Source organism: Streptomyces sp. NPDC001985 (assembly GCF_040296845.1).
Classification (GTDB): Bacteria; Actinomycetota; Actinomycetes; order Streptomycetales; family Streptomycetaceae; genus Streptomyces.
This window is the reverse complement of record NZ_JBEOYB010000015.1, coordinates 1-57,671: the sequence shown is the minus strand read 5'-3', so window position 1 is coordinate 57,671 and position 57,671 is coordinate 1. Positions and strand designations below refer to the sequence as shown.

45 protein-coding genes (1 of these 45 running past the window's edge) are annotated in these 57,671 nt (G+C 73.1%); 29 read left to right on the top strand and 16 right to left on the bottom strand.

Annotated features, from left to right (window positions below; all coding sequences use genetic code 11):
- Positions 1 to 910 carry the 3' portion of a tRNA (adenosine(37)-N6)-threonylcarbamoyltransferase complex transferase subunit TsaD gene (tsaD, locus tag ABT122_RS09265; RefSeq protein ID WP_351547768.1) on the top strand. 206 nt of this gene lie to the left of the window's left edge, so 910 of the gene's 1,116 nt are visible here — the last part of the coding sequence; its start codon lies off the left edge, out of view; the stop codon is at positions 908 to 910.
- Between the two features lie 86 nt (positions 911 to 996).
- The gene (locus ABT122_RS09260) at positions 997 to 1,242 is read left to right on the top strand and encodes a hypothetical protein (protein ID WP_351547902.1); all 246 of its coding nucleotides are present in this window, start codon (positions 997 to 999) and stop codon (positions 1,240 to 1,242) included.
- A gap of 33 nt (positions 1,243 to 1,275) precedes the next feature.
- Here the strand turns inward: ABT122_RS09260 and ABT122_RS09255 are convergent, their stop codons facing one another.
- Positions 1,276 to 1,944 carry a TetR/AcrR family transcriptional regulator gene (locus ABT122_RS09255; RefSeq protein WP_351547765.1) on the bottom strand — a complete coding sequence of 223 codons (669 nt, stop codon included), beginning with the start codon at positions 1,942 to 1,944 and terminating at the stop codon, positions 1,276 to 1,278.
- 100 nt (positions 1,945 to 2,044) lie between these two features.
- On the opposite strand from ABT122_RS09255, the gene ABT122_RS09250 reads away from it, so the two are divergent.
- The 3 genes from ABT122_RS09250 to ABT122_RS09240 are packed head-to-tail and all read left to right on the top strand — an operon-like array spanning position 2,045 to position 5,211.
- Positions 2,045 to 3,520, top strand: coding sequence for an MFS transporter (locus tag ABT122_RS09250; RefSeq protein WP_351547762.1), 1,476 nt, complete (start codon positions 2,045 to 2,047; stop codon positions 3,518 to 3,520).
- A gap of 49 nt (positions 3,521 to 3,569) precedes the next feature.
- Positions 3,570 to 3,926, top strand: a complete 357-nt coding sequence (locus ABT122_RS09245) for a YciI family protein (RefSeq protein WP_351547759.1) — start codon at positions 3,570 to 3,572, stop codon at positions 3,924 to 3,926.
- A gap of 46 nt (positions 3,927 to 3,972) precedes the next feature.
- Positions 3,973 to 5,211 carry an RNA polymerase sigma factor gene (locus ABT122_RS09240; protein WP_351547756.1) on the top strand — a complete coding sequence of 413 codons (1,239 nt, stop codon included), beginning with the start codon at positions 3,973 to 3,975 and terminating at the stop codon, positions 5,209 to 5,211.
- Positions 5,212 to 5,265: 54 nt separating this feature from the next.
- On the opposite strand, the gene ABT122_RS09235 is transcribed toward ABT122_RS09240, so the two are convergent.
- Positions 5,266 to 6,456, bottom strand: coding sequence for a THUMP-like domain-containing protein (locus tag ABT122_RS09235; protein ID WP_502976122.1), 1,191 nt, complete (start codon positions 6,454 to 6,456; stop codon positions 5,266 to 5,268).
- Between the two features lie 121 nt (positions 6,457 to 6,577).
- On the opposite strand from ABT122_RS09235, the gene ABT122_RS09230 reads away from it, so the two are divergent.
- The 3 genes from ABT122_RS09230 (at position 6,578) to groL (ending at position 10,049) form a co-directional block, all read left to right on the top strand.
- Positions 6,578 to 7,501: a polysaccharide deacetylase family protein gene (locus ABT122_RS09230; RefSeq protein WP_351547750.1), complete on the top strand. Its 924-nt coding sequence runs from the start codon at positions 6,578 to 6,580 to the stop codon at positions 7,499 to 7,501.
- A 480-nt stretch (positions 7,502 to 7,981) separates the two neighbouring features.
- Complete coding sequence (gene groES, locus ABT122_RS09225) at positions 7,982 to 8,290, top strand: co-chaperone GroES (RefSeq protein ID WP_190121666.1); 309 nt, start codon at positions 7,982 to 7,984, stop codon at positions 8,288 to 8,290.
- A 133-nt stretch (positions 8,291 to 8,423) separates the two neighbouring features.
- On the top strand, positions 8,424 to 10,049 hold the full coding sequence (gene groL, locus ABT122_RS09220) for a chaperonin GroEL (RefSeq protein ID WP_351547747.1): 1,626 nt from the start codon (positions 8,424 to 8,426) through the stop codon (positions 10,047 to 10,049).
- Between the two features lie 232 nt (positions 10,050 to 10,281).
- Here groL and ABT122_RS09215 read toward each other — a convergent pair whose 3' ends face one another.
- A complete protein-coding gene (locus tag ABT122_RS09215; protein WP_351547745.1) occupies positions 10,282 to 11,055 on the bottom strand; it encodes an SDR family NAD(P)-dependent oxidoreductase in 774 nt (257 codons plus the stop codon).
- Between the two features lie 66 nt (positions 11,056 to 11,121).
- Complete coding sequence (locus ABT122_RS09210; protein ID WP_351547742.1) at positions 11,122 to 11,787, bottom strand: MOSC domain-containing protein; 666 nt, start codon at positions 11,785 to 11,787, stop codon at positions 11,122 to 11,124.
- A gap of 81 nt (positions 11,788 to 11,868) precedes the next feature.
- On the opposite strand from ABT122_RS09210, the gene ABT122_RS09205 reads away from it, so the two are divergent.
- A complete protein-coding gene (locus ABT122_RS09205; protein WP_351547739.1) occupies positions 11,869 to 12,768 on the top strand; it encodes a LysR family transcriptional regulator in 900 nt (299 codons plus the stop codon).
- 77 nt (positions 12,769 to 12,845) lie between these two features.
- Here the strand turns inward: ABT122_RS09205 and ABT122_RS09200 are convergent, their stop codons facing one another.
- Positions 12,846 to 13,223, bottom strand: a complete 378-nt coding sequence (locus ABT122_RS09200; protein ID WP_351547736.1) for a WhiB family transcriptional regulator — start codon at positions 13,221 to 13,223, stop codon at positions 12,846 to 12,848.
- A 438-nt stretch (positions 13,224 to 13,661) separates the two neighbouring features.
- Here ABT122_RS09200 and ABT122_RS09195 point away from each other — a divergent pair, with 438 nt between their 5' ends.
- The 4 genes from ABT122_RS09195 to ABT122_RS09180 all read left to right on the top strand — a co-directional run bounded on the left by ABT122_RS09195 (position 13,662) and on the right by ABT122_RS09180 (position 17,973).
- Positions 13,662 to 14,273 (top strand): response regulator transcription factor, encoded by a 612-nt coding sequence (locus ABT122_RS09195; RefSeq protein WP_003948568.1) that lies wholly within the window; start codon positions 13,662 to 13,664, stop codon positions 14,271 to 14,273.
- 265 nt (positions 14,274 to 14,538) lie between these two features.
- Positions 14,539 to 15,114, top strand: coding sequence for a sigma-70 family RNA polymerase sigma factor (locus tag ABT122_RS09190; protein ID WP_351547734.1), 576 nt, complete (start codon positions 14,539 to 14,541; stop codon positions 15,112 to 15,114).
- Positions 15,115 to 15,230: 116 nt separating this feature from the next.
- Positions 15,231 to 16,733 (top strand): IMP dehydrogenase, encoded by a 1,503-nt coding sequence (guaB, locus tag ABT122_RS09185; protein ID WP_351547731.1) that lies wholly within the window; start codon positions 15,231 to 15,233, stop codon positions 16,731 to 16,733.
- A 115-nt stretch (positions 16,734 to 16,848) separates the two neighbouring features.
- Positions 16,849 to 17,973 carry a GuaB3 family IMP dehydrogenase-related protein gene (locus ABT122_RS09180; protein ID WP_351547728.1) on the top strand — a complete coding sequence of 375 codons (1,125 nt, stop codon included), beginning with the start codon at positions 16,849 to 16,851 and terminating at the stop codon, positions 17,971 to 17,973.
- A gap of 89 nt (positions 17,974 to 18,062) precedes the next feature.
- Here the strand turns inward: ABT122_RS09180 and ABT122_RS09175 are convergent, their stop codons facing one another.
- Entirely contained in the window at positions 18,063 to 19,304 is a 1,242-nt protein-coding gene (locus ABT122_RS09175; protein ID WP_351547725.1) for a nucleotide sugar dehydrogenase, read from the bottom strand.
- 263 nt (positions 19,305 to 19,567) lie between these two features.
- Here ABT122_RS09175 and ABT122_RS09170 point away from each other — a divergent pair, with 263 nt between their 5' ends.
- The 6 genes from ABT122_RS09170 to ABT122_RS09145 all read left to right on the top strand — a co-directional run bounded on the left by ABT122_RS09170 (position 19,568) and on the right by ABT122_RS09145 (position 33,053).
- A complete protein-coding gene (locus ABT122_RS09170) occupies positions 19,568 to 21,274 on the top strand; it encodes a glycerol-3-phosphate dehydrogenase/oxidase (RefSeq protein WP_351547722.1) in 1,707 nt (568 codons plus the stop codon).
- 285 nt (positions 21,275 to 21,559) lie between these two features.
- On the top strand, positions 21,560 to 23,977 hold the full coding sequence (locus ABT122_RS09165) for a serine/threonine-protein kinase (RefSeq protein WP_351547719.1): 2,418 nt from the start codon (positions 21,560 to 21,562) through the stop codon (positions 23,975 to 23,977).
- A gap of 146 nt (positions 23,978 to 24,123) precedes the next feature.
- Entirely contained in the window at positions 24,124 to 27,144 is a 3,021-nt protein-coding gene (locus tag ABT122_RS09160; RefSeq protein WP_351547716.1) for a serine/threonine kinase C-terminal domain-containing protein, read from the top strand.
- Positions 27,145 to 27,312: 168 nt separating this feature from the next.
- Positions 27,313 to 29,016 carry a serine/threonine-protein kinase gene (locus tag ABT122_RS09155; RefSeq protein ID WP_351547713.1) on the top strand — a complete coding sequence of 568 codons (1,704 nt, stop codon included), beginning with the start codon at positions 27,313 to 27,315 and terminating at the stop codon, positions 29,014 to 29,016.
- 362 nt (positions 29,017 to 29,378) lie between these two features.
- Positions 29,379 to 30,995: a succinic semialdehyde dehydrogenase gene (locus tag ABT122_RS09150; RefSeq protein ID WP_351547711.1), complete on the top strand. Its 1,617-nt coding sequence runs from the start codon at positions 29,379 to 29,381 to the stop codon at positions 30,993 to 30,995.
- Positions 30,996 to 31,130: 135 nt separating this feature from the next.
- Complete coding sequence (locus ABT122_RS09145; RefSeq protein WP_351547709.1) at positions 31,131 to 33,053, top strand: GMC oxidoreductase; 1,923 nt, start codon at positions 31,131 to 31,133, stop codon at positions 33,051 to 33,053.
- A gap of 277 nt (positions 33,054 to 33,330) precedes the next feature.
- Here the strand turns inward: ABT122_RS09145 and ABT122_RS09140 are convergent, their stop codons facing one another.
- The 3 genes from ABT122_RS09140 to ABT122_RS09130 all read right to left on the bottom strand — a co-directional run bounded on the left by ABT122_RS09140 (position 33,331) and on the right by ABT122_RS09130 (position 37,074).
- Positions 33,331 to 33,978, bottom strand: coding sequence for a hypothetical protein (locus ABT122_RS09140; RefSeq protein WP_351547706.1), 648 nt, complete (start codon positions 33,976 to 33,978; stop codon positions 33,331 to 33,333).
- An 838-nt stretch (positions 33,979 to 34,816) separates the two neighbouring features.
- Positions 34,817 to 35,908 (bottom strand): LPXTG cell wall anchor domain-containing protein, encoded by a 1,092-nt coding sequence (locus ABT122_RS09135; protein ID WP_351547703.1) that lies wholly within the window; start codon positions 35,906 to 35,908, stop codon positions 34,817 to 34,819.
- 749 nt (positions 35,909 to 36,657) lie between these two features.
- Positions 36,658 to 37,074, bottom strand: a complete 417-nt coding sequence (locus ABT122_RS09130; protein WP_351547701.1) for a chorismate mutase — start codon at positions 37,072 to 37,074, stop codon at positions 36,658 to 36,660.
- Positions 37,075 to 37,376: 302 nt separating this feature from the next.
- Here ABT122_RS09130 and guaA point away from each other — a divergent pair, with 302 nt between their 5' ends.
- Complete coding sequence (gene guaA, locus ABT122_RS09125; RefSeq protein ID WP_351547698.1) at positions 37,377 to 38,963, top strand: glutamine-hydrolyzing GMP synthase; 1,587 nt, start codon at positions 37,377 to 37,379, stop codon at positions 38,961 to 38,963.
- Positions 38,964 to 39,648: 685 nt separating this feature from the next.
- Positions 39,649 to 40,173 (top strand): DoxX family protein, encoded by a 525-nt coding sequence (locus ABT122_RS09120; RefSeq protein WP_351547696.1) that lies wholly within the window; start codon positions 39,649 to 39,651, stop codon positions 40,171 to 40,173.
- On the opposite strand, the gene ABT122_RS09115 is transcribed toward ABT122_RS09120, so the two are convergent.
- Together ABT122_RS09115 and ABT122_RS09110 are read right to left on the bottom strand one after the other, a co-directional pair.
- On the bottom strand, positions 40,080 to 40,415 hold the full coding sequence (locus ABT122_RS09115; protein WP_351547693.1) for a hypothetical protein: 336 nt from the start codon (positions 40,413 to 40,415) through the stop codon (positions 40,080 to 40,082). The two genes, ABT122_RS09120 and ABT122_RS09115, sit on opposite strands and share 94 nt — an antisense overlap.
- Positions 40,402 to 41,727, bottom strand: coding sequence for a PspC domain-containing protein (locus tag ABT122_RS09110; RefSeq protein WP_351547690.1), 1,326 nt, complete (start codon positions 41,725 to 41,727; stop codon positions 40,402 to 40,404). Before ABT122_RS09110 ends, ABT122_RS09115 begins: the two co-directional genes overlap by 14 nt.
- A 153-nt stretch (positions 41,728 to 41,880) precedes the next feature.
- On the opposite strand from ABT122_RS09110, the gene ABT122_RS09105 reads away from it, so the two are divergent.
- The 3 genes from ABT122_RS09105 (at position 41,881) to ABT122_RS09095 (ending at position 44,466) form a co-directional block, all read left to right on the top strand.
- On the top strand, positions 41,881 to 43,179 hold the full coding sequence (locus ABT122_RS09105) for a PspC domain-containing protein (RefSeq protein ID WP_351547688.1): 1,299 nt from the start codon (positions 41,881 to 41,883) through the stop codon (positions 43,177 to 43,179).
- The gene (locus ABT122_RS09100) at positions 43,176 to 43,868 is read left to right on the top strand and encodes a LuxR C-terminal-related transcriptional regulator (protein ID WP_351547685.1); all 693 of its coding nucleotides are present in this window, start codon (positions 43,176 to 43,178) and stop codon (positions 43,866 to 43,868) included. The genes ABT122_RS09105 and ABT122_RS09100 overlap by 4 nt, the downstream gene beginning before the upstream one ends.
- Before the next feature lie 346 nt (positions 43,869 to 44,214).
- The gene (locus tag ABT122_RS09095; protein ID WP_351547682.1) at positions 44,215 to 44,466 is read left to right on the top strand and encodes a DUF397 domain-containing protein; all 252 of its coding nucleotides are present in this window, start codon (positions 44,215 to 44,217) and stop codon (positions 44,464 to 44,466) included.
- A gap of 34 nt (positions 44,467 to 44,500) precedes the next feature.
- Here ABT122_RS09095 and ABT122_RS09090 read toward each other — a convergent pair whose 3' ends face one another.
- Entirely contained in the window at positions 44,501 to 45,535 is a 1,035-nt protein-coding gene (locus tag ABT122_RS09090) for a C40 family peptidase (protein WP_351547680.1), read from the bottom strand.
- 255 nt (positions 45,536 to 45,790) lie between these two features.
- Here ABT122_RS09090 and ABT122_RS09085 point away from each other — a divergent pair, with 255 nt between their 5' ends.
- Entirely contained in the window at positions 45,791 to 46,144 is a 354-nt protein-coding gene (locus tag ABT122_RS09085; protein ID WP_351547678.1) for a hypothetical protein, read from the top strand.
- 118 nt (positions 46,145 to 46,262) lie between these two features.
- Positions 46,263 to 48,731: a DNA helicase PcrA gene (gene pcrA, locus ABT122_RS09080; RefSeq protein WP_351547676.1), complete on the top strand. Its 2,469-nt coding sequence runs from the start codon at positions 46,263 to 46,265 to the stop codon at positions 48,729 to 48,731.
- Positions 48,732 to 48,840: 109 nt separating this feature from the next.
- On the opposite strand, the gene ABT122_RS09075 is transcribed toward pcrA, so the two are convergent.
- Together ABT122_RS09075 and ABT122_RS09070 are read right to left on the bottom strand one after the other, a co-directional pair.
- Positions 48,841 to 50,403: a M23 family metallopeptidase gene (locus ABT122_RS09075; protein ID WP_351547673.1), complete on the bottom strand. Its 1,563-nt coding sequence runs from the start codon at positions 50,401 to 50,403 to the stop codon at positions 48,841 to 48,843.
- Between the two features lie 224 nt (positions 50,404 to 50,627).
- Positions 50,628 to 51,596 carry an esterase/lipase family protein gene (locus tag ABT122_RS09070; RefSeq protein ID WP_351547670.1) on the bottom strand — a complete coding sequence of 323 codons (969 nt, stop codon included), beginning with the start codon at positions 51,594 to 51,596 and terminating at the stop codon, positions 50,628 to 50,630.
- 361 nt (positions 51,597 to 51,957) lie between these two features.
- Here ABT122_RS09070 and icmB point away from each other — a divergent pair, with 361 nt between their 5' ends.
- Positions 51,958 to 52,371 (top strand): coenzyme B12-dependent isobutyryl CoA mutase small subunit, encoded by a 414-nt coding sequence (icmB, locus tag ABT122_RS09065; protein ID WP_351547668.1) that lies wholly within the window; start codon positions 51,958 to 51,960, stop codon positions 52,369 to 52,371.
- 211 nt (positions 52,372 to 52,582) lie between these two features.
- Here icmB and ABT122_RS09060 read toward each other — a convergent pair whose 3' ends face one another.
- Positions 52,583 to 54,241, bottom strand: a complete 1,659-nt coding sequence (locus ABT122_RS09060) for a DUF5691 domain-containing protein (RefSeq protein ID WP_351547665.1) — start codon at positions 54,239 to 54,241, stop codon at positions 52,583 to 52,585.
- Positions 54,242 to 54,594: 353 nt separating this feature from the next.
- Complete coding sequence (locus ABT122_RS09055) at positions 54,595 to 56,016, bottom strand: SWIM zinc finger family protein (RefSeq protein WP_351547662.1); 1,422 nt, start codon at positions 56,014 to 56,016, stop codon at positions 54,595 to 54,597.
- Between the two features lie 118 nt (positions 56,017 to 56,134).
- Between ABT122_RS09055 and ABT122_RS09050 the strand changes: the two genes are divergently transcribed.
- Both ABT122_RS09050 and ABT122_RS09045 read left to right on the top strand, forming a co-directional pair.
- A complete protein-coding gene (locus tag ABT122_RS09050; protein ID WP_351547659.1) occupies positions 56,135 to 57,262 on the top strand; it encodes an ATP-binding protein in 1,128 nt (375 codons plus the stop codon).
- The coding region (locus ABT122_RS09045) for a DUF5682 family protein (protein ID WP_351547656.1) at positions 57,259 to 57,671 on the top strand (413 nt) is incomplete at its 3' end. The genes ABT122_RS09050 and ABT122_RS09045, both read left to right, overlap by 4 nt.

Below are 57,671 nucleotides of genomic sequence, written 5' to 3'. Positions count from 1 at the left end.
CGGGGTCTCCGCCCGCGACCTCGACGGCATCGCGGTCACGGCCGGCCCCGGTCTCGCGGGCGCGCTGCTGGTGGGCGTCTCGGCGGCCAAGGCGTACGCGTACGCCCTGGGCAAGCCCCTCTACGGGGTGAACCATCTGGCCTCGCACATCTGCGTCGACCAGCTGGAACACGGGAAGCTCCCCGAGCCGACGATGGCGCTGCTGGTCTCCGGCGGCCACTCCTCGCTGCTGCTCGCGCCCGACATCACCAGTGACGTGCGTCCGCTGGGCGCGACCATCGACGACGCGGCCGGCGAGGCCTTCGACAAGATCGCCCGGGTGCTCGATCTCGGCTTCCCGGGCGGTCCGGTGATCGACCGGCTGGCCCGCGAGGGCGACCCGGGGGCCATCGCCTTCCCGCGCGGGCTCTCCGGCTCGCGCGACCCGGCGTACGACTTCTCCTTCTCCGGGCTGAAGACCTCCGTGGCCCGCTGGATCGAGGCCAGGCGCGCGGCGGGCGAGGAGGTGCCGGTCCGGGACGTGGCCGCGTCCTTCCAGGAGGCCGTGGTCGATGTGCTGACCCGCAAGGCGGTACGGGCCTGTGTGGACGAGGGCGTCGACCATCTGATGATCGGCGGCGGGGTGGCGGCCAACTCCCGGCTGCGGGCCCTCGCTCAGGAGCGCTGCGCGCGCGCGGGCATCCGGCTGCGGGTGCCCCGGCCGGGGCTCTGCACCGACAACGGCGCGATGGTGGCGGCGCTGGGTGCCGAGATGGTGGCCAGAAACCGCCCCGCGTCGGATCTGGAGCTGTCCGCCGACTCCTCCCTGCCGGTGACGGAGACCCATGTCCCCGGAAACGGCCACCCGCACACCCACACCCACACCCACGACCATGTGCACGAGATCAGCAAGGACAATCTCTACTCATGACGGGCACGACGGGCACGACGGGCACGACGGGCACGACGGGCACGACAGAGGTGACCGGCGCGGGCGGTGCGGGTGTCGTCACGCTGATGTGGGAGGCCCGCGCGGTCCGGGGCCGGGGCGCCGAGCTGCTGGAGTGGGCCCGCGCCCAGGAGCTGGCCCGCCGGCCGCTGCGCCGGGAGACCTTCCGCGCCTCCCAGGACCGGGTGCTGGTGATGACCTGGTGGGAGGCCGGCGACCCGGGCGCGGAGCCGCCCGAGCTGCCGGAGCCGTCGGCGGATCTGATCACCCGCGCGGTGCACCGCTGGCGGTTCGAGTCCCTCGGCGCGGAGTGAGCGGGGCCGCCCGCCGGACCCGGCGGGCCGGGCTCAGCGTGCTGCCCGGCCCAGCAGTCCGTCGATGACCGCCGCGAGCTGCTCGCCGATGTCGTAGCTCCGCAGCTCCTCCCAGCGGGGGGCCAGCTCCGTCAGGCGCGGCAGCTCCGCCCGGTCCTCCTCGGTGAGCGTCTCGGGGAAGTACCGTCTGCGCCCGGGCTCCCGGGCCCGTTCCGCCAGGGCGGCCCGGAAGGTCAGATCCCCGTAGACGAAGTACCAGATCGTCCGGTATGCCCGCACCGCCTGCTCGGGGGTCAGTCCGCACGCGATCGCGCTGTCGATGATCTCCTCGGCGATCCACAGCGCGTGCCTGTCGGTGAGGTCGCCGAGCGCCAGCACCTTCAGCACCCAGGGGATCTCGCTCAGCACCCGGTGCATGTGCAGGGAGACCGTGTGCAGCCGCTCGCGCGGATCGCCGGGCAGCTCCGGCCGGGGAAAGGCCGTCGAGACCCCGGAGAGGGTGAGCAGCAGCAGCTCGTCCTTGTCCCGGACGTGGTGGTAGAGCGCCATCGGCGTGGAGCCGACCTCCCGGGCCACCCGCCGCATGGAGACGGCGTCCACCCCCTCCTCGTCGATGACGCGGCGCGCGGCGGCGACGATCGTCCCGGCGTCGAGCCTGCGCGGGCGCCCCGCGCTTCGCTTCTTCTTCTCCCCTTCGACCACCTGTGCATTCTCCCGTGCCAGGGCCCTCAGAGTTTCTATACGCGTATAGTAATGTGCCGGACCGCGGGACCGAAGGGATCGACGACGCGAGGGGGAACTGATGAACGACCAGGCGCGGACGGCGCGTTGGGTCCTGACGGCGGTGCTCACCGTGCAATTCATGGTGGCGCTCGACCTGTCCGTGGTCAATGTCGCGCTGCCCGATATGCGCGACGATCTCGGCTTCACGCCCGACAGCCTCCAATGGGTCGTGGGCGCCTACGCGCTCACCTTCGGCGGACTGCTGATGCTCGGCGGCCGGCTCACCGACATCGCCGGGAGCCGCCGCATCCTCACCGCGGGGCTCGCCGTCTTCGGCCTGGCCAGCCTCGCCGGCGGGCTGGTGCAGTCGCCGGGCGCGCTGATCGCCGCCCGCGCCGTGCAGGGCGTCGGCGCCGCGGCTCTCGCGCCCGTCGCCTTCGCCCTGATCACCATGGCCTACGCGGCCGGGCCCGCCCGCTCCAGGGCGCTCGCCCTGTGGGGCATGACCAGCGCCGCCGGCGGGGCCGTCGGAGTGCTCGGGGGCGGAGTGCTCACCGACCTCGCGGGCTGGCGCGCGGTGATGCTGGTGAACGTCCCCATCGTCCTGTTCGCGCTCCTGGCGACCGCCCGCAGCGGACTGCCCACGACCCGGGACCGGGCCACGGCACCACGCCTCGACGTGGCCGGCGCGCTGCTGATCACCGGCGCCATGTCGCTGCTGGTCCTCGGGGTCGTCCGCACCGAGAGCCGGCCGTGGACATCGCCCGAGACCGTGACGACACTCGGCGCGTCGGCCGTGCTGCTCACCGTGTTCGTCCTGGTGGAGCGGCGCGTCCGGCAGCCGCTGCTGCGGATAGGGCTGCTCGGGGTCCGTCCGGTCCTCGGCGCCAATGTCTTCTCGCTGCTGCTCAGCTCGGGGCAGTTCGCCGCCTTCTACTTCTGCTCGCTCTACATGCAGCAGGTCCTCGGCTACGACGCCTCCACCACCGGGCTGGCCTTTCTGCCCTTCTGTGTGGGCGTGGTGGCCGGCTCGCTGACCGCCGCCCGCGCGATGGCCACCGCCGGCGTGCGGAACCTCCTCGTCCTGGGCGGGCTGCTGGGGTCCGCCGGGCTCGCCTGGTTCGCCGCCGGGGCGACCACCGACGGAACCTTCCTCGGCTCCATCCTCGGCCCCTCGCTCCTCGGCGCCTTCGGCATAGGGATGAGCTTCGTACCGCTGGGCACGGCCGCGACCACGGAGGTGACCCCCGCCGAGGCGGGCATGGCCTCCGGGCTGCTCAACAGCGCCCGCCAGATCGGCGGCTCCCTGGGGCTGGCCGTCCTGGTGACCGTCGCGGCCTCCGCCACCGGCGGGGCGACCGGCCCCGCCGCGCTCGCGGAAGGGCACCGTACCGCCTACTGGGTGTGCGCCGGGCTGCTCGCCGCGGGCTCGCTGATCGCCCTCGCGCTGCTGCCGGGGCGGGAGCGGACCGCGGCGGTGGCCCCCGGAGGGAATTCCGCGAAGAATTCCGGAGGGGATGTCGATCCGGCCGTCTCCCGTTCGACAGAGGGGTGAGCGGCGGGGAATCCGCCCCACCGCTCACGGAACCACCCGAGGAGTCACCATGCCGCGCTATCTGACACTGGTCCGCGTCGACGAGCGGAACGTCCCCGCCGAGGGCATCAGCGAAGGGCTGATGGAGCGGATGGGCGCGCTCATCGCGGAGATGACCGAGGCGGGCGTCATGCTGGAGACGGCCGGGCTCACCCCGACCTCGGAGGGCACCAGGGTCACCTGGTCGAACGGGAAGCTCAGCTACACCGACGGCCCCTTCACCGAGACCAAGGAGGTCGTCGGGGGGTACGCGATCCTGCGCGCGAAGGACAAGGCCGAGGTCCTCGAATGGACCAGGCGCTTCCTCCAGGTCCACGAGGAGTACTGGACCGTCACCTCCGAGATCCGGGAGATCGTCGAGGGCTGAGGCCCGCTCGTTTGCCCGTCCGCCGGACGCCTGTTCTGATGAGCCGGTGACGGCAGCGAACGCGGTGGAGACGGTATTCAGGATCGAGTCCGCGCGGATCATCGCCGGTGTCACCCGGATCGTCCGGGATGTGGGCATCGCCGAGGAGATCGCGCAGGACGCTCTGGTCGCCGCGCTGGAGCAGTGGCCCGAGTCGGGCGTCCCGGAGCGGCCGGGCGCCTGGCTCATGGCCACCGCCAAACACCGCGCGATCGACCTGGTCCGGCGCAAGGAGACCTATGCGCGCAAGCTCGCGCAGGTCGGCCGGGCGCTGGAGGACGTACCGCCGCCGGAGGCGACCGCCATCGACGCCATCGACGACGACGTACTGCGGCTGATCTTCACCGCCTGCCATCCGGTGCTCTCCACGGAGGCCCGGATCGCGCTCACCCTGCGGCTGGTCGGCGGGCTCACCACCGAGGAGATCGCCCGCGCGCACCTGGCCGCCGAGTCCACCGTCGCCCAGCGCATCGTCCGCGCCAAACGCACCCTCGCGAAGGCCGGCGTCCCCTTCGAGGTGCCGTACGGGCCGGACCGCGCGGCCCGCCTCGGCTCCGTGCTGGAGGTCATCTATCTGGTCTTCAACGAGGGGTACTCCGCGACCGCCGGCGACGACTGGCTCCGCCCGGCCCTCTGCGAGGACGCACTGCGGCTGGGGCGGGTGCTGGCGGGGCTGATGCCCCGGGAGCCCGAGGTGCACGGGCTGGTGGCGCTGCTGGAGATCCAGGCCTCGCGGACCGCCGCCCGCACCGGCCCCGACGGCGCCCCGGTGCTGCTCGCCGACCAGAACCGCACCCGCTGGAACCAGTCGTTCATCCACCGGGGCTACGCCGCCCTCGCCCGCGCCGGAGCCCTGGGCGCCGCCCCGGGCCCGTATGTCCTCCAGGCCGCCATCGCCGCCTGCCACGCCCGGGCCGTCCGGTACGAGGACACCGACTGGCGCACGATCGCCACGCTGTACGGGCAGCTGGCCGCCCTCGTCCCGTCGCCGGTGGTGGAGCTGAACCGGGCGGTGGCCGTCTCGATGGCGGACGGCCCGGAGGCGGGCCTCGCGCTGGTCGACGCGCTGGCGGAGGAGCCCGCGCTGAAGGAGTACCACCTGCTGCCGAGCGTCCGCGGCGATCTGCTGGCCCGGCTCGGCCGCACGGCCGCGGCCCGCGCGGAGTTCAGCCGCGCGGCGGAGCTGGCCCGCAACGGACGGGAGCGCGAACTTCTCCGGGCCCGCGCGGAGGGCCTCGGCGGCTGACGGCGGCTGACGGCGGCTCAGTCGGGTGGCGGCCCCTCGGCGGGTGACGGCCGCTCAGCCCTCCCCGGCGGGGCGGCCGATGAGCATCGACGGCGCCCCCGCCACCCGGGTCAGAAAGACCGTCGCCGCGTTCCGCCCCTGGGGCTTCACCCGGCGGCGCAGCTCCTCCGGCTCCACCGCCGAACCGCGCTTCTTCACCGTCAGCACGCCCACCTCGCGCTCGCGCAACAGCGCCTTGAGCCGCTTCAGATGGAAGGGCAGCACATCGGTGATCTCGTACGCGGTGACGAACGGCTGCCCCGGGTGGAGCTCGTCGGAGGTGAGATAGGCGATCGTCTCGTCGATCAGCCCGGCGTTCAGGCGCTCGGCGGCCTCCGCGACCAGATGCGCCCGGATGACCGCCCCGTCCGGCTCGTACAGATAGCGGCCGACCGGACGGACCGGCGGGTCGGGCAGACCGCGCCCGGTGAGGGAGTGCGGGCCGGGCAGCAGGGTCGCGGTGATCGCGGGGCCCGGGGGAGCGCCCGGCGCGCGCGCCCCCGACCAGAGCACCGCCTCCTTCACATCGCCGCCGTCCGAGATCCACTCCGCGTCGAAGTCGTCCGGCACCAGCTCGTGCGGAATGCCCGGGGCGATCTTCAGTGCGGCGAGCGGACGGGTCCGGGCCGCGCCGATCGCCCAGGAGAGCGGCGGGGAGTACGCCTCCGGGTCGAAGATCCTGCCCCGGCCGCCGCGCCGGGCCGGGTCCACGAAGACCGCGTCGTACGCCGAGACATCGGTCTCCGTCACATCGGCGCAGCGGACCTCGATCAGCTCCGCCAGGCCGAGGGCGTCCGCGTTGGCGCGGGCGACGGCGGCGGTCAGCGGGTCGCGGTCCACGGCCAGCACCCGGATTCCGGCGCGGGCGAGCGCGATGGCGTCCCCGCCGATACCGGCGCAGAGATCCGCCACGCTCCGCACGCCCAGCGCGGCGAACCGCCCGGCGCGGTACTCGGCGACGGAGGTACGGGTCGACTGCTCGACACCGCCGGGCGTGAAGTACATCCGCTGGGCGTCCCGCTCGCCGAACTTCGCCGCCGCGCGCTGCCGGAGCCGGGCCTGCCCCAGCGCGGCGGAGACCAGCGCGGCCGGGTGGTCGCGGCGCAGCCGGGTGGCGATGGCCAGTTCCTGGGCGGGGTCGAAGCCGCGGAGTGCGGCGAGCAGGGCCTGGCCCTCGTCGGTGAGGAGCGGGGAGACGTCGTTCACCTGGCCATTGTGGGCCAGGCGGGGGACGGTCCGCCCGCCCCGGCGGGTGTCGGCCGGATCTCCGGGGTCCGTGCTGACAGGATGCGGCGCCATGCAGCTAAGCGGACAAAACGTAAAAATGATGGGTAAAGGTGTGGGGAGGGCGGGGCGTCGCCGTGCGCTGGCGGCGGCGCTGCTCGCCGTCCTCCTCGGCTCGGCGTGCGCGGCCGAGACCCCCGGCCCCCGGGAGGGCGCGGGGGCCGCCCCCGGCCGGTCGGCCGGCGAGCGGACGGGCCCCGCCGGGCCGGGCGGCTCGCCCGCCGAACGCGCCGAGAGCCGCAAGCGCGCCCAGGCCGTCCGGGCCGCCGCCGCCCAGAAGTGGGGTCTGGAGCGCACTCCGCTGACGGCGCCCCCGCCGCCGGCCGTCAAGCCCGAGATCACCACCCGCAAGGGGTTCGAGGTCGAGGGCGGCGAGTATCTGCCGCCGGTCTTCACCACCGTGCCGGTGACCGAGCGGGTGGTCTTCCTGACGATCGACGACGGCAGGGAGAAGGACCCCGAGCTGCTGCGGATGATGTCCGAGCTCCAGATCCCGTACAGCTCGTTCCTCAGCGACTATGTGATCAACGACAACTACGGGTACTTCCGCGAGATGCGGGACCTGGGTGTCTCGCTCCACAACCACACCCTCAACCACCGCTACATGCCCGGCCTCGACTACGCCGCGCAGAAGCGGGAGATCTGCGGCCAGCAGGACAACCTCACCAAGCTGTACGGCACGCGCCCCCCGCTCTTCCGCCCGCCGTACGGCAACTACAACCAGGACACCCTGCGCGCGGCCCGGGCCTGCGGGGTGAAGGCGGTGCCGCTGTGGGCGGCGGAGGCGTTCCCGGACCGGATGGAGTGGCGGGAGTGGGATCGGGATCTGCATCCCGGGGACATCATCCTGACGCACTTCAGGGGGACGGATGAGTGGGAGGGGTCGATGGCGGACATGGTGCGCCAGGTGATGAGGACGGTGACGGAGAAGGGGTACGCGGTGGCCCGCCTGGAGGACTACGTCTGACCCTGCCGGCCCGAGCCCCGGCCCGTCCCGCCGTCTGAGGACTGCTCTGTGCCGGGAGTGCCGGAGCTGGGTAAATCCCGGCCCGTCCGGCGTTTGAGGACGGACCCCGCGCCCGGGGGACCCGCGTGGTGTGAGTTCCGGCTCGTCCGGTGTCTGAGCGCGGCCCCCGCACCCGAGCTGGGCAAATCCCGGCCCGTCCGGCGTTTGAGGGCGGACCCCGGGCCCGGGGAGACCCGCACGGTGCGGGTCCGGTCCGGCCCGGGGGCTCGCCGCACGGCGCGCCCCCGGGGCCGGGATCGACGCACGGGATTGGCACTCCGCTTGACCGAGTGCTAACCGCGGTCATAGTCTCGGGTCTGGCACTCCCCACCGGAGAGTGCCAGCACAGCGACGGGCAGATCCGGCACCCGCGACGACGGATCGACCTGGTCGCCACTCAGACAGATGAACCCCGAGATCTCCGAAGGGGGAGGTCGGACCGTGACGACCACCAGCTCCAAGGTTGCCATCAAGCCGCTTGAGGACCGCATTGTGGTCCAGCCGCTCGACGCCGAGCAGACCACGGCCTCTGGCCTGGTCATCCCGGACACCGCGAAGGAGAAGCCCCAGGAGGGCGTCGTCCTCGCGGTCGGCCCGGGTCGCTTCGAGAACGGTGAGCGCCTGCCGCTCGACGTCAAGACCGGCGACGTCGTTCTGTACAGCAAGTACGGCGGCACCGAGGTGAAGTACAACGGCGAGGAGTACCTCGTCCTCTCGGCCCGCGACGTACTCGCGATCATCGAGAAGTAGGTCGGATTACCGGGGCTCGCCCCGGAGTCTCCGTACCCCGTTTGTTTTGTGAACCGCGCCCCTGGCCCCCGCTGACAGTCATATCCCGGGCGCTGGGGGCGCGGTTCGTACACGAAGAGGACTGAAACGCTCCATGGCGAAGATCCTGAAGTTCGACGAGGACGCCCGTCGCGCCCTCGAGCGCGGCGTCAACAAGCTTGCCGACACCGTGAAGGTGACCATCGGCCCCAAGGGCCGCAATGTCGTCATCGACAAGAAGTTCGGCGCCCCCACCATCACCAATGACGGCGTCACCATCGCCCGCGAGGTCGAGCTCGACGACCCGTACGAGAACCTCGGCGCCCAGCTGGTGAAGGAGGTGGCCACCAAGACCAACGACATCGCTGGTGACGGCACCACCACCGCCACCGTGCTGGCCCAGGCGCTGGTCCGCGAGGGCCTGCGCAACGTCGCCGCCGGCGCCTCCCCGTCGTCCCTGAAGAAGGGCATCGACGCCGCCGTCAAGGCCGTGTCCGAGGAGCTCCTCGCGACCGCCCGTCCCATCGAGGACAAGGCCGACATCGCCGCCGTCGCCGCGCTCTCCGCGCAGGACCAGCAGGTCGGCGAGCTGGTCGGCGAGGCCATGGACAAGGTCGGCAAGGACGGTGTCATCACCGTCGAGGAGTCCAACACCTTCGGCCTGGAGCTGGACTTCACCGAGGGCATGGCCTTCGACAAGGGCTACCTCTCCCCGTACATGGTCACCGACCAGGAGCGTATGGAGGCCGTCCTCGACGACCCGTACATCCTGATCAACCAGGGCAAGATCTCCTCCATCCAGGACCTGCTCCCGCTGCTGGAGAAGGTCATCCAGGCGGGTGGCTCCAAGCCGCTGCTGGTCATCGCCGAGGATGTCGAGGGCGAGGCGCTCTCCACCCTGGTCGTCAACAAGATCCGCGGCACGTTCAACGCCGTGGCCGTCAAGGCCCCCGGCTTCGGCGACCGCCGCAAGGCGATGCTCCAGGACATGGCCGTCCTCACCGGCGCCACCGTCATCGCCGAGGAGGTCGGCCTCAAGCTCGACCAGGCCGGCCTGGACGTGCTGGGCTCCGCCCGCCGCGTGACCATCACCAAGGACGACACCACCATCGTCGACGGTGGCGGCAGCTCCGAGGAGATCACCGGCCGCGTCGCGCAGATCAAGGCCGAGATCGAGTCCACGGACTCCGACTGGGACCGCGAGAAGCTCCAGGAGCGCCTGGCGAAGCTGGCCGGCGGTGTCTGCGTGATCCGCGTCGGTGCCGCCACCGAGGTGGAGCTGAAGGAGAAGAAGCACCGTCTGGAGGACGCCATCTCCGCGACCCGCGCCGCGGTCGAGGAGGGCATCGTCTCCGGTGGTGGCTCCGCGCTCGTCCACGCCGTCAAGGTGCTGGAGGGCAACCTCGGCAAGGAGGGCGACGAGGCCACCGGTGTCGCCGTCGTCCGCCGCGCCGCCGTCGAGCCGCTGCGCTGGATCGCCGAGAACGCCGGCCTCGAAGGCTATGTGATCACCTCCAAGGTGGCCGAGCTGGACAAGGGCCAGGGCTTCAACGCCGCCACCGGCGAGTACGGCGACCTGGTGAAGGCCGGCGTCATCGACCCGGTCAAGGTCACCCGCTCCGCGCTGGAGAACGCCGCCTCGATCGCCTCCCTGCTGCTCACGACCGAGACCCTGGTCGTCGAGAAGCCGGCCGAGGACGAGGGCGACGCCGGTCACGGCGGCCACGGCCACTCCCACTGACGCATGACTCCGCGTCGGTAGCGGCACGCTGAACCGCATCCGGGCCCGGTGCCCCCGCCATGGGGACACCGGGCCCGGTGCCGTTCCGCCGAGGGCCGCCCGCCCGGGTGCGGCCCGGCCGGGTGCCGCCCGACCCCGCCCGCCCGGTGCCGTCCCGCCGTCGGGTGCCCGGGTGCCCGGGTGCCCGGGTGCCCGGGTGCCCGGGTGCCCGGATGCCGGGGAGCCGCCCCGGCTACCGCGGTCCGTACTTGCGGCCCGTCCGGGAGGTGACCCCGCCCAGCACCCCCCGGGGCGCCAGCTTCACCAGCCCCATCAGCGCCTTGTACCGGGGATCGGGGATCGAGACCGTCCGGCCGCGCGCCAGATCCGTCAGCGCCGCCCCCACCAGCTTGTCCGCGTCCAGCCACATCCACCCCGGGATGTTCTCCGTTCCCATCCCCGCCCGCTGGTGGAACTCGGTGCGTACGAAACCGGGGCAGAGCGCCATCAGCCGCACGCCGGTCCCGGCGAGGTCCCGGGCCGCGCCCTGGGTGAACTGGACCACCCACGACTTGGACGCGCCATAGGTCCCCCGGGGGACGAAGGCCGCCACCGACGCCACATTGACCACCCCGCCCCGGCCGCGCTCCCGCATGGACCGCGCGCCCGCCTCGGTGAGCCGGAGCACCGCCTCGCAGTGCACCTTCAGCATGGTCAGCTCATCGGCCATGGACACATCGAGGAAGCGGCCCTTGTTGCCGAAGCCGGCGTTGTTGACCAGCAGGTCCACCGGGTTGCGGGGATCGGAGAGCCGCCTTGCGACCGAGGCGATCCCCTCCTCCTCCGCGAGGTCGGCGGTGAGCACCTCGGCCTCGATGCCGTGCCGGTCGTGCAGTTCGGTGGCGTACTCCTCCAACCGCGCCTTGTCACGGGCGACCAGCACCAGATTGTGTCCATCGGAGGCGAGTCGCCGCGCGAAGGCGGCCCCGATGCCCGCCGTCGCGCCCGTGATCAGTGCAGTTGTCATAAGCGGCACGTTAGTGCCCGCGCCGGACGGCGGCGCACCCGCCCGTGCGCCCGGCGGCGCCCCGCCCTATCCGGCGCTCCGCGCGGCGGTGTACGCCCGGGCGGTCGCGAGCAGTTCGGAGTGGAGCGCCTCGCCCGCCGCGAGCACCTCGGGCAGCAGGGTGCGCTGCGTGGTCCCGGCGAGGAAGGCCATGGTCACCGTGACCCCGTGGTCCGGCCGGTGCACGATCTCCACCGGGTCGCCCGCCCGGATCGGGCCCGGCTCGACGACCCGCAGATAGGCGCCCGTCCTGGCCTGCCGGGTGAAGCGCCGCACCCAGCCCTTCTCGCCCATCCACGCCGCGAAGGTGCGGCAGGGGATGCGGCCGGTGGTCGCCTCCAGCACCGCGCGCCCGCCGATCCGCCACCGCTCGCCGACCAGCGCGGCGTTCACCTCGATCCCCGAGGTGGTGAGGTTCTCGCCGAAGATCCCGTTGCGCAGCGGGCGGCCGAGTTCCCCCTCCCAGAAGTCCAGATCCTCCCGGGCGACCGCGTACACCGCCTGATCGTCCCCGCCGTGGTGGCGCGGATCGCCGATCTCGTCACCCGCCAGCCCGCTGCCGCCCACTCCCTTGGGCCCGGGGCCCGAGACCCAGACCGGCCCGTCGACCGGCCGTTTGTCGATGGCGGTCAGGGCGGCGTCGCTGTACTCGGTGGGCCTGCGCGGGCCCGTGTTCACGGTCAGAAGCTTCATGGAGGTCACGCTAAACCCCTCTAGATCAAACAATCCAGCGAATAATTACCCATATCTCCAAGGGTCGCTTATATTCGAAGGGTGATTGAGGCCCGTCATCTCCGAGTCCTGCGCGCGGTCGCCGCCAGCGGTTCCTTCTCCGCCGCCGCCCGCACCCTGGGCTGCACCCAGCCCGCCGTCAGCCAGCAGATGAAGGCTTTGGAGACCTCCGCCGGCACTCCGCTGCTGATCCGCACCGGCCGGGAGATGCGGCTGACCCAGGCCGGTGAGGTGCTGGTGCGCCACGCCTCCGGCATTCTCGCCGGGCTCACCGCCGCCGAGGAGGAGATCGCGGCCATCGCGGGGCTGCGGGCCGGGCGGGTCCGGCTGGTCTCGTTCCCCAGCGGCAGCTCCACCCTGGTGCCCGCGGCCCTCGCGGCGCTGCGCGCCGCCCACCCCGGCACCCGGGTCTCCCTGGTGGACGCGGAGCCCCCGCGCTCGGTGGAGATGCTGCGCGAGGGGGACTGCGACATCGCGCTGGCCTTCCGCTACCGGGGGGCGCCCGAGCGGGAGGCCGACTGGGGCGATCTGATCGTCCGGCCGCTGCTCTCGGACCGGCTCGTCGGGCTGGTCCCGGAGGGTCACCCGCTCGCCGGCGCGGGCGCCGTCACCATCGGCGATCTGGCGGAGGACCCCTGGATCGCGGGGTGCCCGCGCTGCCGCCGCCAGTTGGTCGAGGTGTGCGAGGAGGCCGGTTTCACTCCCCGTATCGATTTCGCCACCGACGACTACCCGGCGGTGATCGGCCTGGTCGGGGCGGGTCTGGGGGTGGCGGTGCTGCCGGAGCTGGCGCTGGAGTCGGTACGTCCCAAGGGGGCGCGGACGGTCGCCGTCGAGCCGCCGGTGATCCGCGAGATCGTCGCCCTCACTCTGCCGGACCTCTCGCAGGTCCCCGCGGTGGCGGCCACCCTGGACGAGCTGAGCCGCGCGGCCTCGCGCTGACGCTCCCGGGGCGGGGGAATCCCGGCCGCGCGCGCCGAGAAGGAACGTTTCTGCCGATAGCCGGCCGGGTGGGGGCCTCAGTCGTGGTCCGGGCCGCCCGGGCCGCCCGGACCATCGGGGCCGCTCTGTCCCCCCGGCCCTCCGGCCCCGGCCGCGCTCGCCGCCGGGACCAGCCGGTGCCGCGCCCGCCCCATCAGCTCCTCGCGCTCGTCCTCCGTCAGGCCGCCCCACACGCCGTACGGCTCGCGCACCGCCAGGGCGTGTGCCGCGCACTCCGCTCGGACCGGGCACCTCATGCACACCTCTTTCGCCGAGTTCTCGCGCGCGCTGCGCGCCGCGCCCCGCTCTCCCTCGGGGTGGAAGAAGAGCGAGCTGTCCACCCCGCGGCAGGCCGCGAGGAGCTGCCAGTCCCAGAGATCGGCGTTGGGTCCGGGAAGGCGGGAGAAATCTGCCATAGCGCTTGCCCCTTGAAACCGTGCTGAGCGGATCGGTCGGGTGGGCGCGCGAGCGGAGATGCGAGCCGCATCCGGCACCCACGCTGCCCCACGACCGTACATCTACTGTGTTAGTAGATGTAAATATGACTCATTGCGAATCTAGCCACAGACACCACTCAATGTGAAGAAAATCAGCTAAATGGTGCATTCGTGGCAGGAGGGGTGGGAGGAGAACCGTTCCCCCGCAGTGCTCACCGCCGCGCACGCCCCCTCACGGGGAGTGCTGAAGAGTGCGGGCAGGGCCGTAACTCTTTCGAGTGACCGTCGTTGATAGTGCGGAGGCGGTTGCAGGAACAGGCGCTCGGGCACATGTCCGAAGGCGTTCAACCGCTCAGGTGAAGAAACGTACCCAGCCTGGAGGCTCAAGGTGACGCGCATCAGCTGCGGAGGGCGGCCATGACATCCGTCCTCGTCTGCGACGACTCCCCGCTTGCCCGAGAGGCGCTCCGCCGCGCGGTCGCGACCGTGCCCGGCGTCGAGCGCGTGACGACCGCGGCCAACGGTGAGGAAGTCCTCCGCCGCTGGGGCGCCGACCGCTCGGATCTCATTCTCATGGATGTCCGCATGCCCGGCCTCGGCGGCGTGGAGACCGTCCGCCGGCTGCTCTCCGCCGACCCCGGGGCCCGGATCATCATGCTCACGGTCGCCGAGGATCTCGACGGGGTGGCGCTCGCGGTCGCCGCGGGGGCCCGCGGCTATCTCCACAAGGACGCCTCGCGGGCCGAGCTGCGCGCGACCGTCACCCAGGCGCTCGCCGACCCGACCTGGCGGCTCGCCCCGCGCCGGCTCCGCTCGGCCGAGATGGGCGCCGCGCCCACCCTCACCGCACGGGAGATCCAGGTGCTCGAAGGGATGAGCCACGGCCGGTCCAACGCGGAGATCGGCCGTGAGCTGTTCCTCTCCGAGGACACGGTCAAGACCCATGCGCGCCGGCTGTTCAAGAAGCTGGGCGCGTCGGACCGGGCGCACGCCGTCGCGCTCGGATTCCGCTGGGGCCTGGTCCGCTAGAGGGCGGCCCGGGCGCCGCTGACGGGTGCCGGGAGCATGCGGGGAACCCCGCCCGCCGTACGGTGGGCGGGGAGACGGGCGACCGCGGGCGCCCGTTTCCCGCGCGATGCCGCATCCTTGAGGTGTGGAGTTCCTCGGGGACGAGTCCGGCGAGCGGAAGGGGAGGGCGCAGGCGATGAGTTCCGGCGCACCTGCTCATAACGCTTCGGTGCACAACATGGGGCACAGTGCCACGGATGAGCCGCGGTCCATGCACCATGGACCGATGCGTGACGACAACACCACGGTGATCGGTGCGCTCGTTCACCGTGCCGTCGACGGCGACGAGCAGGCCACGCACGATCTCCTCGCGCATGTTCATCCGCTCGCGCTGCGTTACTGCCGCACCCGGCTCAACCGGCTGCCCGGTGACGCTCGCCACTTTGTGGAGGACCTCGCCCAGGAGGTCTGTGTCGCGGTGCTGATGGCACTGCCCCGGTACCGGGACACCGGCAGGCCCTTCGAGGCCTTCGTCTTCGCCATCGCCACCCACAAGGTCGCCGATCTCCAGCGGGCGGCCATGCGTCACCCGGGGTCCACGGCCGTCCCCTCGGACGAGATGCCCGAGCGCCCCGACGATTCGCTCGGCCCGGAGGAGCGCGCCCTGCTCAGCGATGACGCGGAGTGGGCCAAGAGGCTGCTGGCCAACCTCCCGGAGAACCAGCGGGAGCTGCTGGTGCTGCGGGTCGCGGTCGGTCTGACCGCGGAGGAGACCGGGCAGATGCTGGGCATGTCGCCCGGTGCCGTCCGGGTCGCCCAGCACCGGGCGCTCAGCCGGCTGCGCGCCCTCGCCGAGCAGTAGCCGGCGGCCCGCGCGGGCGGTGCGGGCCACCGGGTGTTCTTGATCGTGGAATGAGTGGGCGTCCGGGGCCGTTAGCATGGACATCCGCACCGATCAAGGCCATTGGGGAAGGTGTCATGACCAACGTCGACGGAGTGCCCGAGAAATTCGCGACACTCGGGCTGACCTACGACGATGTGCTGCTGCTGCCGGGCGCCTCGGACATGGCGCCCGACCAGATCGACACCTCCTCGTACATCTCGAAGAACGTACGGGTGAACATCCCGCTGCTCTCCGCGGCCATGGACAAGGTCACCGAGTCTCGGATGGCCATCGCCATGGCCCGCCAGGGCGGCGTGGGCGTGCTCCACCGCAATCTCTCCATCGCCGACCAGGCCAACCAGGTCGACCTGGTGAAGCGCTCCGAGTCCGGCATGGTCACCGACCCGATCACGGTCCACCCGGACGCGACGCTCGGTGAGGCCGACGAGCTGTGTGCGAAGTTCCGGATCAGCGGTGTCCCGGTGACCGACCGGGGCGGCAAGCTGCTGGGCATCGTCACCAACCGCGATATGGCCTTCGAGTCGGACCGCGGCCGTCAGGTGCGCGAGGTCATGACCCCGATGCCGCTGGTCACCGGCAAGGTCGGGATCTCCGGTGTGGACGCCATGGAGCTGCTGCGCCGCCACAAGATCGAGAAGCTTCCGCTGGTCGACGACGCGGGTGTGCTCAAGGGCCTGATCACGGTCAAGGACTTCGTCAAGGCCGAGCAGTACCCGAGCGCCGCCAAGGACAAGAACGGCCGGCTGCTCGTCGGCGCCGCCGTCGGTGTCGCCGGTGACGCCTTCGAGCGGGCCCAGGCGCTGATCGAGGCGGGCGTCGACTTCATCGTCGTCGACACCGCCCACGGCCACTCCCGGCTGGTCGGCGACATGGTCGCCAAGATCAAGTCCAATGCCTCCGGCGTCGATGTCATCGGCGGCAACATCGCCACCCGCGACGGCGCCCAGGCGCTGATCGACGCCGGTGTCGACGGCATCAAGGTGGGTGTGGGCCCCGGCTCCATCTGTACGACCCGCGTGGTCGCCGGCATCGGCGTACCGCAGGTCACCGCGATCTACGAGGCGGCGCTCGCCGCCAAGGCGGCCGGTGTCCCGGTCATCGGCGACGGCGGCCTCCAGTACTCGGGCGACATCGCCAAGGCCCTGGTCGCGGGCGCCGACACGGTGATGCTCGGCTCGCTGCTCGCGGGCTGCGAGGAGTCGCCGGGCGAGCTGCTCTTCATCAACGGCAAGCAGTTCAAGTCCTACCGGGGCATGGGTTCGCTCGGTGCGATGCAGTCCCGCGGCGAGCAGCGCTCCTTCTCGAAGGACCGCTACTTCCAGGAGGGCGTCGCCTCCGACGAGAAGCTGGTGCCCGAGGGCATCGAGGGCCAGGTGCCCTACCGGGGTCCGCTCTCCGCCGTCGTCCACCAGCTCGTGGGCGGGCTGCGCCAGTCGATGTTCTATGTCGGCGGGTCCACGGTCCCCGAGCTCCAGGACCGGGGCCGGTTCGTCCGGATCACCTCGGCGGGGCTCAAGGAGAGCCACCCGCACGACATCCAGATGACGGTCGAGGCGCCGAACTACAGCAGGAAGTAGCGGGCGGGCAAGCGGGCGTACGCGTCCGGAAAGGGCGGCTCCGGTCTCCGGAGCCGCCCTTTCGGGTGTGTCGGGGATACTGGTAGCGCAGACGTAGAGGGAAAGGCCATACAAGGTGACTGAGATCGAGATCGGGCGCGGCAAGCGCGGTCGCAGGGCGTACGCGTTCGATGACATCGCCGTCGTTCCGAGCAGGCGCACACGGGACCCGAAGGAGGTCTCGATCGCCTGGCAGATCGATGCCTACCGCTTTGACCTGCCCTTCCTGGCCGCTCCGATGGATTCCGTGGTCTCTCCGCAGACCGCGATCCGCATCGGTGAGCAGGGCGGCCTCGGGGTCCTCAACCTGGAGGGCCTGTGGACGCGGTACGAGGACCCGCAGTCGCTGCTCGACGAGATCGCGGAGCTGCCGGCCGAGACCGCGACCCGCCGCCTCCAGGAGATCTACGAGGCTCCGATCAAGGAGGAGCTGATCGGGCAGCGGATCAAGGAGGTGCGCGACTCCGGCGTGGTGACCGCCGCGGCGCTCTCCCCGCAGCGGACCGCCGAGTTCTCCAAGGCCGTGGTCGACGCGGGTGTGGACATCTTCGTCATCCGGGGCACCACCGTCTCCGCCGAGCACGTCTCCGGCGCGGCCGAGCCGCTGAACCTGAAGCAGTTCATCTATGAGCTGGATGTTCCGGTGATCGTCGGTGGCTGTGCCACCTACACCGCCGCGCTGCACCTGATGCGCACCGGCGCGGCCGGTGTCCTCGTGGGCTTCGGCGGCGGCGCCGCCCACACCACCCGCAATGTGCTGGGCATCCAGGTTCCGATGGCGACCGCGGTGGCCGATGTCGCCGCCGCCCGCCGGGACTACATGGACGAGTCCGGCGGTCGCTATGTCCATGTCATCGCCGACGGCGGTGTGGGCTGGTCCGGCGACCTCCCCAAGGCCATCGCCTGCGGCGCGGACGCGGTGATGATCGGCTCCCCGCTGGCCCGCGCCACGGACGCGCCGGGCCGGGGCCGCCACTGGGGCATGGAGGCCGTCCACGAGGACGTGCCGCGCGGCAAGCTGATGGACCTGGGCATCGTGGGCACCATGGAGGAGGTCCTCACCGGCCCCTCGCACACCCCGGACGGCTCGATGAACTTCTTCGGGGCGCTCCGCCGCGCGATGGCCACCACGGGCTACAGCGAGCTGAAGGAGTTCCAGCGCGTCGAGGTGACGGTCGCGGACTCGCAGCACAGCCGCTGACCGTCCCGGACGGTTCGGCGGGAGGGATACGCGGGAGGGGCCCGGCACCGGGAATCGGTGCCGGGCCCCTCCCTCGTATCCCCGGCGCGCTACAGCCGGTGGGCGGCCCCCGCCGGGGTGGCGCCCCTGGTGTCCAGGAGGAGCTGGGCCTTCACGGCCAGGCTCTGGAGGTCGTAGGTGCGGTGGTGCTGGACCAGCACGGTCAGATCCGCCGCCGCCGCGGCCTCGTAGAGGGAGTCCGCGCGGGGGACGGGCCGCTCGCGCACCCGCCAGTCGGGCACCCAGGGGTCGTGGTAGCTGACCGAGGCGCCCAGATCCATCAGCCGCCGGGCGATCTCGTCGGCGGGGGAGCCGGCGAGATCGGCGAGGTCCGGTTTGTAGGTGACACCGAGCAGCAGCACCCGGGCGCCCCGGGCCGACTTCCCGTGCTCGTTCAGCAGGGTCGCGCACCGCTGGATCACATACTGGGGCATCCGGGTGTTGATCTCCTGTGCCAGGCCGACCATGCGCAGTGGGTGGCCGGGCGTGCGTCCGCCGCACGGGATGGTCCCCGGGTCCAGCGGGATGCCGTGGCCGCCGACGCCGGGGCCCGGGCGGAAGGCCTGGAAGCCGTACGGCTTGGTCTCGGCGCAGCGGATGACGTCCCAGAGGTCGACGCCCAGGTCATGGCAGAGCACCGCCATCTCATTGACCAGCGCGATATTCACATGGCGGAAGTTGGTTTCCAGAACCTTGACGGTCTCGGCCTCGCGCAGCCCCCGGGCGCGGACGACCTTGTCGGTGAGCCGTCCGTAGAACGCGGCGGCCGACTCGGTGCAGGCGGGGGTGAGGCCGCCGATGACCTTGGGGGTGTTGGCGTAGTCGTGGGTCCGGCTGCCGGGGTCCACCCGGCCGGGGGAGTACGCGAGGTGGAAGTCGCGGCCCGCGCGCAGCCCCGAGCCGTCCTCCAGGATCGGGCGCAGGAAGGACTCCGTCGTCCCGGGCTGTACGGCGGATTCGAGCAGCACCGTGGTGTGCGGGCGGAGCCGGGCGGCCAGGGCGCGGGCGGCCTCGCCGAGCGCGGTGAGGTCGAGATTGCCGTCCGGGCCGAGGGGGGTGGGGGCGCAGACGGCGGCGGTGCGCACGCGGCCCAGCTCGGCCGGGTCGGTGACGGTCCGGAACCCCCCGGAGAGCATGCGGCGGATGTCGGCGGGGGTGCGGCCCGCCGCCGGTTCGGTGAGCTGTCGCGGGTCGGTGTCGTAGCCGATCGTCTCGATGCCGGCGGCCACGGCGGCCTGGGCGAGGGGCAGGCCGTGGTGACCGAGTCCGATGACGGCGAGGTCTGCGGGCATGAGTGGCCGTCCTTCCCTTAGCCGGAGGGGAGCGTGGGCGCAAGCCCTGTGGGCGGAACGGGCGGGCGCAATGTCAGACTAGGCGTAAATATGACCGTTATGCGGTATTGCGCGGCCGTGGTTGTCCGCGTCGGCGGGGGGTTTGTCCACAGGCGGTGGCTGAAGTGGGCCACTGCGGACAGAATCGATGTGGTGAGCCCGGTCGGGACGGGGGAGTACCGGGCCCGCGCAGGGGTACACGGGGGCGACGGGAGGCAAGCGCAGTGAAGACAGCGACACTGGGACCCGAGGAGCGCGCCCAGGCTCTCGCGGCCATGGCCGAGCGGGAGCTGGACATCCTGGTCGTGGGCGCCGGCGTGGTCGGCGCGGGCACGGCACTGGACGCGGTGACAAGAGGGCTCTCCACCGGACTGGTGGAGGCCCGCGACTGGGCGTCGGGCACATCGAGCCGCTCCAGCAAGCTCATCCACGGTGGGCTGCGCTATCTGGAGATGCTGGACTTCGCGCTGGTCCGCGAGGCCCTCAAGGAGCGCGGGCTGCTGCTGGAGCGGCTGGCGCCGCACCTGGTCAAGCCCGTGCCCTTTCTCTATCCCCTCCAGCACAAGGGCTGGGAGCGGATCTACGCCGGATCGGGCGTGGCGCTCTACGACGCGATGTCGGTGTCGTCGGGCCACGGCCGGGGTCTGCCGGTGCACCGCCATCTCTCCCGGCGGCACGCCCTGCGGGTGGCGCCCTGCCTGAAGAAGGACGCCCTGGTCGGCGCCCTCCAGTACTACGACGCCCAGATGGACGACGCCCGCTATGTGGCGATGCTGGTGCGCACCGCCGCGAGCTATGGGGCGCGGGTCGCCAGCCGCGCCCGGGTCGTCGGCTTTCTGCGCGAGGGCGAGCGGGTGGTGGGCGCCCGTGTCCAGGACGTCGAGGGCGGCGGCGAGTACGAGATCCGCGCCAAGCAGGTGGTCAACGCCACCGGGGTGTGGACGGACGACACCCAGGCGCTGATCGCCGAGCGCGGCCAGTTCCATGTGCGCGCCTCCAAGGGCATCCACCTGGTGGTGCCCAAGGACCGCATCCACTCCACCACCGGGCTGATCCTGCGCACGGAGAAATCGGTGCTCTTCGTCATCCCCTGGGGGCGGCACTGGATCGTCGGCACCACGGACACCGACTGGGATCTCGACAAGGCCCACCCGGCGGCCTCCAGCGCCGATATCGACTATCTGCTGGAGCACGTCAACTCGGTGCTGGCCGTCCCCCTCACCCGCGATGACGTCCAGGGCGTCTACGCGGGCCTGCGGCCCCTGCTCGCCGGGGAGTCGGATGCCACGAGCAAGCTCTCCCGCGAGCACACGGTGGCCCACCCCGTGCCGGGTCTGGTGGTCGTCGCGGGCGGAAAGTACACCACCTACCGGGTGATGGCGAAGGACGCGGTGGACGAGGCGGTGCACGGACTCGACCAGCGGGTCGCCGACTGTGTCACCGAGGATGTCCCGCTCGTCGGCGCCGAGGGCTACACCGCCCTGTGGAACGCGCGCGCGAGGATCGCCGCCCGCACCGGCCTCCATGTGGTGCGCGTGGAGCATCTGCTCAACCGGTACGGCTCGCTGACCGAGGAGGTGCTCGCGCTGATCGCCGCCGATCCGTCGCTCGGTGAGCCGCTCACCGGTGCCGACGACTATCTGCGGGCCGAGATCGTCTACGCCGCCTCCCACGAGGGCGCCCGCCATCTCGATGATGTGCTGACCCGGCGCACCCGGATCTCGATCGAGACCTTCGACCGGGGGACCCTCAGCGCCCGGGAGTGCGCGCGGCTGATGGCCCCGGTGCTGGGCTGGGAGAAGGCGCAGGTCGAGAAGGAGGTCGAGCACTACGAGAAGCGGGTCCAGGCCGAGCGGGAATCGCAGCGGCAGCCCGACGACCTGACGGCCGACGCGGCGCGGCTGGGAGCGCCGGACATCGTGCCGCTCTGACCCGGCGGCGTCCGGGGCGCGCCTTCCGGGCCACGGCCCCGGGGGCGCGCGGCGCGTGACGCACCGTCCGTCCGCCCCGTGCCACCGGCGTGGACGGACGGCCGGGTTCGCGCCGGGGAATGGCATGGTGGATGCTCGGACCCTCGGGGCCGCGCCGGTGGTCGGCGGACCCGGGAGAAGTGCCGGTCCCGGAGTGAGGGACAATGATGGCTCTGCCAAGGCGTGTTACCGCATCGCGCGGGAGCGGCAGGCGCGGGCGAAGACCACGGATCGCAGAGGGGACGCATGTCGGAGGCGGAGCAGTCGCGGGAGCCCCAGCAGGACGAGTCCACCGACCCGAAGGCGCCGGAGCCGGGCGGAGCCGGCGGCGCGTCCCGGGGCACCGGCGCGCCGGACGCGGACACCGCGGCGGAATCGGGGACTCGGTCCGGCTCCGGGGCCCGGGACACGTCCGCTGACGCGGATACAGACGCGGCGGCGGACCCGGAGGTTGAGCCGTCCGGCGACGACCCGGCCAGGCCGGCGGGCGACGGCTCCGCGCACGGCGACGCCGAGGCCGACGGCCGCGCCGCGGGCGGCGCGGCGGCGAAGGCCGATGCCGCTCCCGTGGCGCGCGGCTCCGGGACCGTTCCCCGCCAGACGACCGGCAAGGAGAGCGTCACCGCGGGAGCGGGTGAGCGGGAGGCCGCGGCTCGGGGCGGCGGCACGCCGCGCGGCTCCCGCCCGGGTGACACCTCCGCGAAGCCCGCCCGCCCCACCGGCGGCGCGGGCTCCGAGAAGAGCCCACCCCGTGAAACGCCCTCCGGACGGGGGGAATCGGCCCCCGGGCGCGGCTCCGCCTCGGGCCGGACCGGCACCCCGGCGCGGGACTCCGAGGGGCGGCTGCTCTCCGGGCGGTACCGGCTCGGCGGCGTTCTCGGCCGGGGCGGCATGGGCACGGTCTGGCGCGCGGTGGACGAGACCCTCGGCCGCACCGTCGCCGTCAAGGAACTGCGCTTCCCCAACAGCATCGACGACGAGGAGAAGCGCCGCCTCATCACCCGCACCCTCCGCGAGGCCAAGGCCATCGCCCGGATTCGCAACAACAGCGCGGTCACGGTCTACGACGTGGTGGACGAGGACGACCGCCCCTGGATCGTGATGGAGCTGGTCGAGGGCAAGTCCCTCGCCGAAGTCATCCGCGAGGACGGCACCCTGACACCCCGCCGGGCCGCCGAGGTCGGGCTCGCCATTCTCGACGTGCTGCGCTCCGCGCACCGCGAGGGCATCCTGCACCGCGATGTGAAGCCGTCCAATGTGCTGATCGCCGACGACGGGCGCGTGGTCCTCACCGACTTCGGTATCGCGCAGGTCGAGGGCGACCCGTCGATCACCTCCACCGGCATGCTGGTCGGCGCCCCGTCGTACATATCGCCGGAGCGGGCGCGCGGCCACCGCCCCGGGCCGGCCGCCGACCTCTGGTCGCTCGGCGGACTGCTCTACGCGAGCGTGGAGGGCTGCCCGCCCTACGACAAGGGCTCCGCCATCGCGACGCTGACCGCCGTGATGACCGAGTCGCTCGACCCGCCGAAGAACGCGGGCCCCCTGGAAGAGGTCATCTACGGCCTGCTCGCCAAGGACCCCGCCCAGCGGCTCGACGACCGGGGCGCCCGGGCCCTGCTGACCAAGGTGGTCTTCGCGCCCGAGACGGCCGCGCCGGAGCCGCCGGTGGACGCCACCCGGGCGATGGCGCTGCCGCCGATCCCGCAGCCCGTCAAGCCGCGGGCGAAGTCCCCGGCTGCCGACCGGGGGCGCGGCGGGCCCGCGCCGCTGGCGAGTGCCCCGGCCGTCGCCCCGCAGCACGGCGGCCCGCCGGTGCCGCCGGTCCAGCGGGCCCGCGCGCCGCTCACCGATGTGGTCTCCCGCCGCACCCTGGCCGTCATCGCGGCCGTGGTGGTGCTCGCCGTCGTGGCCACCGTGCTCTATCTGACCCGGGGCTCCGACGGGGACGGCGAGAGCGCCGGCTCCGACGGCAAGGGCGACACCACCGCGTCGACCGGTGCCCGGACCCCGGGCGGCGGCGAGAAGACGACCGCCGGCGAGACGGGCGGTTCGGCCGAGCCGGGCCCCGGCACCGGGCCCACCTCCGACGGCTCCCCGGAGGAGTCCGCCGACAACGGCGCGGACGAGAAGGAGAAGGAAGAGAAGGAGAAGGAGAAGGAGACCGACTCCTCTGCGTCCTCGGACGCCGAGCCCGACGGCGGAGTCCCGGACGGCTACACCCCGGTGTCGAACGGCCGCTTCCGCTTCGCCATGGCCATGCCCGAGGGCTTCACCATGACCGGTGTCGCCGGCCAGAACTCGGGCGGCATCTTCAGCAGGAGCGGAGGCTTCCCCCGGGTCCAGGTCGACTTCAACAGCAGCCCCGGCGACGACGCGGCGGCGGCCTGGAACGCGGCGGTCCCCGGTACGCGCTCGACCAGCACCGCGTACAAGCACCTGGGTGTCAGGGAGGCCGAGTTCAACGGGTACCCGACCGTCGCGGACTGGGAGTTCGAGCGGCGCCAGCAGGGCGACCGAATACGGGTCCTGAACAGGGGATTCAAGGTCGATGAGAAGCGTGGCTACTCGATCATGGTGAGCTGCCGGGCGAGCGAGTGGAACGGCTCCGAGTGCACCCGGCTGCGCGAGACGGCGTTCGACACGTTCAAGCCCAAAGGCTGAGCCGGGCCACGTATCGTGAGTGCTCACGGCGGAGAGGCCACGGCAACAGCCGGATGCACGACCGGAATTGACCCATAGGGAAGTACGTCGGCGCTCCGGTGTCCTGCCGGGGCCGGTGAACGGCGGCTCGTTCGAGGGGAGGCGACATGGACGACTACGCGGGAAGGGTGCTGGCCGACCGCTACCGCCTTCCGCTGCCCCCGGCCGATGAGTACGAACTGGTCGTCACCCGGGCGTTCGACACCTACAGCGGCCAGGAAGTGCTGGTGCGCCAGGTCCCGCTGCCGGAGGTCGTGGAGGCCGAGGTCGTCGAGACCGACGGCCCGCCGGGAGCCGCGGCCCCCCGCAGGACCCAGGGCCGCGCCGTCCGCAGGCCCACCGACCCCGCCGTTCTGCGCGCCGTCGAGGCCGCGCAGGCCGCCGCCTCGATCCCCGACCACGCCCGGCTCGACCAGGTCTTCGATGTCTTCGCCGAGGCCGGGTCCCTGTGGATAGTGAGTGAGCGCGTCGCCGCCCGCCCGCTCGCCGCCCTCCTCGCCGAACAGCCGCTGACGCCCTACCGGGCGGCCGAGGTGGCATCCGATGTCCTGACCGCCCTGCTCGTCCTGCACGCGCACGGCTGGACCCACCGGAACATCACCACCCGCACGGTCCTGGTCTGCGACGACGGACGGGTCGTCCTCACCGGCCTCGCGGCGGGCGCCGCCGAGGAGGCGCTGTGCGGATACGCCCCGGTCCCGCAGGACGTGCCGGAGCCCTTCGCCGACGACCTCCCGCTCTACGACGACGAGGACGGCCCGCTCACCGCCTATCCCGAGGCCGGCACCGCCGAGGACGACGACGGCCACTACGCCGACATCGAAACTGTGGACACCGACACCGACACCGACACCGACGCCGACGCCGACGCCGACACCGACGCCGACGCCGACGCCGACGCCGACGCCGACGCCGACGCCGACGCGGACGACGACATGGGCGGCGGCGGCCAGGAGGTCCACCGGGCCCACGGGTCCCACGACGGATACGGCGGGGAGTACGGGGAGTACGGGGACGGACCCGGCGGCGGGTACGCCGGCCGCTCCGGCCACGACCCCTACGCGGACGACACCGGCCCCCCGCGCCTCCCTCCCGTACCGGAGAGCGGTGTACCGGACGCGCGGGCCGCGCGCTCCGGTGCGATCGCGGCCTACCGGGCGGGCGCGCGCGCCGCCGCCCGGGACAGCGAGGAGCAGCGGCGCGGCGGGCCGCCCGTGCAGAGCGGCCACGACCCCGACTGGTGGGCCCGCAGGCCCGGCGAGCCCTCCCGCGCGATCCCGCCCGGCGACGAGGACGAGAACGACGACCGGTACAACGACCGGGACGGTTCTCACGACCGGCCCGATCCGCGCGACCGCGACCGCGACCGCGACCGCGACGGCGCCCACGGCCCGGACGGCTGGGACGACGGGGACGGCTGGGACGCCGGGGACGACGACCGGCCCGGGTACGCCCGGCTCGCCGGCACCTGGCACGACCGCCCCTTCCCCGGCGGCCAGGACGGCCCCCCGCCGCTCCCCGCCGGCGGCGGCTTCCTCCCCGCCGAGCCCCGGGCGCTCCCCCCGGCCCCGGCTCCCCGCCCGCTGCCACCGGTCCCGCCCGCCGGGCCAGGGACCCCCGGCACCATCCGCGAGAACGACCCCTACGGCGTGCGCGCGCCGCGCCCCGAGGAGCGGCCCCCCGCCCTGCCCGAGCCGCGCTCCGCCGGCACGCCCCTGCCCGCGGCATCGGCCTCCTCCTCCGGCTCCGGAAGCTGGGACCGGGGCGCCGCCGACGCCCTGCGCGCCGATGCCCAGCGGCAGCCCCTGCCCGCCGCCGATGGCCGGCCCGCCGCCGGGCGCTGGGACGAGGTCGTCGCGGGCGCGGAGGCCCCCGTCTACCGGGGCCCCGCCACCCCGCTGGCCGCCGAGCGGGCCCGCCAGGCACGGATCGCCGTCGTCGGCGCGGTCACCGAGCGCTGGGCGCCCGAACAGGCCGGCCCCGTTCACGAGAACTGGCAGCTCGCCGCACCCGTGGGCCCCGCGACCGACCTCTGGGCCCTCGGCGCGCTGCTCTACCGCTCCGTCCAGGGCCACGCCCCCTACCCCGAGGAGAGCGCACCCGAACTCGTCCAGCTGGTCTGCTCCGAGCCGCCCGCCTTCGCCGAGGAGTGCGGCCCGCTGCGGCCGGTCGTCGAGTCCCTGCTGCGCCAGGACCCCACCGAGCGCCCCGATGTCGAGGAGCTGAGGGGCTGGCTGCGCTCACTGGTGCGCTCGGCCCCCGAGCCCGAGGCGGGCGTGGGCGTGGTGCCGCTGCCGCCGGGCGCGGTGGACGGCAGCCGGCTCCCCGTCGTGCGCCGCCGGGGCGAGCTGGTCCGCAAGCGCCGGGGCGGCTCGGCCGAGGTCGTCCACGGCCGCCACCGCCACAAGAAGCCCCGCCCGGAGCGGCGCGGCCCCCGGACGCTGGGCCGGCTGCTGCTGGTGCTGATCCTGCTGCTCATGGCGGCGGCGATCGCCTATGCCGTGAAGTTCATGCCGAAGGCCGGCGAGGAGGAGGGCCCGGAGCCGCAGGGCAGTTCGGAACCCCGGGCCACGGCCTCCAGGAGCCCCGGTCCTGAGCCGGCCACCCCGGCGCCGTCCCGCACCGGCTCGCCCGGCACCCAGCAGCCCCAGACCTCCGCTCCGGCGGGTACCGCCCCCACCGGCTTCGCGCTGCGCACGGACCCCGAGGGCTTCCGTACCGCCGTCGACAGCGACTGGCGCCGCAGCCCCATCAACGACATAGGCCAGGTCCGTTACAGCAACGGGGACTTCACCCTGATCGTCGTCCCCGGCCGGGACAGCGTGGCGACGGAGGGCGACGATCCGCTGGTCTACCAGCGGGACAAGGAGCGCGAACTCCAGCCGTACCGCGACTCGTCCTGGGCCGAGGCGACGGGGCTGCGCCGCATACAGGTCGGTCAGCGGGTCATGGCCGAGGGGCAGTTCAGCTGGCAGGACACCAACGGCCGCCAGGTGTACGTCCGCAACCTGGCGATGATCCTCGACGGCCGCTACCACGTGGTCCAGGTGATCGGCCCGGACGAGCAGCGGGACAAGGTGACCCAGGCGTTCCGCGCCGCCGCGGACTCCTACCGCAAGACCCGCTGAACGCCCCGCCGGGCCGGCGATCCGGAGACCATGCCGGAGACCAGCCCGGAGAATCGCCCCGCGTTCGCACGTCATGTCCGGTTACGCGTGGGGCACATGGGAGGGCCGAGGTTCCCCACCCGTGATCCCTTTCCGTAATCTGGGCCACCGGGAAGTGAGGGCGGGGACGTGGAGAACTCACCGAGTACGGAGACCGGGCTGCTCATAGCGGGCAGGTACCGGCTGGCCGAGAGCATCGGCCGGGGCGGCATGGGCAGGGTGTGGCGCGCACACGACGAAGTGCTGCACCGGGTGGTCGCCATCAAGGAACTGACGGCGGGAATGTACGCATCCGGCGCCGATCGCGCCGTGTTCCACACCCGCACCAGAACGGAGGCGAGAGCGGCGGCCCGGATCAGCCACCCCGGAGTGGTCACGGTCCATGACGTGCTCGACCACGACGCCCGCCCCTGGATCGTCATGCAGTACGTCGACGGCCCGTCACTCGCCGACGCGACCGGCGACTCCGGGCGGGTCCCCGCGCCGGAGGCCGCCCGGATAGGGCTCCAGGTGCTGCGCGCCCTGGACGCCGCGCACACGGCCGGAGTCCTGCACCGTGACGTCAAGCCCGCCAATGTGCTGCTCGCGCGGGACGGCCGGGCCCTGATCACCGACTTCGGCATAGCCTCCATAGAGGGCGATCCCACGCTCACCCGGACCGGGGAGATCGTCGGCTCCATCGACTATCTGGCGCCCGAGCGGGTGCAGGGCGCGGACCCGGGCCCGGCGTCGGACCTCTGGTCGCTGGGCGCCACGCTCTACACGGCGGTGGAGGGCGTCTCTCCCTTCCGGCGCACATCGCCGATGACCACCATGCAGGCCGTGGTCGGCGAGGAACCGCAGCCTCCGGTGCACGCGGGCCCCCTGGGGCCGGTGATCACGGCGCTGCTCTCCAAGAATCCCGCCGACCGCCCCTCCACCGCACGGGCCGAGGAGATGCTCCGGGAGGTCACGGAGGGGCGGAGCCCGGCCCCGTACCGCACCCGGGTCCTCCCGGAATCCGCCGAGCCGCCGACCGTGCACCAGCCCCTGGCGCCCGCCTCCGGCGAGCCGCCCGCCCCCGGCGTGCGGCGGCGCGTGCGGCGCCGCGTGCGGCGGCGCACGGTGGCGGCGGCCGCGGCGCTGGCCGTCCTGGTGGGACTGGGCGCCGGGTACGGGGTCATGAACTACGGGAACGACGAGACGGACCCGTCCGCCGGGAAGACGATGACGGCCGAGGAGTCCGCCGGCACGGGAGCCGGTGCCGGTGCCGGTGCCGGGTCCGGCCCGGACACCGCGAAGAGCCCCGGCACCCAGGCGGGTTCCGGGGCCGGGGGGAGTCAGGATGCCCCGAAGGGCCCGGATGCCCCGGAGAACGGTGTCTCCCAGGGGATGGACCGGGCGCCGGAGGGCTGGCGCAGGGTGCAGGACCCGAAGGGCTTCGGTCTCCTCGTGCCGGAGGGCTGGAACCGGCAGATCGTTGTCCCCGATCAGGTCGATTACACACCCGACAACGGGAAGCACCACATCCGGGTCGGTATCGACCCCGCCCCCGACTTCGAGCATCCGAACGATCATCTGCTGAAGCTGGAGAAGGGCGCGCTCAGCCGGCTCCCGGACTACACCAGGGTGCGGTTGGAGCCCAATGACTTCCGGGACTACGAGAAGTCCGCGGTGTGGGAGTTCACCTGGACGGCAGGGGCCTCCGCCGGCTCCCGGCGCGGCATCAACCAGGTCTACTACGGCGACGACGGCACCGAGTACGCGATCTATCTGTCCGCCCCCGTCGAGGACTGGGCGGAGAGCCGGAAGCAGTTCGACACCATGCTCCAGAGCTGGCGGCCCCCCGAGTGAGCCCGCTCCCCGCCGGCCCCGCCCCGGACGGTCTCCGTACCGCCGGGTCGAAGGGGGTCCGGGCTCCGGCGTCACCCGCCGGGACCGGGGCGGAGTCCTCCGGATCTGTCCGGAGCGGGTCGGGACCGCCGGGACGGCCGAGGAGGGCGACGAACCGCCGCCGCCCCCGTGGCCTGGCGCGCCTTCCCGGGAGCAGGGTGGCGGCAGCGGATCTGCGAGCCGTCCGCCCGCCGGCCGCTCCCGGTGACAAGCCCCTGATCAGGGCCGATGTGCCAGCGATCGCTGGCGCGGTGGTGCAGGCCCGGTGAAAGCTGTTACCCGCGGGTACCCAAAGAGGGCGAGCGCCGCATACGCTCGCCCTCATGACGGACTCGAAGGCCCCCGCCGCCGCCCCCGGCACCAACCCCGCGGCCCCCGCCCCGGCCGGTGCGCGCACCGCCGCCGACGTGGTCACTCCCGAGGTGGTCGCCCAGCTCGTCCGCGGTGTCGTCGGCACCGGCCGGACCGCCAACCACACCCCCTTCACCGGGGCGAAACTGGCGGATCTGCCCGAGTCGACCCCGGACGATGTGGCCGAGGCCTTCGAGCGGGCCCGCGCGGCCCAGCCCGTCTGGGCCGCGACACCCGTGCGCACCCGCGCCGCCGCCCTGCTGCGCTTCCACGATCTGCTGCTCGAACGGCAGGCCGAGGTCCTCGACCTGATCCAGCTGGAGACCGGCAAGGCCCGCCTCCACGCCCACGAGGAGATCCAGGCCGTCGCCGTCGCGGCCCGGCACTACGGCCGCCGGGCCGCGGCCCATCTGCGCCCGCGCCGCCACGCGGGTGTCGTCCCGGTGCTCACCAGGACCACCGAACTGCGCCATCCGCGCGGGGTCATCGGCCAGATCGCGCCCTGGAACTACCCGCTGGAGCTGTCCATCGGCGACGCGCTCCCCGCCTTCGCGGCAGGGAACGCGGTGGTGATGAAGCCCGACACCGAGACCGCGCTGACCGCCCTGTGGGCCCGTGATCTGCTGGTCGAGGCGGGGCTGCCGGCCGAGGTCTTCCAGGTCGTCCTGGGGGAGGGCCCGGTCATCGGCCCCGAGATCGTCCAGCGCGCCGACTATGTCTCCTTCACCGGCTCCACCCGCACCGGACGCGAGGTCGCCCTGGGCGCGGCGGCCCGGCTGATCGGGGTCTCCCTCGAACTCGGCGGCAAGAACCCGATGCTCGTCCTGGCGGACGCCGACATCGAGCAGGCGGCGGCCGGGGCGGTCCGCGCCTGCTTCTCCTCGGCCGGCCAGCTCTGCGTTGCCGTCGAGCGGCTGTACGTCCACGAGTCGGTCGCCGACCGCTTCATCGAGCGGTTCGCGGCGCGCACCAGGGCGATGCGTCTCGGCAACTCCCTCGCGTACGGCGCCGACATGGGCTCCCTCGCCGGTGAACGCCAGCTGGAGACCGTCGTACGGCATGTGGACGAGGCCGTGGCGAAGGGCGCCACCGTCGTCGCGGGCGGGGTGGCGCGCCCCGACATCGGTCCGCTGTTCTACGAGCCGACCATCCTCGACGGGGTGGAGCCGCCGATGGCGGTCTGCGCCGAGGAGACCTTCGGCCCGGTGGTCTCCCTCTACCGGTTCACGGACGAGGACGAGGTGATCGAGCGTGCCAACGCCACCGCGTACGGACTGAACGCCTCCGTCTGGTCCCGCGACGCGAGGCGGGCCCACGCCCTCGCCGCCCGGCTGCGCACGGGCACGGTCAACATCAATGAGGCGTACGCCGCCGCGTACGGAAGCGTCCAGTCGCCCATGGGCGGAATGAAGGACTCCGGGCTGGGGCGGCGGCATGGCTCGGAGGGCATCCTCAAGTACACCGAGTCGCAGACGGTCTCCCAGCAGCGGCTGCTCCCGCTCGCGCCGGCGCTCGGGATGGACGACGAGGGGTACGCGGTCCTCATGAGCCGGTCCCTGCGGGTGATGAAGGCCCTGGGGCTGCGCTGACCCCGGCCCCGGCCCCGGCCCCGGCCCCGGCCCCGGCCCCGGCCCCGGCCCCGGCCCCGGCCCCGGCCCCGGCCGTTTCCGTGTCCGTGGTGTGTTCCGTTGCTGTTCCGTTGCTGTTCCGCGGTGAGGAGAGCGATGTCCGAGATCACCCCTGTTCAGAAGCCCGCTCCGGAGTCCGGCCCGGTGCCTGACCGCGAACGCGGGCTTGATCATGACGGCGACGACTACCGCGACGGCGACGGCGACGGCGGCGACTACGACTACGACTACGACGTGATCGTGATCGGCTCGGGCTTCGGCGGCTCGGTCGCGGCGCTGCGGCTCACCGAGAAGGGGTACCGGGTCGGCGTCCTGGAGGCCGGGCGCCGTTTCACCCGGGAGAGCCTGCCGAAGAACTCCTGGGACCTGCGGAACTTCCTCTGGGCCCCCGCGCTCGGCCTCTTCGGCATCCAGCGCATCCATCTGCTGGGCAAGGTGATGGTGCTGGCGGGCGCCGGGGTCGGCGGCGGTTCGCTCAACTACGCCAACACCCTCTACGTACCGCCCGAACCGTTCTTCCGGGACCCGCAGTGGAAGGACATCACCGACTGGCGGGAGGAGCTGGCGCCCTACTACGACCAGGCACGCCGGATGCTCGGAGTCAGGATCAACCCGACCACCACCGCGTCCGATGTCCATCTGAAGGCGGCGGCGGACGCGATGGGGATCGGGCACACCTTCCACCACGCCCCGGTGGGGGTGTTCTTCGGCGACGGCGCGGACGCGGACGGCACCGCCGTGGCGTCGCCGGGCCAGTCGGTGCCCGATCCGTACTTCGGCGGGGCCGGGCCCGCCCGCAGGGCCTGCACCGAGTGCGGCGAGTGCATGACCGGCTGCCGCCACGGAGCGAAGAACACCCTCAACGAGAACTATCTCCACCTCGCCGAGCGCGCGGGCGCGGTGGTGCACCCCATGACCTGGGTCGTCACCCTCACCGATGACTCCCGGGGCGGCTTCGCCGTCGGCACCCTGCCCAGTGACCGCCGCCGCAGGGGCCGGGGGCGTACGTTCACGGCGGCCCGGGTGGTCGTCGCGGCCGGCACCCACGGCACCCAGACCCTGCTGCACACCATGAAGGACACCGGCCTGCTGCCGCGCATCGCCGGGCGGCTCGGGGAGCTGACCCGTACCAACTCCGAGGCGCTGGTGGGCGCGCAGACGGACAGCCGCCGCTACCGCAGGCGGCACGGCGGCGACCGGGTGGACTTCACCCGGGGGGTCGCCATCACCTCATCGGTCCACCCCGACGAGAACACCCATATCGAGCCCGTGCGGTACGGCAGGGGCTCCAACGCCATGGGCGGGCTGACCATCCTCCAGGTGCCGTACCGCACCCGGGCGCGGGCGGCGGCGTGGCTCGGGAACATGGCGCGCCATCCGGTCCTCGCGGTGCGCTCGCTCTCCGTCCGCCGCTGGTCGGAGCGGACCATCATCGGGCTGGTGATGCAGTCCGTGGACAACTCCCTGACGACCTACCGCAAGCGGAGCGGCCCCGGCCGGGGGCGGCTCACGGCCCGGCAGGGCCACGGCACCCCCAACCCCACCCAGATCGAGGCGGCCACCCGGGCGGCGTCCCTCCTCGCGGAGGAGATCAACGGCTTCGCGGGGTCCAACATCGGGGAGTTGATGGGGACCCCGCTCACCGCGCACTTCCTGGGGGGCTGTCCGATCGGGGCGACGGCGGAGTCCGGGGTGATCGATCCGTACCACCGGCTCTTCGGGCACCCGGGGATCTCGGTCGTGGACGGCGCGGCGGTGACGGCGAACCTGGGGGTCAACCCCTCGCTGACGATCACCGCCCAGGCGGAGCGGGCGATGTCGCTCTGGCCGAACAAGGGCGAAGAGGACCCGCGCCCGGCGCAGGGGGCGGCCTATGCGCGGCTGGCTCCGGTGGAGCCGAGGTCACCGGTGGTGCCGAAGGGGGCGTTCGGGGAGCTGAGGCTCCCCTTCCTGGGGATGCCGGCGGTGCCGCCACGGCCCTGTGGCCCCTGCGGCCCCTGCGGCCCCTCCGGCGTCTGAGGGGCCGGTCCCCGGCGGTGGTTCGCAGGGCGCGGGGTCCTGTGGTGCGGGGTCCGTCCTCAATCGCCGGACAGGCTGGATTTGTTCGGGTTTCCTGGTGGTGCGGGGGTCGTCCGCAAGCTCTCCCGGAGCCGGCTCCGGGAGGTTGCCTCCGGGCGGGCTGGGTTTGTTCGGGTTGCCTGTGGTGGGGGAGTCGTCCGCAAGCTCTCCCGGAGCCGGCTCCGGGAGGTGCCCCCGGGAGAGCCGGGGTCGCCCGGGCCATCCGGGGACGTTCGGGTCACCCGTGGCTGCGGCGCCTGAGGGCGAGGACAACTCCCGCACCCGCGGCCACAGCAACCCCGCCGATCGCGCCGATCACCGGCAGCGCGGACCCGGCCCCGGTCCGCGCGAGACTGCCGGTCACCGGCAACTCCTGGAGCCCACCCTGCGGAGCGGGCCGGTTCGCCGGTCGCCCCGCGGGCCCCTCCGTCCGGCCTCCCCCCGGCCCCCCGGTCTCCTCCCCGCCCCGCTCTCCCGTGGACTCGTCCACCTCCCCGGGCCTGCCGCCCGGGGCGAGCACCTCGAAGCGGTGAACCGCGCCCTCGCCGAACTCGCAGTGGACGCCGCCCTCCGTCCTCTCGATGTACGTCCCGCCGCTGAACGCCGGAGCCGTCCCGGGCTCCGCCTTGACATCGATGCTCAGCCTCATCCTGACCTCGGCATACTCCCAGGGCTTCAGGCTCCCGGCCGTGCCGAAGTACCCCTTCTCGAAGTCGATCCGCTCCCACCGTCCGTCGACCTGCCACTGGAGGGTGACATGGCGGGCGGTGTGCTCGCCGTCCTCGTCGGGGGTGTAGACCTCCGCGTACGCCGAGACACCGCTCTTGGTCCGCTCCGACCTGTTGGTCAGCCGGTAGGAGAAGTCGACCCAGCCCGAGCCGGCCACGATCCTGGCGGGCAGTCCGAGGATCTCGGTGCCGATCTCGTCGCTCGGGTCGACGACCGTGTCGCACGGCTCCCTCCCGCCCTCGTCGCCGGGCTCGGGCTTCCCCAGGGAGGGGCCGGTGACGGAAGTAGAAGCAGCGGCAGAGGCAGAGGCAGAAGCAGAGACAGAAGAGGAAACAGAAGCAGAAGCGGAAGGAGATGCGGAGACAGAGACAGAGGCAGAGGCGGAGGGCTCCGGCGCGGGGCCGCCGCCGGGCGAGGCACCCGGGGAGCCGATCGCGCCCCGTGAGGCGTCCGGTGCGGGGCTGCTCCGGCCGTCGGTGGCGGGGTCGCTCGCCGAGGCGGAGACGGAGGGCGAGGGGGACGAGGGGTTCTCGTCCCCCGTCGCGTGTGCGGCCGGAGCGGCGAGGAGGGCGGCGGGGGCGATGACAGCCGTTGCGGCGGCTGCCACGAGAGCGCGGCGGAGCTTCATGACGACCTCGGCGGAGTCTGGGGGCCGCGCTGCTGGGCGGCACCAGGGTCGGGAGCGCCGTCCGGGGTGGGGGTACACGGATGGGGCTGTTGGGGAGTAACTGGTTGACTGTTGTACAGCCGTGAAGGTTGTGCACGGCGTTGATCACAGCTCCGCATCCATCGGGCTCCGCACCCCGTCACCCGGCCCGTCACCGGGCTCCGCACCCCGTCACCCGGCCGTCCCGCGCCACCGGACACAGCGAGGCCGCTGCGCCCCCCTCCGAGCGCAGCGGCCTCGCTGTGTCCTGTGACCCGTTCCATCGGTGCTGTACGGGTGTGCGCCACCGCGCGCGCACGGTGCCGCGCGCCCGGGGTGTCCGACGGTCCTACGCGGTGGCGTCCTCACGGCGGCGCTTGACCGCGAAGACGACTCCGGCACCCGCGACGACGGCGATGCCGCCGACGATGCCGATGACCGGCAGCACGGAGTCGGAACCGGTCGCCGCGAGGGTGCCGGTGACCTTGGAGCCGGTGCCGGTGCCCACCGCGACCGGCTTCTTGGTCGGAACCGGGGCCCGGCCGCCCTCCTGCGGCTTGGTGCCGTCCGTGTTCGTACCGGCCTTCACGATCTCGAAGCGGTACGAGACCTCGCCGACGCCCTCGCAGGAGCCGTCCTCGGTCATGTAGAGGCTGGCGCCGAGCGTGAAGGCCGCACCCGCCGGGGCACCGGCGAGCACGTTGATGCGCAGGCTGATGTCCGCCTTGTGGCCCGGCTTGAGCTCGTCGGACCAGCCGGCGAAACCGGCCGGAATCCCGTCCTCGCCCTGGAGGTCCTGCCAGGTGCCGGAGTCCGGGTCGAGCGCCTGGAGCCGGACCTGGCGGTCGTTGAAGAGCTCCTCGCCCATCCGGTCGCCGGAGGCGCCCGCGAAGTAGGCCACGCCCGCGAGGGTGTCCTGGGAGTTGTTGCGGGTGGTGATGGTGAACTTGTGCCAGCCGCTGCCGGCGGCGATCTTGCCGGGGAGCCCCGTGAGGGACATCGCGACGGTGGACTCCTCGCACCAGTCGGGGAACCCCTCGCCCTCCTCGCCCTCTTCGCCCTCTTCTTCCGACTCCTCGGGCTCGCCGGGCGAGGGGTTCGGGAGGCTCGCGCTGGGGCTCGGCGAGGTGGAGCCGCTCGCCGCCGGGGAGGTGGAGACGCTCGGGCCGGGGCTGCTCGACTCCGGGGCCGGCGAAGAGCTCTCCGTGCCGGGGCTCGACTCGCCCGTGGTCGGGCTGCTGTTCTCCGGGGCCGGGGTGGAAGCCGATCCGGAGGGCGCGACGGAAGTGGATGCGGAGGGCGATACGGAGGGCGACACGGAGGACGACTGCCCGTCGGCACCCGTGTTCTCCGTCGCCTGTGCCGCGGACGCGGCAAGGAAGGTGGCAGGGGCCATGACGGCGGTCGCGGCGGCGACGGCCATGGCGCGGCGGAGCTTCATGAAGACCTCAACGACGTCCGGGGGCCGCGCCAGGGCGGCACCGCATGGGCAAGGGCCTTCCGAGCGGGAATACACGGGTGAGGCCATTGATACGCCTGATTGACCGGTATACGGCCGGGAAGGTTGTGCCCGCCCTGACAAGAAACTTATGTGATCTGCGTCACTAGGCATGCGCCGGGGTGGAGTGGGGCGTCGCGGAGCACGGGCAAGGGCCCCGCGGTGAGTGACCGCGGGGCCCTTGGCGGCGGCACCGACAGCAGGGCTGTGGGTCGGTGCCGGGGCGGCGCCGGGGGGTTGCGCCGCCCTGGGAGAGGTGTCTCGGACCCGGCGCGCCGGGGGCGTGCGGGGCAGGCGCGGGACATGCGCCGTGCTTCGATCCGGGTTCAGTCGCATCGTGCGGGACGGCGCGCGGCTCGCGCAACCGTTGGAGCGGATTGCGGCCGGTTCCGGGCGTCCCCGGAACCGGCCGCCCGGGGTGACCGGGCTGCTGTCCCCTGCCGACCGGTCACCCGCGCTGGCGCGAGGTCCCACGACGTGCCCGAGGCACGTCACACGCTCCAGCGGAGTCACCCGTGGTGCTTCTCCGGTGCCGCCCCTGGCCGGTGCGGACATGGGGACCAACGAACCCCCGCCGGCCCCGGTCACGCTCCGGACGGGTGAGAGCGGACCCGAACTCAGATACGTACCGGTGCGCGCCGACGCGTACCGACGCGTACCGATACGCGCGGACGCGCACCCGCGCGCACCCGTCAGACGCGGCCCCGGCACAGCTCCAGCAGCGTCATCGCCAGCGATGTGCCCGGCTTTCCGAGCGCGTCGCGGAAGTGGGTGAGTACCTCTGTCTCGCGCGCCAGATTCACCCGGCGGCCACCGGACGAGATACGGGCGTCCTGGATCACCGCCGACACGGCCATCCGTTCATGGACGAGGCCGATGATCCGGTCGTCGAGCGTGTCGATCCGCTCCCGGGCGCCGGCGATCAGGCCCGCCGCCTCGTCGGTGCGGGCGCCGGTCCGCTCCGCCGCCGTGCTCCTCGCGGCCGGCCTCACGGCGGAGGCGGTGTCCTGGATCGGTGCCGGTGCCGGTGCCGGTGCCGGTGCCGCAGTCGATGCCGAGGCCGATGCCGAGGCCGGGTCGGGGTTCGGGGTCTTCGGGTGCGTGATCATCTCTGGGGGCTCCTGTGATCTCGGCCCCGCTCCGACAGACCCGGAAAACAGCGAGGCGCCCCGGACCTGTCGGCCCGGGGCGCCTGGGAAGTCGCTTGTCAGTGGCTCAAGCAGCACGACCATGGCAGCCGGACGGGCCCGGTGCCATAGGTAAAGACGGAGATCTGCTGCTGACGCATGCGCACAGTATGGACCGGGAGAGGACACCGGACCAAAGACCGGCCCGGATGGTGAGACGGGAGACGAGTCGCCACACCCCGGTAGAATCGGGAGAACCGAAACCCCCCGCCGGAAGGCCGCCAGTGTCCTCAGCGTCTCCCGCTGCCGCGCCCGATGTCGTACTCGTTGTCGACTTCGGCGCGCAGTACGCCCAGCTCATCGCCCGCCGCGTCCGTGAGGCCCGGGTTTACAGCGAGATCGTCCCGTCCTCGATGCCGGTCGCCGAGATGCTGGCCAGGAACCCCCGGGCGATCATCCTCTCCGGCGGCCCTTCCTCCGTCTACGCGGACGCCGCTCCCCGGCTGGACCGGGAGATCTTCGAGGCCGGCGTTCCCGTCTTCGGCATGTGCTACGGCTTCCAGCTGATGGCGACCGTGCTCGGCGGCACCGTCGACAACACCGGCGCGCGCGAGTACGGACGTACGCCGCTGCACGTCAGCAAGCCCGGCTCCACCCTCTTCGAGGGCACCCCGGTCGAGCAGCCGGTGTGGATGTCGCACGGCGACGCCTGCTCCGCCGCGCCCGAGGGCTTCACCGTCACCGCGTCCACGGACGTCGTCCCGGTCGCCGCCTTCGAGAACGACGAGAAGAAGCTGTACGGCGTGCAGTACCACCCCGAGGTGATGCACTCCACCCACGGCCAGCAGATCCTGGAGCACTTCCTCTACCGGGGCGCCGGCATCCAGCCGACCTGGACCACCGGGAACGTCATCGAGGAGCAGGTCGCGGCCATCCGCGAGCAGGTCGGCACCAAGCGCGCCATCTGCGGCCTCTCCGGCGGGGTGGACTCCGCTGTGGCCGCCGCCCTGGTCCAGAAGGCCATCGGTTCCCAGCTCACCTGCGTCTATGTCGACCACGGCCTGATGCGCAAGGGCGAGACCGAGCAGGTCGAGAAGGACTTCGTCGCCGCCACGGGCGTCCAGCTCAAGGTCGTCGACGCCGAGGAGCGCTTCCTCGGCGCGCTGGCCGGGGTCTCCGACCCCGAGGAGAAGCGGAAGATCATCGGGCGCGAGTTCATCCGCGTCTTCGAGCAGGCCCAGGCCGAGATCGTCGCCGAGGGCGCCGCCGACGGCGAGGAAGTCGCCTTCCTCGTGCAGGGCACGCTCTACCCGGACGTGGTGGAGTCCGGCGGCGGCACCGGCACCGCCAACATCAAGTCCCACCACAACGTCGGCGGACTCCCCGAGGACCTGGAGTTCCAGCTCGTCGAGCCGCTGCGCCAGCTCTTCAAGGACGAGGTCCGGATGGTCGGCCAGGAGCTGGGCCTGCCGGACGAGATCGTCCAGCGCCAGCCCTTCCCGGGCCCCGGCCTCGGTATCCGTATCGTCGGCGATGTCACCCGCGAGCGGCTCGACCTGCTGCGCGAGGCCGATGCCATCGCCCGCGAGGAGCTGACGGCCGCCGGTCTCGACCGGGAGATCTGGCAGTGCCCGGTGGTGCTGCTCGCCGATGTCCGCAGCGTCGGTGTCCAGGGCGACGGCCGGACCTACGGCCACCCCATCGTGCTCCGCCCGGTCTCCTCCGAGGACGCCATGACGGCGGACTGGACCCGGATGCCGTACGAGGTCCTCGCGAGGATCTCCACCCGCATCACCAACGAGGTCGCTGAGGTCAACCGGGTTGTCCTGGACGTGACCAGCAAGCCGCCGGGCACCATCGAGTGGGAGTAGCGGTCCCGCCGACCGGGTAGTCCTCCCGGCCCGCACGGACCGGTCCCGATGCCGTCGCCCACGCGAGTGAGCGGCGGCATCGCCCTGTCCGCCCCCGGCCCACGAGGGAGGACGTCCGGGCACCCGCTCGCGCCACGAGGACGGGCGGGGAGCGGGCACCCCCGCGCCGCAGGGGAGGGCGGGCACTCCGCGCCGTGGGGAGGGCACCTCCGGGGCGCGCGGGTCTGGCGGCTTCCCGGGTCCGGTGCTGCCTTCCGGCCCATGACCGACGCGCCCGCCCCCGGCCCCGGTGGACCGGTCTCCGCTTCGGGCTGACGCGCGTGCGCGACTCCCCGGAGGCCGGGCGCGCCCACCGTGGGACACACCCGCCCGGCGCGCTGCGGATCTTCGGACGGCTCGGTGACGAGGAGGGGGTGTCCGGCCGGTCTCACCGCCCGCGCGGCGGGCAGACCCGTACGGACCGGCCACCGGGACGCGGTGGCCACCCGGGACCCGGTCGGCGCCGACCTCGCGGCCGGGTCGACCACCGGCCGCTGTGGCGGCGGCTCGGCCCTCCGGAGCGGGCTCCCGCCCCCGGCCGTGCCGCCGAGAACCCCGGACACTGAGCCTTTCGGCCCGCTGCTCCGTATGTTCAGTTGAGAGTCGAACGGCCCATGGGTTCCGATCCGAGAGCGGGGAGAGCGCGATGACGCACACCTACCGGGCGACGGCCGGACGCGGCACGTCCGGCACCGGGCGAGGCGGCGGCCGGAAGGACCGGGCGAGCCGCCTCGCCCTGCTGCCGCTGCGGATCTTCCTCGGCGTCACCTTCGTCTACGCGGGCATCGACAAGCTCACGGACAGCGCGTTCTTCGCGGCGAGCGGCCCCGGCTCCATCGGCGACCAGATGCGCGGCATCCGCGACGGCTCCGCGGTCCCCTGGCTGGTGGACCTGGCGCTCTCCAGCCCCGAGACCTTCGGCTACGCCATCGCCCTCGGTGAACTGGCCGCCGGCATCGGCACGCTCATCGGGCTGCTGGCCCGGGGCGCCGCACTCGGCGGGGCGCTGATCTCGCTGAGCCTCTGGCTGACCGTGAGCTGGCAGGTCGAGCCGTACTACCTCGGCAACGACCTCGTCTACTTCGTGGCCTGGGTGCCGCTGCTGCTCGCCGGGGCCGCCGCGCCGTCGGTGGACGCGCTGCTCGCGGAACGGCGCCGGCGGACGCGGTAGTGGGCGAGCCCCGCCGCCCCGGCCAGCGACATCCCGGTGAACACCACCGGGAAGGCCACATACCAGGGGGTGTGCCAGGTGCCGCCGGCGTCGCCCGCGTAGAGCAGCGCCGCCGTCAGCGCCGTCACACCGGCGATCAGCCGGCCCGGCCGGAAGCCGTGCGGCAACTCCCGCCGTGCCGCGCCCCGGTCCCGCGCCGGGTCCGCGACGGGCGGCTGGTCCCGCGAGTCACGATGCCGCACGGGTCACCTCCACCTGTCCGACGCCCACCTGGACGTTCAGCTCCAGGGTGCCCGAGGGACCGGCTCCCTCGGGGGCCCGCAGCTCGGTGTTCCTGCTCTGGTCCGGGGATATGTCGATGTCGTTCTTCTTCTCGCCGGGGAGGCTGATGTCGCCGAGCCCCGCCTGCACCCGCACCTTCACCGGGGCGTCCCCGGGTATGAGGATCTTCAGCCGGCCCGCGCCGACCTCCGCGTGCGTCGACACCGTGCGCCCGGCCGGAATCGAGAGCGCCGAGAGGTCGAGCGTCGCCACCCCCGAACCCAGTTCGTACCGGGGCTCCACGCGCGCCACGGACGACGGCTTCCACTCGGTCTCGATCCACTGGGTGCTGATGTCCTTCGGCAGCACCGCGGAGCCCGCGAGCAGCCCCGCCGTGACGATCGTCATCAGCACCGTGCCCAGCCCCGTGCGGCCCAGTATCGAACTGACGGCCAGGCCGAGGCCGAACACCCCCAGCGCACAGGCCAGCCCCATCTGCAGACTGGTGCCCAGCGGGCTGCCGTCCCAGCTCAGCTTGGTGCCCAGGAGGAACGCCGCCAGAGCGAAACCGAAGACCGTCCCCCCGATGGGCCGGGGGCCACGGCGGCCCGCGGTGTCCGGCCGGCCCGGGCGGCGTTTGCGGCCGCCCGGCTCCTCGCTGTCCTCGGGCCCCCACAGATAGCCGGTCGGCGCCGCGCCCGTGTCCCCTTCCCTTTCCCTCTCCTTGACGATCGGGTCCCGCCACCACGACGGGCTGCCCGGTGTCGGCGGGGCCTTGGTCTCCGGCGGGGCGACCGACACCGCCTGCGCGGTCGCCGGATCGAGCGGGCCGCTCTCGGGAGTGAGGGCACGGCGCCGCCGCGACCACACGGCCGCGCCGGACATCGCCAGACCGAGCAGCGTCGCGAAGGCGAGGACCCCGCTGTTGTTCAGCATCGTCAGAAACAGGCCGGAGCCGACGAGCGCCAGGAGCACCGCTGTCAGAGCCGCGCCCTCGCCGCGCCCCGACAGCAGCCGGCGGGCCTCGTTCTCCTCCTCGCCCTCGACGGGGATCAGCAGCCACGCGAAGCCGTAGAGGATCAGACCGAGCCCGCCGGCCACCCCGAGGGCGCCGGCCACGATCCGGAAGATCACCGGGTCCATGTCGTAATACCGCCCGAGGCCCCCGCAGACCCCGCCCAGCACCTTCCGGTGAGGCGTACGGCGCAGCGGCGGCAGCTCGGGGGAGAGCTCCGGAGCCGCCGCCGAGGGTCCGTCCGGTGCCGCGGGGTGCGGCGGGGTCGGCTGAGTCATACGTCCATGGTGACGGCCCCGGGGCCGGTACGGCACCCGGATCGACCCTGGCCGGTCCCTGATATCCGGATGCCGGTGCACGCCCTCCGGTCAGGGTTGCTTCAGGGGTCGTCCCTGATACCGCCCTCCGGCCGGGCGTGTGACGATCGAGGCATGCCCGTCGCCACGCCACGACCCGCCTCGTCCCCGCGTGCCCCCGCACCCGATGACCTCCCGCCGCGCAAGCTCTACCGCAGCGCCGACGGCCGTCTCCTCGGCGGCGTGGCGCGGGGTCTCGCCGGGCATCTCGGGCTCCCGGTCATCTGGGTGCGGGTGATCTTCCTCGGTCTCTTCATGGCCGACGGCCTCGGCGCCCTGCTGTACGCGGTGTTCTGGATCGTGGTCCCGCTCGGCGTCGGGGGCCGCCCCGCCGAGCCGCGCTCCGTCTTCGAGGTCACCAGCGACGGCGGGCGCAGGCTCCGCAAGCCCGACAAGGGCCAGCTCTTCGCGATGATCGCCCTCTCCTTCGGCGTCGCCGTCTTCATCGGCGATCTGGAGACCAACGACAGCACCCATCGCTATGTCTGGCCGACCCTGCTGATCGGCGCGGGTGTGGTGCTGGTGTGGCGGCAGGCCGACAACGCCCGGCGGGCCCGCTGGACCGAGGCCGGCAACCGCAGCCGGAGGCTGTTCCAGCTGGGCCGGGCGCTCGCGGGCGTCGCCCTTGTCGGCATGGGACTGGCACTCTTCATGGTGGTCCGCGGCTCCGCCGCCCAGCTCGGCAATGTGCTCACCGCCGCCATAGCCGTCCTCGCGGGCATAGGTCTGCTCATCGGCCCCTGGCTGGTGCGGATGACCCAGGACCTCACGGAGGAGCGGACCATGCGCATCCGCGCCCAGGAGCGCGCCGAGGTCGCCGCCCATGTCCACGACTCCGTCCTGCACACCCTCACCCTGATACAGCGCAACGCGGACGACCCGGGCGAGGTCCGCCGCCTCGCCCGCGCCCAGGAGCGCGAGCTGCGCAACTGGCTCTACCGGCCGGAGGGCACCGGAAAGGACGAGGACGAGGAGCCCGACACCCTCGCCGAGGCGGTGAAGAGGGCCGCCGCCGAGGTCGAGGACAAGCACGGCGTCCCGCTGGAGGTCGTGGTCGTCGGCGACTGCCCGCTCGACGACGGGCTGGCGGCACAGATGCAGGCCGCGCGCGAAGCGATGGTCAACGCCGCCAAGTACGGTGGCGAGGGCGGTGCCGTCCAGGTCTTCGCCGAGGTCGACGGACGTATGGTCTATGTGTCCGTCCGCGACCGGGGCCCGGGCTTCGACCCGGACGCGGTGCCGGGCGACAGAATGGGCGTCAGGGAGTCGATCATCGGTCGGATGCAGCGCAACGGCGGGACGGCCCGGCTCCGCCCGGCACCCGGTGGGGGCACGGAAGTGGAGCTGGAGATGGAGAGGGCGGCGGACGAATGACGACCGAGGCAGCGAGCGGAGGCGCCGGGCGCCGAGTGCGGGTGGTGCTCGTCGACGACCACCGGATGTTCCGCACCGGCGTACAGGCGGAGATCGGCAGGACCGAGCAGACCGGCGTCGAGGTGGTCGGCGAGGCGGCCGATGTCGACCAGGCCATCACCGTCATCACGGCGACCAGGCCCGAGGTCGTGCTGCTCGACGTGCATCTGCCCGGCGGCGGCGGGGTGGAGGTGCTGCGGCGGTGCGCCCCGCTCATGGCGTCGCCCGAGGACCCGGTCCGCTTTCTCGCCCTCTCCGTGTCGGACGCGGCGGAGGATGTGATCGGGGTGATCCGCGGCGGTGCGCGCGGCTATGTCACCAAGACGATCACCGGCACGGATCTGGTGGACTCGATCTTCCGGGTCCAGGAGGGGGACGCCGTCTTCTCCCCGAGGCTGGCGGGATTCGTCCTCGACGCCTTCGCCTCCACCGACGCACCCCCGGTGGACGAGGATCTCGACCGGCTCACCCAGCGCGAGCGCGAGGTGCTGCGCCTGATCGCCCGCGGCTACGCGTACAAGGAGATCGCCAAGCAGCTCTTCATCTCGGTGAAGACGGTGGAGTCGCATGTCTCCGCGGTGCTGCGCAAGCTCCAGCTCTCCAACCGGCACGAGCTGACCCGCTGGGCGACCGCCCGCCGGCTGGTCTGACGGCGGCCCGGCCCGGCGGCGGGGCAGGCCCGCGAGCGCACTGATCGGACGGCCGGGCGGGCGGCCCGCGAGGGGACTTCCGGGGCCGGCCGCCCGGCCGACCTGTGCAAAGCGGCCAACTGCCGGTCCCCGGCAGCCCGGTGGTCCCGGCACCCCGCCGGAATCCGTCCTTCACGTTCTCGCAGGTAACGCCGGACATCGAGAGTGAGGGCGGCCTTCCGCCCGCCGCCCCCCGATGGCGGAGAGCCGGATCAATTCCTGGACAGTGCCCTGTGTGGTGACCCACAGCCATGGCAGTATCGCCCTGAGCAGTCGGCCCAGTTCATCACGAGTTGGCGGAGGAACCGTGAGCGGCACGTCGGTGGGGTTCAGGACCAGCTACAGCGGCACCGGGGGCGGCACAGGCCCCGAAGCCGGTTTCATCTGGCGCAAATCCAGCTACAGCGCCAGCGGCGCGGGACAGTGCGTGGAGGTCGCAGCCCGCCCCCGCGCCGTCCATGTCCGCGATTCCAAGGACATCGGCGGACCGGAACTCGGCCTCGCCCCCCGGGCCTGGGCCGCTTTCGTCGCCTACGCGGCACAGCAGCGGCCCCACTGAGGCGCCGCCGGGCCGGCCCGGCGGCGGGCGGATGTCACACCGGGCGGGTCGCCCCCACGAAGGGCATCTCGTCGATCGGGGCGATACGGACGGGGGAGCCCGGCCTGGGCGCGTGGATCATCCTGCCGCCGCCGACATAGAGGCCGACATGGCTGACACCCGGGTAGAAGAACACCAGATCGCCGGGGGCCAGCGCCGATCGCGGAATCCGCTGCCCGGCGCCGATCTGCGCGTACGAGGTCCGGGGCAGGGAGACCCCGGCCGCCTTCCACGCGGCCTGGGTCAGTCCCGAGCAGTCGTAGGCCCCTGGCCCTGTCGCCCCCCAGACATAGGGCTTCCCGAGCGCTCCGTACGCGTGGGCGACGGCCCGGGTGGCCCGTGGGCCGGACGCCCTGGCCGGCGGCCCAGCGGCCCGGTCCCCATCGGCCCCGGCGGCGTAGGAGGCGCGCTCCCCGGCGGTCAGCCGCCGCAGCAGCCCCTCGGCCGCGCCGAGCTTCTCCCGCACGGCCGCCTTGTGGCGGGCCAGCTCGCTCCCGCGCTCCCGCAGCTCGGCCATCCTCCGCCCGGCCTCCGTCCTGACCCGCTCGATCTCGGCGACCTCCCGGCGCGCACCGGCGACGGCGGCTGCCTGCCGCTCCCCGGCCCGCTCCGCGAGGGCGGCGCGCTCCAGATAGCTGTCCGGGTCGGAGGCGAGCGCCACCAGCAGCGCCGGGTCCATACCGCCCGCGCGGTACTGGGCGGTGGCGATCGAGCCGAGTGCGTTACGGGTGGCGTTGAGCCGCTCCGTACGGCGTGCGGCCTCGTCCCGCAGCCGCTCCAGCGCCTCCCGCTCCCGGCCGGCCCGCTCCGTGACCCCGTTGTACCGCTCGGTCGCCTCCTCCGCCTCCTGGTAGAGCTTGTCCACCTTGGCCTTGATCTGGGCCGGGGTGAGCGTCGGCTCGGCGTGACCGGTCCCGCTGAACGCGCCCGCGGTCGCCGCGCCGGCGAGCGCGAGGGACCCCGCGGTCCGGGCAGCGGGCCCGCGGAACGGATACTGCCTGGGTTTCCGGTGCTTCCGGTGTGCAGCCACGGGGGCGTCCACGTCCTTCCGTGCGGCCGGCGGGGTTCCGCCGGGCTCTGGCTCGGGTGTCAGCAGGACGCTATTCCGGGAGGTCACGGGGGTGGGACGGAACGACGGATTCTGTTCGAAGGTGGATGATTCGCCACACCTTATGGCGACGGATTGCTCACGGAGGGTGGCTTCCGGACACCACCGCGACCGATGCGGCGAATGAGGTTCACCTGACTTCGGGGGGCTGGTATGGGGATGGTTAGGCTCCGCTTCATGGACGTACTCATCAATGCCCTGGTCGCCCTGCACATCATCGGTATCGCGTCCCTGCTGGGCGGATTCCTCACCCAGATGAAGGCGATGGGCGCCGGCACCGCCCGCTTCACCCCGGCGATGCTGCACGGCGCGCTGACCATGCTGGTCACGGGTGTGGCGCTGGTCGGCCTCAACCAGGCCGACGGCCAGACGGTGAACAACATCAAGATAGGCATCAAGCTGGCGGTGCTGGTGGTCGTCCTGGGCCTGGTCTACGTCAAGCGCGACGAGGAGACCGTGGAGAAGGCGCTGTTCGGCGCGGTGGGCGGGCTCACCGTCGTCAATGTCTTCATCGCGACGCTCTGGACCTGAGCCGCCCGCCGGAGCGGCCCCGCGCACCGGGCCGGCGCCCCCTCCGGCCGGGCACCGGGCGCGGACGCGGCCAATCCGGGGGCGAGCTGTCAGTGGGGCGGCCTAGACTCGGAGAGCGATGAGCAGCCTCTTTGACGACAACTTCCTGGCGAGCCTCCAGTCCACCCCGGAGGAGCCCCCGCCCCCGCCCGAGGACCACGAGGACCATGAGGACCATGAGGGCCGGGCCCGGGAGGAGATCCCCGACGATCTCTTCCAGGGCGCCTTCGACGTGCCCCCGGCACGGGACGCCTACCACCGCGACGGCGCCCCCCGCACGGTCATCGACCCCGCCGCCCTCCTCGAAGGGCTGAACGAGCAGCAGCGCGCCGCCGTTGTGCACGCCGGATCACCGCTGCTCATCGTGGCCGGTGCCGGCTCCGGCAAGACCCGGGTGCTGACCCACCGGATCGCCCATCTGCTGGCGACCCGCAGCGTCCACCCCGGGCAGATACTGGCGATCACCTTCACCAACAAGGCCGCCGGGGAGATGAAGGAGCGCGTCGAGCAGCTCGTCGGCCCGCGCGCCCAGGCGATGTGGGTCTCCACCTTCCACAGCGCCTGTGTCCGGATTCTCCGCCGGGAGTCCAAGAAGCTGGGCTTCACCTCGTCGTTCTCCATCTACGACGCGGCCGACTCCAAGCGCCTGATGGCGCTGGTCTGCCGCGATCTGGACCTCGACCCGAAGAAGTTCCCGCCGAAGGCCTTCAGCGCCAAGATCTCCAATCTGAAGAACGAGCTGATCGACGAGGAGTCCTTCGCCGACAAGGCGGTCGACGGCTTCGAGAAGACGCTCGCCGAGGCGTACCGGATGTACCAGGGGCGGCTGCGCGAGGCCAACGCCCTGGACTTCGACGACATCATCATGACCACCGTCCATCTGCTCCAGGCGTTCCCCGATGTCGCCGAGCACTACCGGCGCCGGTTCCGCCATGTCCTGGTCGACGAGTACCAGGACACCAACCACGCCCAGTACACCCTCGTCCGTGAACTGGTGGGCACGGGGTACGAGGACCTGCCCCCCGCCGAGCTGTGTGTCGTGGGCGACGCCGACCAGTCGATCTACGCGTTCCGGGGCGCCACCATCCGCAACATCCTCCAGTTCGAGGAGGACTACCCGGAGGCGAAGACGATCCTGCTGGAGCAGAACTACCGCTCCACCCAGACGATCCTCTCCGCCGCCAACGCGGTCATCGAGCGCAATGAGAGCCGCCGCCCCAAGAATCTGTGGACCAACGCGGGCGCGGGCGCGGTGATCACCGGCTATGTCGCCGACACCGAGCACGACGAGGCGCAGTTCATCGCCGACGAGATCGACCGGCTGACCGACGCGGGCGACGCGAAGGCCGGCGATGTCGCCGTCTTCTACCGCACGAACGCCCAGTCCCGTGTCTTCGAGGAGATCTTCATCCGGGTCGGGCTGCCCTACAAGGTCGTCGGCGGGGTCCGCTTCTACGAGCGCAAGGAGGTCCGGGACGTCCTGGCCTATCTGCGCGTCCTCGCCAACCCGGAGGACAGCGTCCCGCTGCGGCGCATCCTCAATGTCCCCAAGCGGGGCATCGGCGAGCGTGCCGAGGCGATGATCGACGCGCTCTCGCTGCGGGAGAAGATCACCTTCCCCCAGGCGCTGCGCCGGGTGGACGAGGCGTATGGCATGGCGGCCCGCTCGGCCAATGCCGTCAAGCGCTTCAATGTCCTGATGGAGGAGTTGCGGACGATCGTGGACTCCGGCGCGGGCCCGGCCGTGGTCCTCGAAGCGGTGCTGGAGCGGACCGGCTATCTGGCCGAGCTCCAGGCGTCGACGGACCCTCAGGACGAGACCCGGATCGAGAACCTCCAGGAACTGGCCGCCGTGGCACTGGAGTTCGAGCAGGACCGTACGGAGGAGGAGGGCGCGGGCACCCTCGCGGAGTTCCTGGAGAAGGTCGCGCTGGTCGCCGACTCCGACCAGATCCCCGACGAGGACGAGGAAGGCTCCGGGGTCATCACCCTGATGACGCTCCACACCGCCAAGGGCCTGGAGTTCCCCGTGGTCTTCCTCACCGGCATGGAGGACGGCGTCTTCCCGCACATGCGCGCCCTCGGCCAGGCCAAGGAGCTGGAGGAGGAGCGCCGGCTCGCCTATGTCGGTATCACCCGCGCCCGTGAGCGGCTCTATCTGACCAGGGCTTCCATGCGCAGCGCCTGGGGCCAGCCCTCGTACAACCCGCCGTCGCGGTTCCTGGACGAGATCCCCGGCTCGTATCTGGAGTGGAAGCGGACGGGGCCGATGGCCGCGCCCGCCGGCCCCACGTCGGGGCTGGGCTCCCGGCTGCCGTCGATGCCGTCCTCGCGGTCGGGCCCCTCGGGCTTCGCGACCCGGCGCGGGGCCTCCGAGAAGCCGGTGGTCTCACTGACGGTCGGCGACCGGGTCACCCATGACCAGTTCGGCCTGGGCACCGTGGTCGCGGTGAACGGCTCGGGCTCGGACGCGCAGGCGACGATCGACTTCGGCGACGAGCGCCCGAAGAAGCTGCTGCTGCGGTACGCGCCGGTCGAGAAGCTCTGACAGACGGGAGAGCGGACACCGGTCGGGTGTCCGCTCTCGTCGTTCGCACTCCCTTGCAAGCCCTGCAAGCCCTGCAAGCCCTCAGGCTCAGTCGCTCGGGGGCCTGGTCCTAGGTGGGGTCGAGGCCCTTGCTGCGGAGCCAGGCCAGCGGGTCGATCGTCGAGCCGCCGCCCGGACGGACCTCGAAGTGGAGGTGCGAGCCGGTGGAGTTGCCGGTGTTGCCCGCGTAGCCGATGACATCGCCGGCCTTGACCGTGCCGGAGCGGATCTTGGCGCTGCTCAGATGGCAGTACCAGGTCTCGGTCCCATCGGGGGCGGTCAGGATGATCATGTTTCCGTAGGCGCTGTTGAACTGCGTACGGACGGTGCCGTCGCTGGCGGCGAAGACATTGGTGCCGAGCGGCACGGGGAAGTCGATGCCGGTGTGCAGGGCCATCCAGTTGACGCCGGACTCGCCGTAGTAGGTGCTCAGGCCCCTGCTCTCGACCGGCATGGCGAACTTGGGGCGCAGCGCCTCGCGCCGCTCCGCCTCCGCCACCCGTTTCTTCCGGTCCGCTTCCTGGCGCGCCTTCAGGTCGATGCGCTCCTGGGTGCGCGAGGCCCGGTCGCCGAAGTTGCGCGCCTCGGCGTCGAGCGCCGCGAGCTGGGTGTCCATCTTGTTGTTCGCGGCGGCCGTCTTCGCGGCGGTCTCGGCGACATCGGCGGCGGCGAGCTTGGTGTCGTTCTTCTTGGGCTCCTCACCGCCACCGCTGAGACCTCCGACGGAGGCGGCGGCGATGCCCGCGACGCCCATCACACAGGCGGACGGGACGGCGATGGTGAAGATCGCGGAGCGCTTGGCGGGGGTGCGCCGACGGCCTCGGCCGCTGCCGCCACCGCCGCTGGACCGGCGGCCCGAGCGCGGGGCGGCGGGCTCATCGGCGGCGATCGCGACGAGTTCCGCCTCGCGCCCGTGCTCTCCGTCGGTGTCGGAGATGACGGGGAAGCTCGCCGTGTCGCCCAGGGCGGGGGCTCCGGGGGTCTCGCCCTCGTCCGGCCCGGTGTGGCCGGGATCGGGATCGGGGCCGGGCGTGTCGCCGCCGAGGGGAGCGGCGTCGAAGCCGTTCTCGTACTCGGTCTCGTAACCGGTGCTCTCGGCGCCGAACTCGGCCGCGTGCTCCGCCGCCGCGTCGGCGGACTGCCGCTCGGCGGTGAACTCCGCGCCGTACTCCGGGGTGAACTCCCGCTCGGCCGCGAACTGCTGCGGTACGAGGGCCTCCGCGCCGCTCTCCGTGTTCCAGGCGGTGGCGTCGTAGGAGCCGCTGTCGAATCCGCCGGGGGCGGCCCACTGATCGGCCGTGTCGTACGCGAAGGTGGCGGCGGGCTCGAACGGGGCCGTCGCGGCCACCTGCTCCCAGGCTCCCGAGTCCCACTGCGTCACGGTCTCGTACGCACCGGTGGAGTCGGGTGCCGGGAACTGCTGCCCCTGGTCCTGACCGGCGTACATGTCGTAACCGCCGACGGTCCGGTGTGCGCCGGTGTCCCACTGGGCGGCCTCGTACTGGCCGCTGTGACCGGCCTCGTAACCGGTCTGTCCGTCCGGCAGCGCACCGAAGAGCGGATCGATGTCAAAGCTGCCGGTGGGGTACTGGTCGTGGCCGACGTGCCCGGCGTGGGCGTGCTGGTCGTTCACCAACTTCTCTCTCGCCTCGGCAGCAGGACCTGGATTCTGGGGCCTTGAAGAAGACCGGTCCCAGAGGGGAACCAGTGGCGCGACTGTACCCGGCGGTATGCGACGGCGACAATCTTCCGGAGGTTTTGAGGATTCAGGAAACGGGCATTCGACCGTCTTTCGGAGGACTACAGGCAGAGCTTTGGCCCTATGTTCGAAATTAGTTCGAGATTTTCGACTGGGGATCAGGCCACCGAGACGGCTCCCGGGGTGCCTGTCGACTCATTTTTCTCCAGCGCCTGCCGGATGCCCGCGGCGACCGCGGGGTGCACCGGCAGGGCGAGATGGCCGATGCCGCTGACCTGCACGTTCTCCGTGATGAGATCGGGGTGGTCGAGCCGGGCCGTTTCGATCGGGACCATCCACTGGTCGAGATCGCTCCAGAAGCTCACGAATCGGGTGCGGCAGCCGGGCGCCGGGCCGCGCAACTCCTCGATCAGCGCGGAGCCGGGGCGCATCTGGCGGACCACGGGGTGGGCGCTCGCGAGCGGGGCGGCGGTCGTACCCGAGTGCGGGGTGCCGAGGGTGACGAGGGTGCGCACTCTGAGGTCGCCGCCGAGGCACTGTATGTAGTAGCGGGCGATCAGACCGCCGAGGCTGTGGCCGACGATGTCGACCTCGTTCCGGCCCGTACGGGCGCACACCTGGGCGATATGACGGCCGAGCAGCTCCGCCGCGGTCCGTACGTCACAGGTCAGCGGGGAGTAGTTGAGGCACTCCAGATCGCGCCAGCCGTGCCGGGCCAGGGAGCGGCGGAGCAGGACGAAGACCGAGCGGTTGTCGACGAAGCCGTGGAGCATCACGACGGGAGGGTGGTCCGCCGCGCCGGCCGAGGGGAGCCCGGTGGTGCTCCCGGCCGAGGGCCCCGCCGCGGCGTCGGTCTCCTCCGGCTGCGGCTCGCGGGCGCGGGGGGCGCGCTCCCGGCCCGTCGGGCGCTCCGCGGTCAGCCCGGTGGGGTAGAGCAGCACATGGCCGGCGAGGATCGCCAGCTCCAGGGCGGTGGCGCGGACCAGGGTGGCGGGCGCGCGCAGATCGTGGAGGCCGCTCAGGCGCCGGATCGCCCCGGGGTTCAGCGGATTCAGGCTCAGCGGACGCAGGCCCAGGGCGCTCAGCGCGAGGGCGCTCAGGGTGAGCGGGAAGGGAAGGACCTTCATGGGCCGACCTCCGTACGACACACGGGGGACGGCATCGGCCCCTGTGTGCCCTCCTGGGGGCCCCTTCAGCGCTGCCCGGGATCGTCTCCGTGGACCGGGTCTCCGTGTCGGCTGCTGATGTGTGGCAACGGCACCGCCCCACCGTGCCGGGCGGCTGGAACGGCACGGGGGGACGGCCCTGAAGCGGCTCCCATGCGACGGACCCGCGGGGCTTTGGTGCCCTCTGGTGCGGATACGCCGCATAGCGAACATGTCCCACTGTGTGATTTCCCCCTCCACGCCCTCCGTGAAACAGCCGGGTGCGGGATGCTGGAGATAACGTTCGTTCACTGGCGGCGGAGCCGGATGTGTGGAGGCAGCGATGGGTGTGACTGGTCCGATCCGCGTGGTGGTGGCCAAACCGGGGCTCGACGGGCACGACCGGGGGGCGAAGGTGATCGCGAGAGCGCTGCGCGACGCGGGGATGGAGGTCATCTACACGGGCCTCCACCAGACGCCGGAGCAGATCGTGGACACCGCGATCCAGGAGGACGCCGACGCGATCGGCCTGTCCATCCTGTCGGGCGCGCACAACACGCTGTTCGCCAAGGTGATCGAGCTGCTGAAGGAGCGTGAGGCGGAGGACATCAAGGTCTTCGGCGGGGGGATCATCCCGGAGGCGGACATCGCTCCGCTGAAGCGGCTCGGGGTGGCCGAGATCTTCACCCCCGGGGCGACGACGACGGCGATCGTCGACTGGGTCAACGCGCATGTCCGCCAGCCGGCGGAGGCCTGAGACGGCCGCTCGCCGGCGAGGCCCCGGGCCCGGGCGACACCCGGCGCCCGGGGCCTCGCGGGTGCGGCTGCGGCTGCGGGTGCGGGTGCCACCGCGGTGCCTGTGCCTGTGCCTGTGCCGGTGAGCGGGAGCAGCCGGGTACCGCGCGCGGTGAGCGGGAGTCCGCCGGTCTCGGCCGCCGGGGCTGCCCGCACCCGGCCGGCCCCGGCCCTCAGCCGCCGGCCGGGAGCGCCGCTCCCTCGCCCTCCGGCGAGGCGGGGTCCGGGCCGGTCAGTTCGCGGTGCAGGGCCTCGCGCAGCCGCAGTGTGGAGACCAGCCGCTGGAACGCCTCCGACCAGTAACCCCCGGCTCCCGGGGACGAACTCTCCGTCTCGTCCGGCAGCGCGGTCAACAGGACCAGCCGGTCCGCCTCCCCGGGCGCGAGACAGCGCTCCGCCAGCCCCATCACCCCGCTGAAACTCCAGGGGTAGCTCCCCGCGTCCCTGGCGATGTCGAGCGCGTCGACCACCGAGCGGCCCAGCGGCTCCGACCACGGCACCGCGCAGACACCCAGCAGCTGGAACGCCTCCGAGAGGCCGTGCGCGGCGATGAACCCGGCGACCCAGTCCGCCCGCTCCCCGGGCTCCACCGTCGCCAGCAGCTTCGCCCGCTCGGCCAGGGACGAGGGACCGGGCCCGGTCTCCGGCGACGAGCCCGGCGCCCCCAGCAGGGCACGTGCCCACTCCGCGTCGCGCTGGCGCACCGCCGCACGGCACCAGGCCGCGTGGAGCTCCTCCCGCCAGCCGTCCGCCACCGGCAGCGCCACGATCTCCCGCGCTCCGCGCCCGCCGAGCCGCTCCGTCCAGGTGGCGAGCGGGGCCGCCTCCACCAACTGGCCCAGCCACCAGGACCTTCTGCCACGGCCGGTGGGCGGCGCCGGGACCACCCCGTCCCGCTGCATCTCCGCATCGCACGCACTCGGCGCCTCCACGGCTATCGCCGCGCCGCCGCCCGAGCGGTCCAGGCCGACACAGGAGACGGCCCGGGCCGCCATCCGCCCCGCGAGCGCCGAGTGCGGCAGCGCGGAGAGCAGTTCGGCGGCCGTGGCCCGGACATTGCGGCTGCGGTCGGTGAGCGCCTGATCGAGGAAGGGCTCATCGGCGCCGGAGAGCCCGGTCCGCAGGGAGTCCAGGAACATCAGCCGGTCCTCGGCCCGCTCGCCCGGCCAGGTCCCGGACAGCAGGGCCCGCGCCCGGGCCGGGTCCTGCTCCCGGACCGCCGTCAGCAGCGCCACCCGCTCGGCGAACAGGCCCTCCGCCCACAGCCGCTCGACCGCCGCCGTGTCCGTCACCTCCGGCAGTGGCACCCCCGCGCCCGAGGCCCCCCGCAGCGCGAACTTCCACTCCGGGTTGAACCGGGCCAGCCACAGCCCCCGGGCCCCGGCGAGCGCGAGCGCCTGCGGACGCAGATCGGTCCGCGCGCGGGCCGCGTCCAGCAGCGCGGGCAGCAGGGGCGCGGGGGCCCGGTAGCCGCGCTCATTGGCTGTGGCCAGCCACTGGGGGAGCAGCTCGGTGAGGTCCGGAGCCGCGCCCCGGCGCCCTCCCGACGGAGGTGCCGAGCGGTCCGCCAGCAACTGGGCGAGCCGCCGCCGGGCCGCCGCCGGGAGCGGCCGGCGCTCATCGGGCGCGGCGGGCTCGGGCAGCGGCGCGGCGACCGCGGGCACCATCCCGGCCCGCCGCCGCACGGTGTGCAGCGCCGCCGCGTCCAGCAGCGCGAGCGGCGCGTCCCGCCCCGGGGCCACCACTCCTTCCGGCGGTGGCCTGCGGTCGGTGCCGAGCAGGGCGGAGGTGATGAGCTGTTCCCACGGTGAGGTGCCGGCGATGGCGGTCAAGTCGTCCTCCGTACGGTCGCGGTCGCGGGTGAGGCAGCTGTTCGCGGGCTCGGTGGCGCCGGGCCGCGGGTCGGGGTGCGCCGGGGTCGGGCGCTTGCCGTGAGGCGGTCCCGGCCCCGGGTCGGCGTGCCGGGCCTCCGGTGGGGGTGGCCTCGCGGCCGGCCCGGTGGTGCCGGTGGCCTCCGGCGGTCGGGGTGTTCCGGTGTGTGGTGGTGGCGCCGGGCTGCGGGTCGGGGGTTCGCGAGCCGCTCGCCCTGGAGCGGTCCCGGGTGATCGGGGCCCGCTCGTCCCGAGTCCCGGAGTGGCCCCGGGCCCGGGCCGTTGGGTGGGCCGGGGCACGGCGGGCGGTGGGCTCACAGGAGGGGGACCGTCTCCGGGGAGTCGGGCGACCAGGCGGCCAGGGGGGTCACCCCCCGGTGTCCGCATTCGCCGAACACGGTGACCGGGCCCCCGCCCGACAGGGCCGCCAGGCGCCAGAGGCCGGGACGGGAGAGCGCCGACGAGGCGATGGGCAGCGCCGCGCCGCCCGCCGCGTCCGCCAGTTGCCAGCCGGTGCCGTGCGGGACCGGGACCACCTCCGTCAGCGTCACCGGCCAGGAGTCCAGCCAGGGGTCGTCGCACAGGGCCCGGCCGTAGGCGTCGAGCGCCGACGCGACCGGGCCGCCGGGCGGAGGGGTGTCGATCGGGACCGGGACCCCCACCCGCTCGCCCAGCTCCGCCCGCAGCCGGCCGCCGCCCGGATACGGGGTCAGCTCGGCCTCGATCACCGACCCCACCGGCAGCGCCAGCCGCGGAGCCCGCCCGCCGCCCCCGAACGACAGCAGCAGCGCGGTGCGCGCCGAGCTCCTGCCGTGGACCCAGACGCGACGGGTGGTCAGCCGCCCGTCCGATGTGTCGTACTGCGCGAGGACCAGCCAGTGGTCGCGGACCGGCGCCCCGGTGGCCGCCGGGGCCAGCCCCACCCTCGTACGGACCGTGGCGGCCAGCGGCTCCGGCAGCCGCTCCACCCCCAGCCAGGCGGTGTCCAGCAGATGGGTCAGCGCGCACTCCTCCAGCAGCCGCGCCGGCCACCCCGGGCCCGACCCCGGGACCGAGCCCAACTCCCGCACCCGGGCGGCGAGCCCGGGCGCCTGGGCGTCGACCATGCGGGCCGCGGTCTCCTCCCACAGGCCGTACCCCGACTGCTCGGCCGACGCGAGACCGCCGCGCAGCAGATCCGCCAGCCGCCGCTCCAGCTCCGCCGCGCCCGCGTCGATGCTCGCCGCCCGCCGCTGTGCCCGGCGCCTGGCCGCCTCCGGGTCGGCGGGCCTCCCGGGCCGCCCCGCGCCCGGCTGCCCCCGATCCTCCCGATCCCCTTCTCCCTCCTTCTCCTTCTTCTCCGCGCGCTCACGGCGCTCGCCCAGCCACTCCTCCGCCCAGGGCGGCGCGGCGGCGCCGCCGGGCACCGCCCGCTCGTCCCCCGCCCAGAGCAGCAGCAGGCCCAGCGCGTGCTTGCACGGGAACTTGCGGCTCGGACAACTGCACCGGCAGGCGGGGCCGATGGTGTCGACGACGGTCCGATACGGCGTGCGGCCACCGCCCTTGCACAGGCCCCAGACGGCACCCGACCCGTCCGCCCCCGCGGCCGACCACGGGCCGGACGCGCCCAGCCTGGCCCCCGCGGCGCGTGACGCGGGGTCAGGAGCCAGCAGCAGCACCTGATCCGCCGACCAGCGCGGCATCCGCACGGCAGGGTCGCATCTGTCCGGGGACTCTCCCCCGTTCGATCGCAGCATGCCGAAAACGTTAGGGGCGGCCACTGACAATCGGCTCCGACCTGCGGAGATGACCCATTGTCAGTGGCGTGGTGCAGGGTGGGAAACACATCGGGTCCAACGATCTGAAGGGGGATACATGACCGTGTCCGAAACCGCCGCCGACGCCGGCGCGCAGGCCCTGCGCCCCCACGCGGAGGACGCTTTCGCGGATGAGCTGAAGGCGCTCGCCGCAGCCGACGACCGCCCCCGCCCGGTCGGCTGGCGGCTCTCTCCGTGGGCCGTCGCCACCTATCTGCTCGGCGGCACGATCCCCGGCGGCCCGGCCGGGGACGACGTGGTCATCACCCCCAAGTACGTGGGGCCGCGCCGGATCGTCGAGGTCGCCGTGACCACCCTGGCCACCGACCGCGCCCTGCTGCTGCTCGGCGTGCCCGGCACCGCCAAGACCTGGGTGTCCGAGCATCTGGCGGCGGCCGTCAGCGGAGACTCCACCCTGCTCGTGCAGGGCACCGCCGGCACCCCCGAGGAAGCCATCCGCTACGGCTGGAACTACGCCCGCCTCCTCGCCCACGGCCCCAGCCGGGAGGCGCTGGTGCCCGGCCCCGTCATGCGCGCCATGGCCGAGGGGATGACCGCCCGCGTCGAGGAGCTGACCCGCATCCCCGCGGATGTGCAGGACACCCTCATCACGATCCTCTCGGAGAAGACCCTCCCCGTTCCGGAGCTGGGACAGGAGGTGCAGGCGGTGCGCGGGTTCAATCTCATCGCCACGGCCAACGACCGGGACCGAGGGGTCAACGACCTCTCCAGCGCCCTGCGCCGCCGCTTCAACACCGTGGTGCTGCCGCTGCCCGCGACACCGGACGCGGAGGTCGACATCGTCTCCCGCCGCGTCGACCAGATCGGGCGCTCCCTCGATCTCCCCGCCGCCCCCGAGGGACTTGAGGAGATCCGGCGGGTCGTCACCGTCTTCCGGGAGCTGAGGGAAGGCGTCTCGGCGGACGGCCGGACCAAGCTCAAATCGCCCTCCGGGACCCTCTCCACGGCGGAGGCGATCTCCGTGGTCACCGGCGGGCTCGCGCTCGCCGCGCACTTCGGCGACGGAGTGCTCAGACCGGCGGACATGGCCGCCGGAATCCTCGGCGCGGTGGTGCGGGACCCGGCGGCCGACCGGGTCGTCTGGCAGGAGTATCTGGAGACCGTGGTCCGTGAGCGGTCCGGCTGGAAGGACTTCTACCGCGCCTGCCGGGAGGTGAGCGCGTGAGCGGCCCGCTGCTGCTCGGAGTGCGCCACCACGGCCCGGGTTCGGCCCGTGCCGTGCGGGCGGCCCTGGAGGCGGAACAGCCCGCGGCGGTGCTGATCGAGGGCCCCTCGGAGGCGGACGCGCTGGTCGCCCTCGCCGCCGACGAGCGGATGCGCCCACCCGTCGCCCTGCTGGCCCACGCGGTGGACGACCCGGGCCGGTCGGCGTTCTGGCCGCTCGCTGCCTTCTCCCCGGAGTGGGTGGCGCTCCGCTGGGCGCTGGACCACGGGGTGCCGGTGCGCTTCATCGACCTCCCGGCGGCTCATTCGCTGGCCCTGGCCGCCGCGGATGACCTCGCGGCGGCCGGGCGCGCCCGCCCGGAGAGCCCGGAGAGCCCGGACGACGGCGCCGCGCCCGGCGGGGGCGGCCC

Excerpts from the sequence above, each read along its gene's own strand:
- ABT122_RS09260 (WP_351547902.1), top strand. The coding sequence starts at position 997 with ATGTGGGAGGCCCGCGCGGTCCGGGGCCGGGGCGCCGAGCTGCTGGAG.
- ABT122_RS09250 (WP_351547762.1), top strand. The coding sequence starts at position 2,045 with ATGAACGACCAGGCGCGGACGGCGCGTTGGGTCCTGACGGCGGTGCTC.
- ABT122_RS09245 (WP_351547759.1), top strand. The coding sequence starts at position 3,570 with ATGCCGCGCTATCTGACACTGGTCCGCGTCGACGAGCGGAACGTCCCC.
- ABT122_RS09230 (WP_351547750.1), top strand. The coding sequence starts at position 6,578 with ATGGGTAAAGGTGTGGGGAGGGCGGGGCGTCGCCGTGCGCTGGCGGCG.
- groL (WP_351547747.1), top strand. The coding sequence starts at position 8,424 with ATGGCGAAGATCCTGAAGTTCGACGAGGACGCCCGTCGCGCCCTCGAG.
- ABT122_RS09215 (WP_351547745.1), bottom strand. The coding sequence starts at position 11,055 with ATGACAACTGCACTGATCACGGGCGCGACGGCGGGCATCGGGGCCGCC.
- ABT122_RS09210 (WP_351547742.1), bottom strand. The coding sequence starts at position 11,787 with ATGAAGCTTCTGACCGTGAACACGGGCCCGCGCAGGCCCACCGAGTAC.
- ABT122_RS09200 (WP_351547736.1), bottom strand. The coding sequence starts at position 13,223 with ATGGCAGATTTCTCCCGCCTTCCCGGACCCAACGCCGATCTCTGGGAC.
- ABT122_RS09195 (WP_003948568.1), top strand. The coding sequence starts at position 13,662 with ATGACATCCGTCCTCGTCTGCGACGACTCCCCGCTTGCCCGAGAGGCG.
- ABT122_RS09190 (WP_351547734.1), top strand. The coding sequence starts at position 14,539 with ATGCGTGACGACAACACCACGGTGATCGGTGCGCTCGTTCACCGTGCC.
- guaB (WP_351547731.1), top strand. The coding sequence starts at position 15,231 with ATGACCAACGTCGACGGAGTGCCCGAGAAATTCGCGACACTCGGGCTG.
- ABT122_RS09175 (WP_351547725.1), bottom strand. The coding sequence starts at position 19,304 with ATGCCCGCAGACCTCGCCGTCATCGGACTCGGTCACCACGGCCTGCCC.
- ABT122_RS09165 (WP_351547719.1), top strand. The coding sequence starts at position 21,560 with ATGTCGGAGGCGGAGCAGTCGCGGGAGCCCCAGCAGGACGAGTCCACC.
- ABT122_RS09160 (WP_351547716.1), top strand. The coding sequence starts at position 24,124 with ATGGACGACTACGCGGGAAGGGTGCTGGCCGACCGCTACCGCCTTCCG.
- ABT122_RS09150 (WP_351547711.1), top strand. The coding sequence starts at position 29,379 with ATGACGGACTCGAAGGCCCCCGCCGCCGCCCCCGGCACCAACCCCGCG.
- ABT122_RS09145 (WP_351547709.1), top strand. The coding sequence starts at position 31,131 with ATGTCCGAGATCACCCCTGTTCAGAAGCCCGCTCCGGAGTCCGGCCCG.
- ABT122_RS09135 (WP_351547703.1), bottom strand. The coding sequence starts at position 35,908 with ATGAAGCTCCGCCGCGCCATGGCCGTCGCCGCCGCGACCGCCGTCATG.
- ABT122_RS09130 (WP_351547701.1), bottom strand. The coding sequence starts at position 37,074 with ATGATCACGCACCCGAAGACCCCGAACCCCGACCCGGCCTCGGCATCG.
- ABT122_RS09120 (WP_351547696.1), top strand. The coding sequence starts at position 39,649 with ATGACGCACACCTACCGGGCGACGGCCGGACGCGGCACGTCCGGCACC.
- ABT122_RS09110 (WP_351547690.1), bottom strand. The coding sequence starts at position 41,727 with ATGACTCAGCCGACCCCGCCGCACCCCGCGGCACCGGACGGACCCTCG.
- ABT122_RS09105 (WP_351547688.1), top strand. The coding sequence starts at position 41,881 with ATGCCCGTCGCCACGCCACGACCCGCCTCGTCCCCGCGTGCCCCCGCA.
- ABT122_RS09100 (WP_351547685.1), top strand. The coding sequence starts at position 43,176 with ATGACGACCGAGGCAGCGAGCGGAGGCGCCGGGCGCCGAGTGCGGGTG.
- ABT122_RS09085 (WP_351547678.1), top strand. The coding sequence starts at position 45,791 with ATGGACGTACTCATCAATGCCCTGGTCGCCCTGCACATCATCGGTATC.
- pcrA (WP_351547676.1), top strand. The coding sequence starts at position 46,263 with ATGAGCAGCCTCTTTGACGACAACTTCCTGGCGAGCCTCCAGTCCACC.
- ABT122_RS09070 (WP_351547670.1), bottom strand. The coding sequence starts at position 51,596 with ATGAAGGTCCTTCCCTTCCCGCTCACCCTGAGCGCCCTCGCGCTGAGC.
- icmB (WP_351547668.1), top strand. The coding sequence starts at position 51,958 with ATGGGTGTGACTGGTCCGATCCGCGTGGTGGTGGCCAAACCGGGGCTC.
- ABT122_RS09055 (WP_351547662.1), bottom strand. The coding sequence starts at position 56,016 with ATGCTGCGATCGAACGGGGGAGAGTCCCCGGACAGATGCGACCCTGCC.
- ABT122_RS09050 (WP_351547659.1), top strand. The coding sequence starts at position 56,135 with ATGACCGTGTCCGAAACCGCCGCCGACGCCGGCGCGCAGGCCCTGCGC.